A 56,480-nucleotide genomic window follows, 5' to 3' on the forward strand; every position below is an offset into this window, starting at 1 on the left:
AAAGCTCCCAAGCAGGCCATCACTGCCGTCATGCGAAAGCTCGTCGTCCTCGCCAACGCACTCCTCAAAAAACGCGCCACCTGGCAGAAAAAAATCGCTTGATCATCACGGATACTCTAAACCACTTGCACCATGCCGCAATCCATTTTCGCGCCGAGCTATTACCAGGCCACCGCAACCCCCTCCCCAGCCTGCCCTGCGCTGTCAGGCGACATCTCCGCCGATGTGTGCATCGTGGGGGCGGGCTATACGGGGCTTTCGGCGGCCGTGGAGCTGGGCGAAGCGGGCTACAAAGTGGTCGTGCTGGAGGCGGAAACTGTTGGCCATGGCGCATCGGGGCGCAATGGCGGGCAGATCTGCACCGGCTTTTCGTCAGGTCAGGACAAGATCGCCGCCCAGCTGGGCCGCGATAACGCGCGCAAGTGCTTTGCCATTGCCGAGGAGGCAAAGCGCCTGCTGGTGGACCGCATCAGGCGCTACAGCATCGATTGCGACCTGCGCTGGGGCTATCTCCATGTTCTGCCCAAACCCAACCGCATGGATGGACTGAAGCAATGGAAGGACGAGTGGGATGATCTGGGCTACACCGACACCCAGCTTCTCGACAAAAAGCAGTTGGAGGAGAGGCTCGGCGCCAGCGCCTATCATGGCGCATTGCGCGAGGGAGGCGCCGGCCATTTCCACCCGCTGAACTATTGCCTCGGCCTTGCACGCGCCGCCGCGGAAGCGGGCGCCGTCATCCATGAGCATTCCCCGGCGGTTGAGGTCGATACGGGCTCCAGGCCCTTCGTGCGCACGGCGCATGGCAAGGTCAATGCCCGCTTCACGATCATCGCCTGCAATGGCTATCTTGGCCGCCTCGTGCCGCAGCTCTATGGCAAGGTGCTGCCGGTGACGAGCTATATCATCGCAACCGAGCCACTGGGCGAAAATCGCGCCCGCGCGCTGATCCGCGATGGCGAGGCGGTGGCGGACACCAATTTCATCGTCAACTATTTCCGCATCGCCTCCGGCACGCGCATGCTGTTCGGCGGCAAGGCGAGCTACACCACGATGGAGCCCGCGCAACTCGCGCCCCAGATGAAGGACTCGATGGTGAAGATCTTCCCGCAGCTCCGCGATGCGAGGATCGACTTCGCCTGGGGCGGCTATATCGCCATCACCCACAACCGCATTCCGGATTGCGGGCGATTGAGCCCGACGGCCTATTATGCCCATGGCTATTCCGGCCAGGGCGTGGCGCTGGCCGGGATGTATGGCAAGCTTATCGCGGAGGCCGTGCGCGGCACGGCGGAGCGCTTCGACCTCCTGTCGCGCGTGCGGCACTTCCCCTTCCCCGGCGGCCCGGTGCGCGTGCCGCTGCTCGCCGCCGCCATGCTGTTCTACCGTATCAGGGATGCGCTGAGCTGATGAGCAAACTGTTCTCCCCCGCCGCCTATCGCGGCATGACCCTCAAGAACCGGGCGATCGTCGCGCCCATGTGCCAGTATTCGGCCAGGCATGGCATGGCCGATGACTGGCACCTCGTACACCTCGGCCGCTTCGCGCTCGGCGGCTTCAGCCTTGTCATCGTCGAGGCAACGGGCGTGACGCCGGATGGCCGCATTTCCTATGGCTGCCTCGGCCTGTGGGAGGATGCGCAGGTGGCGCCCCTGAAGCGCATCGCCGAATTCCTGCACCGGAATGGCGCCAAGGCCGGCATCCAGCTGGCGCATGCCGGGCGCAAGGCCAATGGGCCCATCCCCTGGCGCGGCGGCTTCAACGAGACGGAGGCCGAGAAGCAGTCACTGGGCTTCGAGGCCTGGACCCCGGTTGCTCCCTCGGCGGAGCGGCACATGGCCTCCTATCCGGTTCCCGAAGCCCTCGATGCAGCGGGCCTTGCCCGCGTGCGCGATGGTTTTGTGGCGGCGGCGAAACGCGCCGACGCGGCGGGCTTCGACATGATCGAACTGCACTCGGCCCATGGCTATCTGCTGAACCAGTTCCTCTCGCCCGTCGCCAACAGGCGTGACGATGATTATGGCGGCAGCCCCGGTAACCGTATGCGCTTCCCGCTGGAGGTGGCGCGCGCGGTGCGCGCGGCCTGGCCCCAGGACAAGCCCGCCTTCGTGCGCATCTCCGTGACCGACTGGATCGAGGGCGGCGTGACGGTGGAGGACAGCGTGGCCTATGCAACGGAGCTGAAGGCCATCGGCTATGACCTTGTGCACTGCAGCTCCGGCGGCTTCGACGGCGCGACTGTCCCCGCCGGGCCGATGTATCAGGCGCCGCTGGCCGAGGCGGTTCGCAAGCGCGCGGGTGTTCCGACCGCGGCCGTGGGCCTCATCACGAGGGCTGCGGAGGCCGAGCAGATCCTTGGGGATGGCCAGGCCGATCTGATCGCACTGGCAAGGCAGGCGCTGGATGACCCGAACTGGCCGCTCCATGCGATGCGCGAGCTGCTGACGGGCGACACCTACGGCAACTGGCCGCAACAGGCGGGCTATGCGGTGCGCAACAAGGACAGGGCGCTGGGGGTTGTCCGCTGAGCTACTCCGCGAAGGGCGCCGCCCGCGCGCCCCTGCGCCAGGCCTTGAGGCAAAGATACTCCATGATGAGCGATGATGCCGCGAGCGAGGTGATCTCGGCGTGGTCATAGGGCGGCGACACTTCAACCACGTCCATGGCCACGAAATTCACATCCGTCAGCTTACGGATGATCGAGGCCGCCTGATGATAGCTGAGGCCGCCCGGGATCGGCGTTCCGGTGCCCGGCGCCACCGAGGGATCGAGGCAGTCGATGTCGAAGGTGAGGTAGGCCTTGTTGGCGCCCACCACGTCGCGGACGATGTCAGCGATCCGCGCCGGCGTCGATTCATGCACCTCGTCGGCATGGACGATCCTGAAGCCATAGGTGCGCTCGCCGGCGAAGACCGTGCGGATGCCGATCTGCGCGGACTTCCTGGGGTCGATCAGGCCTTCCCTTACGGCGTAGCCGAACATGGTGCCATGGTCGATGCGGCCGCCGTCATCAGGCTCCACGTCGCGGTGCGCATCGAAATGGACAAGCGACAGGGGGCCGTGCTTCCTGGCGTGCGCCTTCAGCAGCGGATAGGTGATGTAGTGGTCGCCGCCGAGCGAGATCATCTCGGCGCCGGAGGAAATGATCCCGGTTGCATGGTCCTCGAGGCGCTGCGGAAAATTCTCCTTGCGGCCCCAGTCGAAAAAGCAGTCGCCATAATCGACCACGGCGAGCGTGTCGAACGGATCGAAGTTCCACGGCCAGAACGGACCCCAGGCATTCTCGGCCGAGGCCTTGCGGATGCCCTCCGGCCCCATGCGCGCGCCGGAGCGGTGCGACACGGCCTGATCGAACGGAATGCCGGTGACGGCGATGTCCACGCCCATCAGGTCACGCGCGTATTTGCGCCGCATGAAGGAAAGAGCGCCGGCATAGGTCGGCTCCCACTGCGTGCCCTTGAGCTGTTCGCGGCGGAATGCGCTGTCGCCCGGGAGGGGGCCGTTGGGGTTCATCTCAAGCGACATCGGCGCTACTCCGTCAGCACGATCGAATCTTCGGGCGCCCAGTGCACCCAGACGGTCTGTCCGCGCTCCACGCCGGAGCCGCCGAGGCGCGTGTCGTTCTGGACATTGACCGACAGATCGAGCCCGTCAGCGGCCTCGATGACGACGTGGCTGGTGTCGCCGTAATAGGCGACATCGCGCACCCTGCCCTGCACCCGGATGGCGCTGGCCGGTTCCGCGATGGCGATCTTGAGCTTCTCGGGCCGCACCGCAACGGCGACCTGGCCGCCCACCAGCCCGTCGCTCGCCAGCTCCATGCGGCCCACACCCTTCAGCTCGCAGTCGATCTTGCGGCCGATCTGGCGGTGAACGCGGGCGTCGATCAGGTTCACCTTGCCGATGAAGTCGGCGACGAACCGGCTCCTGGGATGCTCGTAGAGTTCGGCGGGTGTCGCCACCTGCTGCACGGCCCCCTTGTCCATGACGGCGATGCGGCTCGCCATGGAGAGGGCTTCGTCCTGGTCATGGGTGACGATGATGAAGGTGATGCCGACGGTCTCCTGCAGCCTCGTCAGCTCCATGCGCATGTCGTCGCGCAGCTTGGCGTCGAGGGCGGAGAGCGGCTCGTCGAGCAACAGCACCTTGGGGCGCTTGACCAACGCGCGGGCAAGGGCCACGCGCTGACGCTGGCCGCCCGACATCTGGTCCGGCTTGCGGGCGGCAAGTGCGGTGAGCTTCACCATGTCGAGCGCCTCGCCGACGCGGCGCCTGATCTCGTCGGTGGCAACACCTGTGACCTTGAGGCCATAGCCCACGTTCTGCTCCACCGTCATGTGTGGGAACACCGCATAGGACTGGAACACCATGTTGGTGGGCCGCTTGTTGGGCGGCGTGAAGGCCATGTCCTCGCCGCCGATGACGATCTGGCCGGACGTGGGCGTTTCGAGACCGGAGATCATGCGCCGGAGCGTGGTCTTGCCGCAGCCCGAGGGGCCAAGCAGCGCGAAGAACTCGTTCTGGGCAATGTCAAGCGAGACATTGTCAACGGCGGTGACGCCGCCCGGAAAGGCCTTGGTGACGTTGCGGATGGAGACGATGGCGTCTGACATGATGTTCAACCCTTGTCCGCCCTGGGCGGCGCCTGGAGCTTCATTGCGAGAACGGTGGCAACCACGGTGATGACGATCAGCACGGTGGAGGCCGCGTTGATCTCCGGCGACACGCCGCGGCGCACCAGCGAATAGACCTTGACCGGGAAGGTGACGGTTTCCGGCCCCGAGGTGAAAAAGGTGATGACGAAGTCATCGAGCGACAGCGTGAAGGCAAGCAGCGCGCCGGCGATGAGGCCGGGCTTCATGAAGGGCACGATGATCGACCAGAAGGTCTGCCATTCGCTGGCTCCCAGGTCCTTCGACGCCTCCTCAAGCTGGCGGTTGAAGCCCACGAGGCGCGAGCGCACGACGACCGCCACGAAGGGGAAGCAGAAGGTGACATGCGCGAAGATGATGTTGCCAAGGTTCAGGGGCCACGGCATGTGGACGAAGAATTCCATCATCCCCGAATTGACGAAGAACAGCAGAAGCGCAACGCCCATGCAGATTTCGGGGATGACGATGGGCAGCGCCATGAAGCCCTCATAGGCGCCCTTGAGGGGAAAGCGGAAGCGCCACATCAGCAGCGCCGTCAGCGCGCCCAGCACGGTGGCGAAGACCGTGGCGATCACGGCGATCACCAGCGAGTTGGTGAGCGCCTCGATCAGCGAGGCGTTGTTCCACGCCCTGGCGTAGTTGTCGAGCGTGAAGCCGCGCCACACCACACCGCGCTTGTCGGTGTTGAAGGAGAAGGCGACGAGCGTGATGATGGGCGCGTAGAGCACGAAGAAGATGGCGGCGAACAGCAGCCTGAGCCAGAGGCGGCTGCCATAGTCGAGGGGGCCCTGCCCCGGTTTCAGCCGGGCGGCCATCAGACGTCCACCCCCTTGGAGCGCAGGCTGAAGAGATAGCGCAGCGCCAGGGCGCCGAAGGTGGCGTACATCAGCAGGAAGGACAGCGCCGCGCCGAAGGGCCAGTCATTGGCCGCCTTGAACTGGCGCTCGATGACATTGCCGATCATCAGGGCATTGGCGCCGCCCAGCAGGTCCGGCGTGAGGAAGGAGCCGAGGCACGGGATGAAGACCAGGATGACGCCCGAGACGATGCCCGGCATGGTGAGCGGCACGGTGACGCGCATGAAGGTCTGGAACTGCGATCCGCCGAGATCGAGGCTGGCTTCAAGATATGACTTGTCCAGCCTTTCGATGGTGGCATAGAGCGGCAGCACCATGAAGGGCATGTAGACATAGACGAGACCGAAGACGACGGCGAAATTATTGTAAAGCATCTCGTAGGGACCAAGGCCCACCCATCCGAGTATCTTGTTCAGATAGCCCTGCGTGCGGAACACCGCGATCAGCGCATAGGTGCGGATCAGCAGGTTGATCCAGAAGGGCAGCACGACGAGCAGCAGCAGGAGCGGCTTCCACTTGTCCTTCGCAAAGCAGATGCCGAAGGCGATGGGATAGGCGGTGAGCAGGCACAGCGCGGTGGCAAGCGCCGAGATCCACACCGACTTCCACATGATGCCGAGATAGAGCGGGTCGAAGGCGCGGATGTAATTGGTGAAGCCCGTCAGGTAATCATAGCCGGTGATCGACACCTGGCCATCGACAATGGCCTTGTCGCTGAACGACATGACGAAAAGGAAGCCGAGCGGGATGATGAAGAAGGCCAGAAGCCACACTGAAGGCGGTATGCCCAGTGTCCAGAAGACACGCGGATTCTGTTTCCAGTTCTCCAAGATGCGGTCACTCCCCCCTTTGCCGTTCTGCGTGAGGCTACCCCAGCACGGCACCCGGCGGCAACCCCGGCCATAACCGGGGGAGAGCGCCGCCGATGGCTGCAACCGCAAAATCGGCATCGGCGCGGGCGAGGACGGCGGGCGGCCCGATCTTCAGCACGCCGCCGGATTTTCCCTCGCCGCCCGCCAATGCGCCCTTGCGGGACCGCCCAGGACCGAGCGCCGCTTACGAGGCGCGGATGCGCGTCAAGATTTCGTCGCGCTGCTTGATGGCTTCCTCGCCGAGATAAAGGTTGGGTTCGCACTTGATCAGCACGTCGGCGGGCGGGAAGATCACCGGGTTGTTCTGATACTCAGCCGGCATCAGCTCCTTCGCCGCCTTGTTGGTGGTGGCGTACTGGATGGTGGAGGCGATGCCCGCACCTTCCTTTGCGTCCAGGATGAAGTTGAGGAAGGCCATGGCGTTCTCCGGGTGGGGCGCGCCCTTCGGAACGGCCAGCGTATCCTGCCAGACCAGCGAGCCTTCCTTCGGCACGATGAAGTCGAGATCTTCGTCCTCCGCCATCACCTGCTTGATGTCGCCGTTCCACTCCTGGCAGAGCTTCACTTCGCCGGAGGCCAGCAGGTCCTGGCCATTGTCGGGCGCGAAGACCTTTATATTTTTCTTCTGCGCGATCAGCAGGTCCTCGACCTTCCTGAGCTCGTCCGCATTGGTCGAGTTCAAGGAATAGCCCAGATACTTGAGGCCGGCGCCCAGCACGTTCTGCTGGTCGCCGAGCATCGAGATGGCGCCCGCATATTCATCCGAGTCGAGCAGCACCTTCCAGCTGTCGGGCGTGGCGCTGACCGCCGACTTGCGGAAGCCGATGCCGACCGTGCCCCACATATAGGGGATCGAATACTTGCGGCCGGGGTCGAACTGCGCATCCTGGAACAGCGTGTCGATGTTCGACATGTTGGGGATCCTGGAGTGATCGAGCGGGATCACCATGTCGGCCTTTATCATGCGCTCGAGATAGTCGTTGGTCGGCACGATCACGTCATAGCCGGGGTTGCCGCCCTTGAGCTTGGCGAAGAGCTCGTCATTGTCGGCATAAAGGTCCATCTTCACCTCGATGCCGGTGGCATCGGTGAATTCGGCGAGCGTGTTCTCGCCGATATAAGTATCCCAGTTGTAGAAGTTCAGCTTCTTCTCTTCCGCGGCCAGCGAGAAGCGCGGCAGGAGGGTGAGGCCCGCAAACAACGCGCCGGCGCCCTGGAGGACAGAGCGGCGGTTGGGACGGAACCGCGGACGGAAAGTGGTCATTTTCGCAAATCCTTTCGTTCGTTCGTCTTGCGCACAGCGAGCCTGGAGGACGATCCGCTCAGGTGGAACCACCTGAGCGGATCGTGCGCTGTTACTTGGTGTTCCCTCACCCTCCGGCCAATCGAAATCAATTTAAGCTTTCGTAACCTCAAACGACTTCAGCCTTGACCTGGGCATAGGTCGCGTCCAGCGCGAGCCGGGCAAGGCGGACCAGCTCATCGATCTCCTTTCGGGTGATGATCAGCGGCGGCGCCAGCACCATGGTGTCCCAGCAGGCCCGCATGATCAGCCCGTTCCTGAAGCAATTGTCGCGGCACATGGCGCCCACCCGGCCCGGGCTGGCAAAGCGGCCGCGCCTCGCCTTGTAGTTGGACAGTTCGATCGCGCCAATGAGGCCCACCGAACGCGTTTCGCCGACGATCAGATGATCGCGCAGCGAGGCCAGCGCCGCGGCGAAATAGGGCCCGGTCTCGGCGGCATGGCGGACGAGGTTCTCGCGCTCGATGATCTCGATGTTCCTGAGCGCCACGGCGGCCGCCACGGGGTGGCCGGCATAGGTCATGCCGTGGTAGAACTCGCCGCCCAGCTCGAAAAAGTCCTTGATCAGGTGGTCGGCGAAAGCCACGGCGCCGATCGGCAGGTAGCCGGACGACAGGCCCTTGGCCATCGGCACGATGTCCGGCTCGAAGCCCATGGTCTCGAAGCCCCACCAGTTGCCGGTGCGCCCGAAGCCGCAGATGACCTCGTCCGAGATGATCAGCACGCCATGCTTGCGGCAGATGCGCTGCACTTCCGGCCAGTAGGTGGACGGGGGAATCAGCACGCCGCCGGCGCCCTGGACCGGCTCCCCGATGAAGGCGGCAACGTTGTCGGGCCCCACTTCGAGGATCTTCTTCTCCAGCGCCGCCGCGGCCTCGAGGCCGAATTCCTCCGGCGTCTTGTCGCCGCCGAAATCGAACCAGTGCGGCTGCTGCACGTGGTGGAAGCCGGGGAATTCGGTTCCCACCTGGTCATGCATGCCCTGGAAGCCGCCGAGGTTCGCCGCCACCATGGTGGAGCCGTGATAGCCCCGCGTGCGGGCGATGAAATGCTGGCGGTAGGGCTTGCCCTTCAGCTTCCAGTAGTGGCGCACGAAGCGCACGATGGTGTCGTTCGATTCCGAGCCGGAGTTGGTGAAGAAGATGTGCCTGAAACGGGCCGGCATGACGGAGGAGATCTTGGCGGCGAGCTCGGTCGCCGGCACCGTCGTCGTCTTGAAGAAGGTGTTGTAGTAGGGCAGGTCAAGCATCTGCCTGTAGGCGGCCTCGGCCAGTTCCTTGCGGCCATAGCCCACGTTCACGCACCACAGGCCGGACATGCCGTCCAGAAGCTTGTGGCCGTTGCCGTCCCAGATCCAGATGCCGTCGGCCTGGGTCATCACCCGCGGGCCGCCTTCGGCATGGAAGGACTTGTGGTCGGTGAACGGATGGAAATGATGCGCGATGTCGTTGCGGATCACTTCGGCGATATCGATGTTCTTGTTGAGGACATTCATGGCGCTCTCCAAACTGAATATGGGGAAGGACCCCGCGCCGGCAGTGGGCGGGGCGGGCAATCGGACAGAATGCAGGAGTCTTACGGCTTGAATCCGATGCGCGCGCAGTGAAGCATCACTTCATCATACGCGGTCTTTGACCAGATGGGCAAAATCACCCCGGATATGGTCGCGTGATAACACATGAATTGCTTATGCCATGTCCGCCGCGCTTTCGCAAGGAACACGCATACTGAGCCCCACCCCCCGCGCCGCGTGGGGAGAGGACGATTCACCGCGCGAACGCCGCCGCCATCAGCCGCCGCGTATAATCTTCGCGGGGGTGTTCCATCACCTCCTCAGGCGTGCCCTGCTCCACCATCCTGCCGTCCTTCATCACCATGATGTGGTCGGCCATGGCGCGGACCACGGCCAGGTCGTGGCTGATGAAGAGGTAGGAGAGGTTGTTGGCCTGCTGCAGGTCGCGCAGCAAATCCACGATCTGCTTCTGCACCTGACGGTCCAGCGCCGAGGTCGGCTCATCGAGCACGACGACCTTCGGTTTGAGGATGATGGCGCGGGCGATGGCGATGCGCTGGCGCTGGCCGCCGGAGAATTCATGCGGATAGCGGTTGCGGAGCGAGGGATCGAGCTGCACCTGCTCCAGCGCCTGGGCGGCACGGCGGTCACGCTCGGCGCGGGACATTGAGGGCTCGTGCACCAGAAGTCCCTCGGTGACGATCTGGCCCGCCGTCATGCGCGGGCTCAGGGAACCGAAGGGGTCCTGCAGCACGATCTGCAATTCGCGGCGCAAGGGCCGCATCTCGCCCCGCGTGAGGTTCTGGATCGGGCGGTTCTCGAAACTGATGGTGCCCTCGCTGGGAAGAAGCCGCAGCACGGCGCGCGCGAAGGTGGATTTGCCGGAGCCTGACTCGCCGACGATGCCGATGGTCTGGCCCTGGCGCAGCGTCATCGAGACGCGGTCCACCGCGCGAAGTTCCAGCGGCGGGCCGGACAGAAAACCGCCGCCGATCCTGAAGGTGACGCGCACATCGGTGGCGTCGATCATCTTGCGCGCATGGGGAGCGGCCGGCGGCTTGCGCCCCGCAGGCTCCGCCTCCAGCAGCGCCCTGGTGTAGGCGTGTTTCGGATTGGCGAAAAGTTCCGCCGTCCCGCCTTCCTCCACCACCTCGCCGTGGCGCATGACATAGACGCGGTGCGCGATGCGCCTCACGATGTTGAGGTCATGGGTGATGAACACCATGCCCATGCCGAAGCGCTGCTGCAGGCTTGCCATCAGCTCCAGCATCTCGGCCTGGATCGTGACATCGAGGGCGGTGGTCGGCTCGTCGGCGATCAGCAGGTCAGGGTTGTTGGCCAGCGCCATGGCGATCATCACGCGCTGGCGCTGGCCGCCCGACATCTCATGCGGGTAGGAGCCCATGCGGCGCTCCGGCTCCGGGATGTGCACCAGGCGCAGCATTTCGATGGCGCGGGCGCGCGCCTGCGCCGCACCGAGGCGCTGGTGTTTGCGGATCGGCTCGCTCAGCTGGTCGCCGATGGTGTAGAGCGGGTCAAGCGAGGTCATCGGCTCCTGAAAGATCATGGTGATTTTCGCGCCGCGGATGCCGTTGAGCCGCGACTTCGAGATCGACAGAAGATTGGCGCCGCGATAATCGGCCGTGCCGGTGGCGGAGCCGTTCGGCGCGAGGAGGCCCATGGCCGCCATCATCAACTGGCTCTTGCCGGAACCCGACTGGCCGACGATGGCAACCGTCTCGCCCGCGTTCACATGGAGGCTGACGCCCTTCACGGCCTCGACCGTGCCGTCGGTGGTGTCGAAGGAAACCTTGACGTTCCGCAGGTGGAGGATGCGCCCGCTCATGTCAGCGGTCCTTCGGGTCGAGCGCATCGCGCAAGCCGTCGCCGATGAAGTTCAGCGCGAAGAGCGTGGTGGTGAGGAAGAAGGAGGGGAAGACCAGGAGCCAGGTGGCGCCGGGGATGTTCTTTGCGCCCTGACTGATGAGCACGCCCCAGCTCGACATCGGCTCCTGCACGCCCAGCCCCAGGAAGGACAGGAAGCTCTCGAGGATAATGACCTGCGGCACCAGCAGCGTCATGTAGATGACGACGGGTCCCAGGAGGTTGGGCACCACGTGGCGCAGCAGGACGCCGCCGGGCGAAACGCCCAGCGCCTCCGCGGCCTGCACATATTCCTGGCGTTTGAGCGACAGCGCCTGCCCGCGCACGATGCGCGCCATGTCGAGCCACAGCACGGCGCCGACCGCGAGGAACATGAACACGAAGTTCCGTCCGAAGAACACCACAAGCATGATGACGAAAAAAATGAAGGGCAGCGAATAGAGAATGTCGACGATGCGCATCATGATCTCGTCGGTGCGGCCGCCGGCGAAGCCGGCGATTGCGCCGTAGAGCACGCCGATCGCCACGGCGACAATGCCGGCGAGAAGGCCGATGGCCAGCGACACGCGGCCCGCGGTCAGCGTGCGGGTCAGAAGGTCGCGGCCGATATTGTCGGTGCCGAAGAAAAAATACTCATGCCTGATATCGGCGCTCATGGTCATCCTGAGGCCATCGGCGGATTTATCGGCCACCTGCGCATTCCTGAAAACGTCAGAGCGGTCGATGTAGCGCGTGACGCGTTCGTCGATGGGCCTGACCGAGGTGACGGTGATGAAGATCTTGCCGTCCTTCTCCTCCCAGCCCGCGAGGTCAAGGCGGGAGCGCTTCACCGCATCCTTGACCGCGGGGCCGATGGCGTCAGGCCTGGGGTAGGCCTCAAGGCTGGGCGGCACGCGGGTGTAATCCTGATAGATCGTGGTGAAGTCATGCGGCGTGAACCACGGACCCACGATGCACAGCACCGCCATGAAGGCGAGATACCAGATGCCCGCCATGGCGGCCTTGTTGGCCTTGAGGCGGTTCCAGGCGTCCGCCCACAGCGAGCGGCCCCTGGCGGCGGCGGGGAGGCTCACGTCAGTCATAGCGCACACGCGGGTCGACCACGGCGTAGAGGATGTCGACGATAAGGTTGAAGACGATGGTGAAGACGGCGATCACCACCACCGTGCCCATCACCAGCGTATAGTCGCGGTTCAGCGCCCCCTCGACGAAGTAACGTCCCACCCCGGGAATGGAAAAGATGGTTTCGACGATGATGGACCCCGTGAGCAATGCCGCGGCGGCCGGGCCGGCATAGGAGATGATGGGCAGCAGCGCGCCCCTCAGCGCGTGCCTGATGACGACCGAATAATCCGAAAGGCCGAGCGCCCTTGCGGTGCGGATGTGGTGCGAGCGCAGCGACTCGATCATCGAGCCGCGCATCAGACGGGCCACGATGGCGAGCTGCGGCAGCATGAGCGTGAGCACGGGGCCCACCTTGTTGACGAGCGCGCCATCGCCCCAGCCGCCGACCGGAAACCATTTGAGGGTGAGCGCGAAGAACAGCTGGAACAGGGGGGCGATGACGAAGGTCGGGACCGTCGAGCCCGCAGTGGCCGTGGCGATCACGGCATAATCGGCCGGCTTGTTCTGGTGGAGCGCTGCAATGATGCCGAGGATGCCGCCCAGCAGCAGCGCCAGCACGAGGGCCGAGCCACCGAGCTGGATGGAGATCGGCAGGCTGTCGGCGAAGAGTTCCGCCACCGTGAAGTCGGGAAGATTATAGCTGGGGCCGAAGTCGCCATGGATGAGGTTGTTCAAGTAGAGCAGGTACTGCTTCCACAGCGGCTGATCGAGGTGGAAGACCCGCTCGAGATTGGCCTTGATCACGGGGTTCAGGCCTTTTTCCTGGTTGAAGGGGCCGCCGGGGGCGGCGCGCATCAGGAAAAAAGAGATGGTCACGATCACGAACAAAGTCGGGATCGCGGTAAGCAAACGTCTCAGGACGTAACGCAGCATTTTTCCGCAACTCGGGTTAAGGCGGACGACCGCCCCGCCCCAATGGCGCAAGGCGGCCTGTCACTGTTGCGGACTATTCCTTGGAGAGGAAGCGGGTCGGGTGGACGTCCATGACGTTGTCCTCCCAGCCCCTGAGCTTGTTCGAAACGAGGTTGTGATAGCTGTAATAGAGCAGCGGCACCACGCAGTGGTCGCGCGCCACGCCGATGGCTTCGGCATCGGAGAGCGCCTTCATGCGGTCCCCGGGCGTCGCCGCGGCGGCGGCCTTGGCCATCAGGTCATCATAGTCCTTGTTGGAGTAGAGCGCGTAGTTGTTGCCGGTTCCGGTCTTGCACAGGGCCAGGAAGTTTTCCGGGTCCTTGTAGTCGGCGATCCAGCCGGCGCGCGCGATGTCGAAGTCGCCGCGCTGCTCGAGGAGGCCGTAATGCGTCTTGGTGTCGGTGTTGACCAGCGTCACATCGATACCGAGCGGCTTCAGCTGCTCCTGGATGGCGACCGCGGTGTTCTTGTGGTTCTCGGAGGTGTTGAAGCGGATTTCCATCTTCAGCGGCTTGTCCGGGCCATAGCCCAGTTCGGCCAGCACCTTCCTGGCTTCGTCCTCGCGGTCGAGCTGCGATTTCCCGGCATAGTCCGTGGTGCGCATCCCGTAGCCGGCGATGCCCGGCGGCACGAAGGAATAGGCCGGGATCATGGTGTTCTGCCAGACCTTCTCGGCCAGATAGTCGCGGTCGATCGCCTGCGAGACCGCGGCGCGGAGCTTGACGTTGTCCCACGGCTTCTTGTCGGTCTTGAAGGCGTAGTAATAGGTGCCGAGATAGGGGCCGATCCTGATCTGATCGCCGAATTTGGCCCTGAGGTCGGCAAGCTGCTCGGTGGGCAGGTCGTCGTTCGAGTCGATCTCGCCCGCCTCGAAACGCTTCACGGCCGTCGAGCGGTCCTCCGTCGGGATGAAGTTGACAGTGTCGATCCTCACATTGGCCGCATCGTAGAACTTGTCGTTCCTGGCGAGCTTGATGTGATCGTTCGGCACGAATTCCTTCAGCACGAAGGCGCCGTTGGAGACGAGGTTGCCGGGCTTCACAAAGTCGGCGCCGAGCTTGTCGATGCTGGCCTTGCTCACCGGGTAGGTGGCCTGGTGGGTGAGCATCTCGAGGAAATAGGGCGTGGGCGCCTTGAGCGTCACCTCGAATGTCCCGGGGCCGATCGCCTTCACCGCGAGCTGGTCTGGCTTCATCTTGCCGGCGGTGATGTCCTCGGCGTTGACCACCGGGGCCAGCATATAGGCATATTCGGAGGCGGTGGCCGGATCGACCAGGCGGCGCCAGGAGAAGACGAAATCATCCGCCGTCACTGGCTGGCCGTCAGACCACAGCGCACCCTCGCGCAGCTTGAAGGTCCAGGTCTTGCCGTCCGCCGACACCGTGTAGCTCTCGGCAGCACCCGGCTGGACCTCCGCCTTGGCGTCCTGAACCATCAGTCCCATGAACAGGTCGCGCAGGATGTTGGCTTCATAGGTGGTCGAGGTCTTGTGCGGGTCGAGCGACTCCGGGTCAGCCGAATTGCCGCGGTTATAGACCACTTCGGCGAAGGCGCCGGTGGCGGTCATGGCCAGCATGCTGCAGCCGGCGAGCCAGGACCTGATTTTGAACTGAAACACCATTTTTCATCTCCCTGATATGTTTGCCAGAGCATGATCCGCAAAAGTGGAACCGGTTTTGCGATAAGATCATGCTCCAGCTTTTGATCTGGCGCATGTTCCGTCCAGGCGGTTCCGCCGGAACGGAACATGCGCCAGGAGGTGTTCGCGCCGTGACACCTGACGGAGAGGATAGCACCGCATGTTCCGCATGTCGTCGGTTACGTTACTCCCGGGGGTGAACGGGCCGGGGCGCTGGTTCTGCCAAAAGGTCCAGCCAGCGGGCAAGGGCCGGCGCCAGCAGAAGCACGAGAAGCGCCACGATCAGAAAGAGCATGGCGAGCGAGGCTCCCAACTCCGCCACGGCGGGGCGCGAGGATACGGCCAGCGGCGCCGCCGCGCCGGCCAGCGTGATGGGCGCCAACAGAACGGCACGCAAGGGCAGAATGTGCGCCTGCATGGCGGGTCCACCGCCGGAAAGCCGGGCCGCGACCAGCATCGAACAGGCGATAAGCACCGCAATCGCCGCGCTGATGCCGGACAGCATGGCGGCGTTGAGACTGATGCCGAGCATCACCGTGAGCCCGGCGGTGAGCGTAATGAAGGCCGCGACCGGAGCCATCGACAGCAGCATGCCGCGCAGACTTCGCAAGGTGATCAGCACCAACGCCGCCGCCGCCAGCAGCGCGGTGGCAAGCGCCAGGATCGCCTCGTGGTGCATCATTTCGTTGCGGACCAGCGATACGACGGGTTCACCCGCCGCCTGCGGAACGGCCCGCCGGAGAGCTGCGGCAAAGGACAACTCCCCGCTGCCGGACCGCGGCATGACTTCGATGCGCCAGACGCCATCCGCCGCCACGAAACGGCGCAGCAGCTGCGGCTCGAGATCGCCAACCGCAGGCGGCTCCATAACCGCAAGACGCTGGGCCAGGGCCGAAACCGCCCCGAGCCCGCCGAACAACGATTTCTCCAGCCCGGCCACGCGCTGCGAATCGAGCGGCTCGGAGCCGGCGAACAGCTCGAGGGCGCGGCGCAACCGCAAGGCGGCGGTGCGCAGCTGCGGCGCGGACGCCGCGGCAGCGGCAATCGCGGTGAGCTGCGATTGCAGGGCGGCGAATTCCTCCCGCAAGCCCGCTTCGCCGGCCGGGGGTTGAAAACCGGGATTGAAGGCGGTGAGCGGCACAAGGCGGCGCAACTCGCCGATCTTTTCAGGAACATCCGGTGGCAGGAATTGCTGCACCGAGCGGATGGCGCCAACGTCGGGCAAGGCGGCGAGCCGCGTGACGATGTCCTCCACCCCCGACCCGGGCGACAGAATATGGACGGCCCCGCGCGCATCGGGCGTTTCGAGGAGCGGCGGAGGCGCGGACGGCTGCTGGCGCTCGCCGAAGCGCATGGCGGGCAGGAAGACGGCCGAAAACACGGCGGCCGCGAGCAGCACCATGGCGGCCATATCGAGCCCTCCGCGTGCCGTGGGGCTTCTCCCCTCCCCCATCGCCTCGTCAAGCCAGTGGGGCGGCTCTTCGGCGCGGCGCGGTGCGGTGAGCGTGAGCGCCGCCGGAAGGACTGTCAGAGCCGCCACCCATGCGGCAAGGCAGCCCGCCAGCGCGATGATCGCGAACTGGCTGAACGCCGGCAGGTGTCGCAACAACCAGGCGCCCCAGAACACGGCGAAGAGCAAGATGGCGGCGGTGACGAACCCGCCCTGGCGGTGGGCCGCCAGCATGATCGCCTGCACGGGCGCCAGGCCGCGGCTGCGGCCCCGGCCGAAGGCCACGGAAACCACGCCGCCCGCCAGGATGACGGGCGACAGCACCGCGAGGGCGAAGGACCATGTGGCGCCATCGGGCGGCGATCCGAGAGCGGCGGCAGCAGCCCCGGCAACCGACAGCGTCACGGCGCCGGTGAGCAGCACGGCGAGCGCCTGGCGCAGCGAGCCCAGCGCAGCGAAGAGCAGCACCAGCGTGAGCAGGATCGACAGCAGGGCCGGGACCACGAAGTCCCTAAGCTCGCTCGGCGGGGAGGCCAGCGCACGGCGCGGCCACAGCCAGCTGACGCCCGGCATGCCGGCGGAGACCTGGCGGGCAGCGGCGGCAGCGGCGGGTTCCTGGCCCGGCACAGGCGTCGCGAGCACATACCAGCGGCTGGCCTGCGTTCCGGCATCGAGGCCGGCAAGCGCCAGCCAGTCGAGCGGGTGCGGCTTGCCCTTGACCTCGGCCTCGATGGTGGCGGACGCGGCGAGCAGCATGGTGGCGAGGCCAGGCGGCGAGCGCCCCTGATCCACCGCCCTGCCGATTTCGGTGACGAGGGCCGTTAAGCCGCCCATGTCCGGCGCGGCCGCCATGGCATGGTACAGCGGCGCCAACTGCAGCAGGGCATCGACGCGGGCCCGCACCGTGGCGGTGTCACGGTAGAGAAGAGCGTTGCTGTCGTAGAATGCGCCGGTGCCAGGTACGAAGGCCGAGAGAAACAGCTCCTGGCGCTGCTGCAGCATGGCCGCCAGCGCCTCGGCCTGCTGGCGCGACGTTTCCGGGTCGCCGCTGGAGACCACTGCAAGGAACGTCTGCTCGACCCCCGGGAACTTCGCATCAAGTTCAGCCTGAAGGGCGGCAGTGCCCTGGTCCAGCCCGATGCGCGGCCGCTGGCCGGGATCGATCGACAGGCGGGTGGCAGCGAAGACCGACAAGCCAGCCGCCAGGAGCACCGCGGCGGCGACCACCGCGACACACCGGGCGGCGCAGAAGCGGGCGGCGCGCGCGAAGACGTTGGGGCGCAGCTTTTGCCGCGGCCCGGCGCCTGATTGCGGCTTGCCGCTCCAATGGGGCTGATCCCACTTCATGTCGTGTTTTGCAGGTCTCCCCGGCGGCAGTTGCAGATTCGACGGACCGACTGCATCATAGGCCAGATTTGCCTGAAAGGAAAAACCGCATCATGGCCCGCAAAGCGAGCGGCAGCGCGCACTGGCATACCGAAACGGCGGCGGTTCACGCCGGTGAGTTCGTCGATCCGGCAACCCGCGCTTCGTCGCCCAACCTTGTCATGTCCGTCACCTTCGCGCCAGAGGCGGTGACCGGCTTTTCGGCACGCGACGAGCGGGACTACGAAGGCTTTGTCTACAGCCGCGTGGGCAGCCCCACCGTGGCGCAGCTCGAAGCCAAGCTGGCGGCGCTGGAAGGGGGCGAAGCGGCCCTGTGTTTCGCGTCCGGGGTCGCCGCCGCACACGCCCTCATTTGCGGCCGGCTCGGCCGGGGCGACCACATTATCGTGCCGGATGCAAATTATGTCGGCATCGCGGAACTGGCGCGCGACACGCTGCCGCGCTTCGGGATTGAGGTGTCCTGTGTGGATGTGTCGCGACCGGAGGAGGTGGCGGCGGCCATTCGCCCGGCCACCCGCATGCTGTGGCTGGAGACGCCGGCCAATCCGACGATGAAACTCTGCGATATTGCAGCACTGGCGCAGCTGGCGCATGACCGCGGCGTGCGCGACGTCGCGGTCGATTCCACCTATGCCACGCCGGTCGCCACGCGGCCCCTGTCGCTCGGCGCCGATTTCGTGGTGCATTCGCTGACCAAATATATCGGCGGCCATGGCGATGCGATGGGGGGCGCCGTGATCGGCCGCACGGCGGATCTCGATGCGCTCAACCTGGAGGCCACGGTTCATTTCGGCGGCGTTCTGTCGCCCTTCAACGCCTGGCTGATCCTGCGCGGCGCAGCCACCCTGCCCATCCGCATGCGGGCGCATGAGGAGGCTGCCCTGAAGGTGGCGCGCTTCCTGGAGGAGCACGAGGCCGTGTCGCGCGTGTTCTACCCCGGCCTTCCCTCCCACCCGCAACACGCGCTGGCCAAGCGGCAGATGCGGAATTTTTCCGGCATGATGACCTTCCAGACGAGGCGGCCGGGGCCGGAGATTGCCGCCGCAATGGTGAAGAAGCTCGAGATCATCCACTATGCGGTGTCGCTCGGGCACCACCGCAGCCTCGTCTATTGGATCGGCACGGATGGCATTCAGGCCTCCACCTTCCGCCACGACGCGGAACAGTTGCGCCGCTATCGCGACTATGCGGGCGACGGGGTGTTCCGCCTGTCGGTCGGGATCGAGAACCCGGATGATCTCATCGCGGACCTCAGCCGGGTGCTGTAGGGGCGGCACATTTACCATCCCGACAAGACGCAAACGAAAACGCCGCGGTTTTCGCCTTGTCGGATGCTGATGATTGGATTATTTTCTTGGAAGCAAAACAGCATAGCATGGGGCGATCATGTTGCGGCAGAGTCTCGGACTTCTGGTTTGCCTTGTGCTTTTGGGTATCCCCGCCAGTTCCATGGCTGGCGAGCGGCGCCTGTCAGCAACCTCATCGTTTGCCCAGACTGTCAAATCCAGCGCGGCGGCTTCAACAGCCTTCCGGCAGCTGCGTAAAATGGCGGGAGCGTCAGGCAAGGTCCGGATCATCGCTGAGCTCCGGGTGCCCTTCGCGGCTGAAGGCAAGTTGAGCGCGCAGGAGTCGCTCCAGCAGCGCAGCGACATCGCCGGGGCCCGCTCGTCGGTTCTCGCCAGGCTCGCGCTTCCGGGGAACCCGCGCATCCGCATGTTTGACGCCTTGCCGCTGGTGGCCATGGACGTGAGCCTTGAGGAACTGGACAGGCTGGCGTCCGATCCCAACATCTCGATCATACAGGAAGACCGGATCAACAAGGCCATGCTGGCCGAATCGGTGCCGCTCATCGGGGGCACCGCGGCCTGGAGCGCCGGCTACCGCGGTCTGGGCCAGACCGTCGCGATCATCGACACGGGGGTCGATAAGGACCATCCGTTCCTCTCCGGCAAGGTGGTTTCCGAGGCGTGCTACTCGATCGGAGGCTGGTGTCCCGGCGGAGCCATAAGCTCCACTTCGCCCGGTTCGGGGCGGCCCTGCCCCGGCCGTGACTGCGATCACGGCACTCATGTGGCGGGCATCGCGGCTGGCCAGGGCTGGAAATTCTCCGGTGTTGCCAGGGACGCGAACATCATTGCGGTCCAGGTCTTCAGCCCTGACGGCATGGACTCGATCGCGCAAGATTCAGACATCATCGCGGGCTTGCAGCGCGTTTACGAGCTGCGCAATAGTTTCAAGATTGCAGCCGTCAACATGAGTTTGGGGTCCGGGATCGTTTACCAGGGACACTGTGACGTTCGGAATGCGGGTATGAAGATGGCGATCGACCAGTTGGCGTCCGCCGGCATCGCGACCGTGATTGCAAGCGGCAACAGCTCTGCGAGTAATGGCATCTCTTATCCTGCGTGCATTTCCAGCGCGGTGAGCGTGGGCGCGGTGTCCGAATCTGCTTGGGGCATGTGTGAGGGTGGGCCCGCGGCGGTGGACAGGGTGGCGTGCTATTCGAACTCATCCAGCATCCTGTCGCTGCTGGCACCGGGATCGCTGATCACCTCGTCCGTGCCGAACCGGAGGTTTGCCGCCAAACATGGAACGTCCATGGCCGCGCCGCACGTGGCCGGCGCCTGGGCGATCCTCAAGGAAAAGATGCCGGGCGCTTCGGTGCAGTCAGTTCTCACCGCGCTGCAATCGACTGGTCAAGCCGTCACCGATTATCGAAATGGCATCTCCAAGTCGCGCATAAAAGTGGCCGCGGCGTTGACGCAGTTTAACGACAATCGCCCCGCCATCAACTATGTGAGAGGCGGCACCGCAGAGGGCCTGGTATCGTTCTCGCCATCGGGTTCAGCGCCGAACTGTCGGCAGGACTGCATCAACCGGTTTGCGCCGGGCACGACGGTGACACTGACCGCGACACCCGATCCCGGCGTGGCGTTCTATGGCTGGGGCGGCCAATGCTCCGGCCTCGGAAGCTGCACCGTCACGATGTCGCAGCAGCTCGACGTTACTGCGGGATTCTACACCGGAAACCTGCTGCCGCTGACCTACACCAGAAGCGGCTCGGGGACGGGGAGAGTGGGCTTCGCCGTCCCCGGTTTCACGACCTCCTGCACGGGCGCGTGCACCCGGTCCTACTGGAAGAATGCCAAGGTCATGCTCAGCGCACAGCCGGACGCGGACTCCTATTTCAAAGGCTGGTCCGGCACATGCCGCGGGCCGAAAATCTACTGCTCAGTGCGGATGGAGATGGCAAAGAATGTAACCGCGGTCTTCGAAAAGCTGCCGGGGATGGCCTCAACTGCATCGAAGTAGGTGCTCTCAGCGGCGTCATCACCCTCGGCGGCGCCGGGCGTCAAGCGGGTTCTGCGCTCGGTCATGGCGCGCGCGGCCCTCTGACGGTGCGCCACATCACCCTGAATCAGGCGCTCCCGGTGCGTGGAAAAGTCCGAAGCATCCCAGACCGCGGCATCAGCCGAAAGCCCGGCGAACCGTGAAGACCGCCCGCAGCAGCGATGCTTTCAACAGCTGCCCTGTCTCTTCAAGTCACACCGCGCAATCCAAATCACTCCGCCTTGCAAGACTGGCTGACCCACACAACAACACAAGTATTGACGCGTTTTTCAGCAGCCTGCCAACCCATATACGATAGCCCTGAGTTGAGGCGGGAGAGGACGCCGCGCGCCTCACATGCTGCGCAGCCCCCTGGCCTTCGCATAGTCCAGACACTCGGCCCACGGACGAATACTCGCGCTTGTGGTTGGGGAATGGAGCGAGGTTGCGGCGGCGGCGTTGCCGAGGTCAATGCAGCGTTGCAGGGGCCAGTCCTCATGGAGGCCGAACAGCATGCCGGCATAGAAGGCGTCGCCCGCCCCGGTGGAGCCTTCGATCTCGGACCGGTCAACCTTCACCGAGGGGCGCTTGCAGACTTCGCCCGCGCGCGACACGGCCACCGCGCCATCCGGGTGGTGGATGCCGGCCAACCCGGCAACGCCCATGGCGAGCAGCCTGCGGCAGGCTTCTTCGGCAGCGTTCCATGACAGCCGCCCGCCGGGGGCCACGTCGAGGCCGGTGATGCTGGCGGCCTCATAGTCGTTCACCACGAAGACATCGGTGAGGGGCAGGCAGGGCGGCACGAGCTTCGCGAGTGTCGCGGATGGCGCGGGGCAGAGTTCGAGGCAGGTCTTCATGCCGCGCGCCTTCGCGGCCTTGAGCAGGGTGCGCCAGCCGTCGGTTTCATCGAGGTGGCGCGCTGTGCCGGGGCTGCCGAGGTAATAGAGTTTGGCGTTGCCGCCCTCCGGCGGCATGAGGTGGTCAACCGTCATAACATTGTTGCACCCCAGCTGCGCGAAGAAGGTGCGCCGCCCGGTGTCCCGGCAGGACATGACATGGGTGTGGCTCGTCACCACGCCGGCGATCGCCGTAATCTTCGACGTGTCGAGGCCATAGCCCCTGGCGCTCGCCAGCATGATCCCGCCATAGACGTCGTCACCCGCGGTGGCGAGCAGCGTGACGGGGAAGTCCGCGCCGAGCTTCAAGAGGCCAGCACCCGCATTGTGCGGCGGGCCGCCGGCCGCCATTTCCGTGCGGTCGATGAAGGCGAGCGTCTCTTCCGTCGGCCAGCGGTCGATCAGGTGCACGATGTCGAGCACCACGATGCCCGCCAGCACGATGCCGCGCCTCGTCACTTCCCGCAGCCCTCGAGCGCGGGCTCGGTGATCTTCAGGTCGTCTTCCAGCGAACGCTTGGGGCCAAGCCCCTTCTTGGCGAGGATGGCGTGATAATGCTTCACCGCCTGCTCCGGCGTCACCTCGGATTCGAGCACCGGGCGGAACAGCGCCACGAGGTCAAGCGGGCTTTCGGCCAGATTGATCTTGCGGCCGAACAGCGCGACCCTTGCGCCCGCCTTCTCGCCCTGGCTGAGAAGTTCGAAGCAGTCGCGCGTGGTGCCCGCAGATCCGCCGAGGATGCCGATGACGAGGCCTGGATCATGGCTTGCCAGTTCTTCCATCGCCTTCCTGCCGTTGAACGGCATCTTGAGGAACAGCGGGCGTTCCACCTTCGCCATGCCGGCCAGCACGCGCATGATCATATCGTTGACGAAGAAGGGCATCTGCTCGGCGCTCAAGTTCTGCGGCGCGTTGGGATTGAAGATTTCGAGGAAGTGGCGGAACCTGTGCTTCACCGCGTCCTGGCGGAACTCGCGGTAATGGGCGACTGCCTCGAGATCGCGCTCGAGGATGTTGTTGAAGGTCACCGAATAGAGGCCGAGGTCACAGAACTTTGACACGTAAGGGAGGTTGGCGGTGCGCCAGGGCCGTGACGGCTCCTTGGCATAGTTGCCGGCGCGCGGGTGCCAGATGTCGGTCGTGTCATTGGCGCGGATGGCCGGGGTGACGTGCGATTTCTCGAACAGTCCTTCCGCGATCAGCGGCTCCATATTGGAGACGGCCCCCAGCATAACGTCCATCTGCTTCTGGCGGACGATGTCGCGGATGGTCTGGCGGAACTCCGGGATGGAGCGGTGCTTGCCGGACTGATCGAGATAATCATGCGCGCCCGTGCCTTTGACGCCGAAGGCATAGTCCGGGTCCTTGGCGTCGGCGAGGATGAAATCCTTTGGCTTGTATTTGCCGGCGGCCATGGTCTTTAACTTCTTGTCGAGGGATTTCACGGGTCCATCCTCCAGCTTGTTGTTTGGCTGGACCTTCTACCAGCCCTCACGACGCGGACAACGGCAATTTGGGGCTTTTCAGGCGGGTCCGGACGTTGCAGGATGGAAGCCATGACAAATCTGGTGATGATCCCCGCCTTCGGCTGCGACGAGCGGCTTTATGCCGGCATCGCGCCGCTGCTCCCGTCCAACGTCCTGAGCTCCACGGTGATCGCCGATGGCGTCGACTTCGCCGCCTGCGTCGAGCAGGTGCTGGCCCGGGCGCCGGAAAGATTTGTGTTGCTGGGCACTTCCTTTGGCGGAAGGGTGGCGCTGGAGGCCACGCTTGCCGCACCCGATCGCGTGCAGGGTCTCATCGTCACCGGCGCCAGTGCAGGCCCCGTGGCGGACCGGCGGGCGGGGTTTCGACGGTCGGAACGGCTGCGTGCCGGCGAGGCGCAGCAGGTGACGGAGGAGATGGCCGACATGATCGCCCACATGGAAGGCCCCAACGGCTCCGCCACGCGGCAAGCTTTCATCGACATGTGCGCCACTCTGGGCCCCGACGCGATGACCCGCCAGTCCGACGCGCTGGCCCACCGCGCCGATCTCTATCCCCGGCTTGACGAAATCGCCTGCCCGGCGCTGATGCTTTGGGGCGTTCATGACAAGTTTTCGGCGGCGGCGGAGGGCCTGCGCATGTCCGCCGCCATCCCCAAGGGCCGCTATGTGGAGCTCGCGGACTGCGGCCACTTCCCCACACTCGAATACCCGGACGAGACAGCGGCGGCGATCGGCCACTGGATGGAGGACATGGGGCTCTCGCCCAGGCTGTAACGGCTCATCATCCGTTGTGACGGGCGGGCGGCGGTGCGAAGGAACGTGCCATCGCGGGCTCGCAGCGCTCCTTCTCCAGGAAGGCTTGCAGGCTTTTGGCCAGGTCGGCGTCGAACTTCTCCGGCGTGATGTCGAGCCGCGCGATGCGGTCGAAGCGGAAGGTCCGGAAGTCCTGGCGCAATTCGCACCAGGCCGTGAACATCCACCCTGACACCAGATGCCACACCGCCACCGGGCGCACGCGCCGGAGCGTCAGACGTTCGGCGGCATCGGCATAGAGAAGCTCGACGATCCGCCGCTCGCGCATGGCGGTGCGGATCAGCCTGGCATGTGCCGGACCCCCGGAGGTGCGGGGAAACGCGAAATAGGGCGCATCCGCCAGCTTGCGGGTTTCGGGTTGCGGCAGTCCGGCCTGCAGCTTGGCGCGAACTTCCTGAGCGGCGGCGGCGAGCGCCGGGTCATCGAGGCTCTCCACGAAGGCAAGCCCGATGGCCAGCGCATCGACCTGCTCATGGGTGAAGGTGGTGCTGGGCAGGTCGAAGCCGGGCCGCAGCAGATAGCCCACCCCGGCCTCGCCCTCGATGGGCAGGCCCGAGGCCTGCAGATGGGCGATATCGCGATAGACGGTGCGGACGCTCACCTCGAAATGCTTTGCAAGGTCCTCTGCGCGGGTGACGCGGCGGGTTCGCAGCTCATTCACCAGTCTGAACAGTCGTTCGGCGCGGCGCATTGGTTTCAACTGCTGTAATGCCTCCGCCGGACAGGCCCGGCGGAGGTTGCGGCAGAATAGTCGATCCGGGCGGCGTCAGTCCACGGCCGAGGCATCGAGCTCCACCAGCAGCGTGGGTATAGCCAGCCGCGAAACACCGAGCAGCGTCATCGGCGGAGCAACGCCGCAGGCCCCTAATCTTGCGGCGATGACGTCCCAATTCTGAAGGGTGGCGTCGACATCCACCGTATAGATCGTGAGCTTCTTGAGATTGCCGAGCCCCATGCCCGCAGCAGCCAGCACCGCCTCGAGGTTGGCCAGCGCCAGTTCGAGCTGGCCACGCATGTCGCCGGGGTGCTGGGGGTTGCCATCGGCATCGACTGCGGTCTGCCCGGAAAACACCAGTTCGCGCCGCGCCCCTTCGAGCATCAGCCCCTGGCTATAACCGTATTTCAGCGACCAGGACCACGGGTTGACGTCAGTTCTCTGCATCTGTTGCCTCCATTGGTGAGATGACGGAGGCGACTTTGCGCCAGGGCTCCTGACAGCGTTGTGGCAGGAATGATGGCAGCCTACTTCAGACCCGCTATATAGTCAGCAATGGCCTGGATGTCGCTTTCGGGCAGCATCGAGATGTTGCGCTGGACCTGGCCCATGCCGCCGGAGGCAAGCTTGTCATAGCCCATGGCTCCGCCATATTGCAGCGCCGAGGCGAGGTCGGCGGCGTCGGTGTAGCGGCCGCGTTCGATGAGGCCGCGCAGGCTGGGCACGCGGCCCTTGCCTTCCGGGTGCGGGCCGCCCTGAAAGGCGCGCGACCGGTCAAGCGCCATGAAGATGTCGCGCGGCGTGTGGCATTCCTGGCAGTGGCCGGGACCGTTGACGAGATAGGAGCCGCGGTTCCAGCTTTCCGGCTGCGTGGGGTCGGGCGTCCAGGGCGTGGTGTCGAGCCCCACCCACTTCCACAAGCCCACGCCGCGGCGGATGAGCGGCAGCGCGGCGATATCGGCCTCGCGCTCCGGCGATGTCACCGGCGGCAAGGACGCGAGATAGGCGCGGATATCCAGCACGTCCTCCGGCTTCATGTGGGCATAGGACGTGTAGGGCAGCGCCGGGATCAGGTGCCCGCCCTCCGGCGAGATGCCGCGCATCACGGCATTGAGGAACTCAAGGTCCGTCCATTTGCCGATGCCGGTTTCGCGGTCAGGCGTCAGGTTCAGCGGGTAGAGCGTGCCGATGGGCGTGTGAAGGGGGGCCCCGCCGGCGGGCACATCGGCCGCCACGTCCTTCAGGTCAGGCCCCGGCTGGTGGCAGGAGATGCAGCCCGCCGCATGGTAGAGGCGCTCGCCATTGGCGATGTCCGCCGTGTGCTGGGGAACATCCGCTGCGGTGAGCGGGCGGGGCATGCTGAGCAGCCAGAAGGCAGAAAGCCCCAGCACTGCGAGCAGTGCCAGGGCGACCAGGGTGTTTCTGACGCCGCGCCGCACGGGTGGCTAGTCAGCCTGCCGGAACGACTCGTGGCAGGTGCCGCAGGATTTGCCGAGCGCCGGGAAGGCGGCCTTGAAGGAGGCCTCGTCGGTGGCGGCCAGCACGGCGGCCTCGGCCGTCATGTAGGCCTTGCCCGCGGCTTCGAAGCCCGCGGCATCGGACCAGACCTCGGCCTTCGCCTCGGTCTTCGCGGCCTTGCCGGCGGGGGTGCCGGGCTTGGTGTCCTCGCCCCACCAGTCTGCCCAGCCGGCGCAGGCCTTCTGCGATTCGGCGATGGCCGCGTCGATCGACGCCTTGTCATAGGGCTTCTGGCCCTTGATGACGGGGATCATCACCTTCATCATTCCGGCATTGGCCTTCATGCAGGCCTGGCGGGCCTCGATCGCGGCCTTGGCGTCGGCCATGGCGACCGGGGAAAGGCCGATGGCGAGGGCCGCCGCCGTGAATAGTCCCAACGAAATCTTCAACACCATGAGCGCTGATCCTCCATCTGCTTGGTCCGCCGATATTACGCGCAGGACCGCTCCCTATGCCATAAAAATCAGGAGGCTCCTGACTGCAATCCCCGGCGCATGTTCCGTTCAGGCGGAATCGCCTGAACGAAGGCTCAAGCATGATCTTATCGCAAAACTGGTTCCACGTTTGCGGATCATGCTCCAAGGCCTTGTTAACGCTGCCGCAAAACCGCCCGGATCGGGCCCCGCAGGCGCCATCGGGGCGCGTGAAGCTGATCTCGGCGGTATCTTTAGGCTCACATTAAGACCGTGGACCGAGAATGCGCGCAAGCGAGGAAGGCAAGATGGGCAAGATGCAGGATCAAGAGAGCCAGCAACCGGCGCAAACCCCGGGCCGCAGGCGCAAAAGCGTGCTGAGCCCGGAACTGCGCGAGGTGCTTCACATGCTGAAGTCGCTGGAGACGAAGCCCGCCCAGGGCTGAGATTTCGGGCGGCAGATCCGGAAAAGGGCGGGTTTACCCCGCCCTTTCGCGCGTCAGTCTCCGGCCCTGATGCGCGCGAGCGCCGCCTTCACCGCCTGGTGCAGCTCGTTGCGGTTGGCGGGCTTGGGCAGTGCGATGTCAAAGGTGTCGCGCCATTCGCCCGTGCGGACCGAATCGGCGAGAAAGGCCGACAGCGCCATCAGCGGCGTGGCGGCAACGGGGCCACCCATCCGGCGGATCGAGCGCGCGGCGGTGATGCCGTCCATGATCGGCATCTCGATGTCGAGCACGATCACGTCGAAGGCGTTCTCGGAAGCGCTCCTCACCGCCTCCTCGCCGTGGATCACGGCTTCCACGTCACAGCCCATGGCCTTCAGCATGGCGGCGGTGACGATGCGCACGGCGTCGGAATCCTCGGCCAGCAGGAGGCGCGGACGTCCGCCGTGCCGCGCCTCAAGCTTCAGCGACTTTTTCTCCGGGCCCGCCAAAACAACCGCCGGCTCTGCCATAATTCCCACTGACCTCATCCCACAGCCCGGAACGCTACCCGGCCAATGGTTTTCAATTGGTGAGGCGGCGGCGCTGTCGGGGGCCATGGTAAACGGATTACTTGGTGCCAAACATGCGGTCGCCCGCGTCGCCCAGTCCCGGCACGATATAGCCGTGGTCGTTGAGGTGGCTGTCCACGGCGGCGGTATAGATTGGCACGTCCGGGTGCTCCTCGCTCACCCGCTTCACACCCTCGGGCGCTGCCAGCAGGCAGACGAGGCGCACGTCCTTCGCTCCCGCCTCCTTCAGCCTGGCGATGGCATAGGCGGTGGAATTGCCGGTGGCCAGCATCGGGTCCACCACAATCACCGGGCGCTCGCCGATGTCGGAGGGAACCTTGAAGTAGTATTCGACGGGCTTCAGCGTGACCGGGTCCCGGTAAAGCCCGATATGGCCGATGCGCGCCGAGGGCAGCAGGTCCAGCATGCCTTCGAGAAGGCCATTGCCGGCGCGCAGGATGGAGACGATCACCAGCTTCTTACCCTTGAGGAAGGGCGCGTCCATCCCGGCCACGGGCGTCTCGATTTTCTGGGTGGTCATCGGCAGGTCGCGCGTGACCTCATAGGCCAGAAGAAGGCTGATCTCCCGCAACAGCTGGCGGAACACGGCAGACGGCGTGTTCTTGTCGCGCATCAGCGAGAGCTTGTGGAGCACGAGCGGGTGATCGACCACGACGAGTGTCCGGGGGTGCTCGGTTTCGGCCATGGCGTCTCTCCTGTCCTGTCGGCGAGGGTTCCGTTTTGGGGCAAGGGGGACCCGGTTTTCAAGCACGCCCGGAACTCATCCACGGTTTTGCTGGACGAAAGCTGGGGGTGTCGAAAGCTGGGGGTTGCGCCGGGACCGGGGCTTACCTATATCCGTAACGTCCAGAGTTACAGAAAAGGAAGCACCCATGTCCGCTGTCCCCACCTCTGCCCCGATCCCGGCCGGCGCGCGCATCGGCCATGTTCACCTCAAGGTGTCCGACCTCCAGCGCGCCCTTGACTTCTATTGCGGCGTGCTCGGTTTCGAGCTGCAGCAGATGTATGGCGAGCAGGCGGCCTTCGTTTCCGCCGGCGGCTATCACCACCACATTGGCCTCAACACGTGGGAGAGTGCCGGCGGCCAGCCGCCGCCGCCCGGAACCACGGGCCTTTATCACGTCGCCATCCTCTACCCCACCCGCGCCGATCTTGCCGGCGCGCTGAAGCGCCTGGCCGCCAACCATGTGCAGCTTGACGGCGCGGCGGATCATGGCGTGTCGGAAGCGCTCTACCTTCATGACCCTGACATGAACGGCGTCGAACTCTACTGGGACAAGCCGGAAGCCGATTGGCCGCGCAACGCGGAGGGTGGCATCGCGATGACCACCCAGCGCCTTGACCTCGACGGCCTCCTCAACACCAGGCGTGAGATGGAGGGCGCATGATCGTCCGCCCCGCAGCGGCCGTCTTCAGGCCTTCCGCAAGACCGGCCGTTCTCACGCCACGAGCCGCCTGACAAGCGGCTCTGCAACCGATCCCGACGAAGACAACCTCACTCGCATCAGAAAGGAACTCAATGTCCATCCTCTATTCTCCCGCCACCCTTGGCCCGCTCACCCTTCAGAACCACCTGGTCATGGCGCCGATGACCCGCAACCGCGCCACCGGCAATGTGCCCAACGAGCTGATGGCCGACTATTACCGCCAGCGCGCCTCGGCGGGCCTCATCGTCACCGAGGGCACCTCGCCCTCGCCCAACGGGCTCGGCTATCCGCGCATTCCCGGCATCTTCAGCCCGGAGCAGGTCGACGGCTGGCGCAAGATCGCCACCGCCGTCCACGCGGAGGGCGCGAAGATCTTCGTTCAGCTGATGCACGCCGGCCGCATCGGCCATCCGCTCAACCTTCCCGCCGGCACCCGCGTGCTCGGCCCTTCCGCCATTGCCGCGGCGGGCGAGATCTATACCGATGCCGAAGGCATGAAGCCCCATCCGGCGCCCGAGCCGATGTCGGAATCCGACATCGGGACCGCCATCGCCGAATTCGCCAGTGCCGCGCGCAATGCCGTGGAGGCCGGCTGTGACGGCGTCGAACTTCATGCCGCCAACGGCTACCTGCTTGAGCAGTTCATCCGCCCCACCTCTAACCGGCGCACCGACCGTTACGGCGGCTCGATCGAGAACCGGGCGCGCTTCGTGATCGAGGTCGCGGAAGCCGCGGTCGCCGCCATCGGCGCGGGCAAGGTCGGCATCCGTCTCTCGCCCCATGGCGTCTTCAACGACATGCCCGACTATCCGGAGATGGCCGCCGACTATGCCTATCTGGCGGAGAGGATCAACCAGCTGGGCCTCGTCTATGTGCACCTGGTCGACCATTCGCCCATGGGAGCGCCTCCCGTTCCGGCCACGATCAAGCAGACCGTCCGCAAGCTCTTCGAGGGCGCCATGATCCTGTCGGGAGGCTATGACGCCGCGCGCGCCGAAAAGGACCTCGAAGACAAGGCTTGCGACCTCATCGCCGTGGGCCGTCCCTTCCTCGCGAACCCCGATCTCGTGGCGCGGTGGACGTCGGGAGCGGCGCTCAACGACATCGACTTCAACACCTTCTATACGCCGGGTCCCAAGGGCTACACGGACTATCCGCGGCTGTAGCGCATGTTCCGATGAGGCGAGTCCAACCGATCGGAACATGCTTCGGAAAAACTGCGAGTGAATCCGGGCACTGCCCCGCAAAAGCAACTCGACACTCAAAACAGCCACTCGCCCGCTGAAGCGGGCGAGGGCGAGAGAAGGAAACCTCAGGCCAGCTTCTTCAGCTCGTCCAGAATGGCAGCACCCATTTGGGCGGTCGTCGCATTGGCGGGCTGATTGCCGGCGATGTCCTTTGTCCGGATGCCCCGGGCCAGCACTGCGGCGATGGCCCGGTCCAGCTTGTCGGCCCAGCCGCCAAGGCCCAGCGAATAGCGCAGCGCCATGCCGAAACTGGCGATCATGGCGATGGGGTTGGCAGACCCCGTGCCCGCGATGTCGGGGGCCGAGCCGTGCACCGGCTCGTAGAGCGACTTCCGCCGCCCCGTCCCCGCATCGGGAGCGCCGAGCGAGGCGGACGGCAGCATGCCGAGCGAGCCCGTGAGCATCGCCGCCACGTCGGACAGCACGTCGCCGAAGAGATTGTCGGTGACGATCACATCGTACTGCTTCGGCCAGCGCACGAGCTGCATGGCGCAATTGTCAGCCAGCACGTGTTCAAGCTGCACGGAAGGATATTCCGCGGCATGGATGCGGGTGACGGTCTCGTTCCACAGCACACCCGTCTTCATCACGTTGCGCTTCTCGGCGGAGGACACCTTGTTGCGCCGCGTCCTGGCAAGATCGAAGGCGGCGCGGGCGATGCGCTCGATCTCGTAAGTCTCGTAGACCTGCGTGTCGATGCCGCGCTTCTGGCCGTTGCCGAGGTCGGTGATGGTCTTGGGCTCGCCGAAATAGACGCCGCCCGTCAGTTCACGGACGATCAGGATGTCCAGGCCCTCGACCACCTCGCGCTTGAGGGAAGAGGCGTCGGCCAGGGCCGGATAGCAGATCGCCGGGCGCAGGTTGGCGAAGAGGCCAAGCTCCTTGCGCAGGCGGAGAAGGCCCGCCTCGGGGCGCGCCTCGTATGGAACCTTGTCCCACTTCGGGCCGCCGACGGCGCCGAACAGCACGGCGTCGGAGGCCATGGCCTTGGCCATATCGGCTTCGGAGATGGCCTGGCCATGGGCGTCATAGGCGGAGCCGCCGACAAGACCGCGGTCAACTTCGAATTTGGCGATACCCTGCGCATTGAACCAGGCGATGATCGCCTCGACTTCCTTCATCACCTCCGGGCCGATGCCGTCGCCCGGAAGCAGAAACAGATTGTAGCCCGCCATGGCAAAACGCCCCGATTATGAAAAATCGGGGCGATGGGTAGCCGCTCGGGCTGACCGAAGCAAGTGCCTATGGGACGGGTTCAACCCTCACCACGCGGAACGTGCGCAAATCCTCCTCCTCGCGGATGGAGACATATTCGCCCAGCTTGAAGGCGTGGTCGCCGAAGCGGTAGCCGGCCTCATCGTCTTCCTCGTCGGAGGCGATGTCATAATGGAAGGCCCAGCTGCCGCCGCCCTTGCGGATCAGGTGGCCGATGTCGTCCGCCTCGCCCGGGCGGAAGCGCACCACGCGGCAATTCTCGCGGCGCTTGCGCCATTCGGCGGGGTCGATCTTGCCGTTGCCGTCCAGCGGCGCCGCGAACTCATAGCCGATGGCATGGGAGCCCTCGGGATGACCGTGGTCGCGGGCCAGTTCGAGACGGATCTTGGTCAGCATTCCATTCTCTCCTCAGTGAGACATCAGTACGGGGCAGACCAGGCGGTCCAGCACGAAGCGCGTGGCGCCGCCGAAGATGAACTCGGCGAGGCGGCTGTGGCCATAGGCGCCCATCACGATGAGGCCCGCGCCCGCATCCTCGGCGCAGCGCATCAAGGCCTGGCCCTCGTCCAGGCCGTCGGTCGGGTAGCCCTGCGCCTCCGCCTTCACGCCGTGGCGGGCCAGGGCCTCGGCGAGGTCGACACCGGCGGCGCTGCCGCGCAGGCTCGGGTCCTTCTGCGGGTCGATGCGCACCACGCGCACCCTGGCCGCCTTCTTCAACAGCGGCAACGCGTCAAAGGCGGCGCGCGCCGCTTCCCGCCCGCCATCCCAGCCGACGACGACGTCATTGAAAGAGATATCCGCCTTGCCCTTGTAAGGCAGCACGATCGCCGGCCGGCCCAGTGCCATCACCGTCTGCTCGACGAAATCGCGCTCGACGCCGGTGACCTCGTCCGGATCGGAGGCGGAGAGGATAACGAGGTCGGCCACGCGGCCCGAGGCCACAACCTCGTCGGAGATCACGGGCGTGCGGGCATCGACCAGATGGAAATCATGCGGCACCCCCTCGCGCTGCATTGCCGCCTCGAAAACCTGCTTCACGCGCCCGGCATTGTCCTTGAAATAGCTGCGGTTGCCTTCGAACACCTGGGGCGCGGCCTCGAAGCCCACCGATGGATAGACCTGCACGGCGGGAACCACATAAAGGCCCGAGACATGGGCACCCGTCTCACGCGCCAGGGCCACGGCGGCAGCGACCAGTTGGGAGAGGCGGCCCACTTCATTGAGGGAGACCAGGATCGTCTTGTAGCTCATCGCTTCATCCTCCGGTTTACATGTGGATTATGCGGAGGAGCCTGCCCCCGGTCCTTGACGCGGATCAATGCCGGTGATGGTCCAGTCCGGCAGCCTGCGCAAGACGGTCGAGGTCCGGAACCATGATGAGGCGGTTGGTGCTGAGGCGCACGACGTTGGACGTCTTGAGGCGGGTCAGCTGGCGGCTCACCGTTTCGATGGTGAGGCCAAGGTAATCCGCCATGTCGGAGCGGGTGAGCGGAAGCTCGAAGGCCGCCGCACCGGGATTGGCCTTGCGCAGGCAGCCGGTCAGCAGGCTGCGGCGGGCAAGCATGTGGAGGAAGCTTGCCACTTTCTCCTCCGCTGTCTTGCGGCCGAGAAGAAGCATCCAGTCGCGCGCCGCGTCGAGTTCGTCGAGCGTGTGCTGGAACAGGCGCTGCTGCAAGCCGGGATATTCGCCGACGAGGCGCTCGAAGGCGGCATGAGGGAAGGTGCAGATCTCGACGTCGGTGGCCGCTTCCGCCGTATACGGATTGTTCTTGGAATAGGCGCGGCCGAGGAAATCGGGCGCGAACAGCAGGCCCACGATCTGCTGGCGGCCGTCGTGCAGGGTCTTGGTCAGCTTCACGGCGCCGGAAATCACATTGGCGAAAAAGTCGGCCGACTCCTCGTCCGAGATGATGGTCTGACCCGCGCGCAATTTCTTACGGTGCGCGATCTGCGCCAGCTTCTTCACCTGCACGTCATCCATCACGCCGCACACAGCCTGATGCCTGACCTCGCAGTGGTCACACCGCTGCATCACGTCGGGTAGCGTGCCGATGGGAGTCCCGTGCATAAATTGAGGTTAGCCTGACTCAGGGTCGGCGGCAAGCGCATGTTCCGATCAGATGGAAACACCTGATCGGCAAGCATGCGCCAGATCATATGCTGGATCATGCTGTGGACCAGCGGGCCTCGATTTCCGGTATTCCCGTGAACCGCGCCCCGCGTTCAAGTCTCTGCCGGCTATTCCGCGGCCTTCAGCGCCGTGGGATTGTTCGGATGGGTCGTCCAGTTGGCATAATCCGGGTTGATCTTGCGGCCGGTGCGCGGGTCAACCCCTTCGGTCTGCCGCACCATGGTGATGCAGTTGTCCACCGGGCAGACTTCCACGCACAGATTGCAGGCCACGCATTCGGCGTCATTCACCTCGAAGTGCCGTTTGCCGTCCTTTTCCTTGAAGATGGCCTGGTGCGAGGTGTCCTCGCAGGCGGCGTAACAGCGGCCGCACTTGATGCAGAGGTCCTGGTCGATATGGGCTTTGGTCACATAGTTCAGGTTGAGGTACTGCCAGTCCGTGACATTGGGAACGGCCCTGCCGCGGAAGTCCTCGACCGTGGCATATCCCTTCTCGTCCATCCAGCGGGCAAGGCCGGTCTTCATCTCTTCCACGATGCGGAAGCCATAGGTCATGGCCGCGGTGCACACCTGAACCGTGCCCGCCGACATGGCGATGAACTCCGCCGCATCGCGCCAGGTGGTCACACCACCGATGGCGGAGATGGGAAGCCCGCGCGTTTCGGCATCGCGCGCGATCTCCGCCACCATGTTGAGCGCGATCGGCTTCACCGCGGGTCCGCAATAGCCGCCATGGCTGCCCTTGCCGTCGATCGTCGGCATGGGCGCGAAATTGTCGAGGTCGACCGATACGATGGAGGAGATGGTATTGATGAGGGAGACGGCGTCCGCGCCCCCCTTCCTGGCGGCGCGCGCCGGATAACGGATGTCCGTGATGTTGGGGGTGAGCTTCACGATCACCGGCATGCGCGAATACTGTTTGCACCAGCGGGTGACCATTTCGATGTATTCCGGCACCTGGCCCACGGCGGACCCCATGCCGCGCTCGCTCATGCCATGCGGGCAGCCGAAGTTGAGCTCGATGCCGTCGCAGCCCGTCTCCTCGACCTTGGGCAGGATGGCCTTCCAGCTTTCCTCCGTACACGGAACCATGATGGAGACGATCATGGCGCGGTCCGGCCACTCGCGCTTCACCTTCTTGATTTCCTGGAGGTTCACCTCCAGCGGCCGGTCGGTGATGAGCTCGATGTTGTTGAGGCCCAGGAGCCTGCGGTCTGCCCCATGGATCGCGCCATAGCGCGGGCCCGAGACGTTGACGATGGGCGGGCCTTCCTCGCCCAGAGTCTTCCAGACCACTCCCCCCCAGCCCGCCTTGAAGGCGCGCACCACATTGTATTCCTTGTCGGTCGGCGGCGCCGAGGCCAGCCAGAACGGGTTGGGAGACTTGATGCCGATGAAATTCGAGCGAAGGTCAGCCATGGCTTTTTCCGTTACGCCTTGAGGAAGAGGTTGATCGATTCAGCGGCACGGCGGCCGTCGTCGACGGAGGCAACCGTCAGGTCCAGTCCGCCCGCCACGCAATCGCCGCCGGCCCAGATGCCCGGCACACTCGTGCGCCTCTCGTCATCGACCTTGATGCGCCCGCCCTCGAGCGCCAGCGCGGCCCCCGTAACGTCGATGTGGCTCTGGCCGATGGCGCGGAAGATCATGTCGGCGGCAAGGTCGAAGATTTCGCCCGTGCCCGTGAGCCTGCCGTTGACCTCGGCTGTGTATTCGCAGGCGAGGCCGGCCGCCTTGCCGTCCTTGACGATCACGGCTTTCGGCATCGCCCAGTGCTTGATCCGCACACCGCGCGTCTGCGCCACTTCCTGTTCATAGGCGCTGGCCTTCATCTGCGCGGGGCCGCGGCGATAGACGATGGTCACGTCCTCCGCACCCAGCAGCTTCGACTGCACGGCCACGTCGATGGCCGTCATGCCGCCGCCGATGACGACCACGCGGCGCCCTACCGGCAACTTGGAGAGATCGGTGGCCTGGCGCAGCTCCGCGATGTAATCGACGGCGTCTTCCACGCCGGCCACATCGTCATTGGCGGCCCCGAGCGCATTCACGCCCTGCAGGCCGATGCCGAGGAATACCGCGTCATGGTCCTTTTTCAGATCGTCGAGGCTCAAGCCCTTGCCCAGCGCCTTGCCATGCTGGACTGTGATGCCGCCGATGCCGAGAATGAAGTCCACTTCCTTCCGCGCGAAATCATCCGTGCTCTTGTAGGCAGCGATGCCATATTCATTGAGGCCGCCGGATTTCTCCCGCGCTTCGAAAACCGTGACTTCATGGCCGTGCATCGCGAGGCGATGGGCGCAAGCGAGCCCCGCGGGGCCCGCGCCGACGACCGCCACCTTCTTGCCGGTGGGCTTGGCACGGCTATAGGGATGGCCGCCCTCGGCCATCAGTGTGTCGGTGGCATAGCGCTGGAGCAGGCCGATCTTGACCGGCTTTCCCTCCGCCTCCTCGCGCACGCAGGCTTCCTCACACAGTGTTTCGGTGGGGCACACACGCGCGCACATGCCGCCCAGGATATTCTGGTCGAAGATCGTCCTGGCGGCACTCTTGGCGTGTCCCGTCTGGATCTGGCGGATGAACATGGGGATGTCGATCGACGTGGGGCAGGCCACCTGGCAGGGCGCGTCATGGCAAAAATAGCAGCGGTCCGACTCGACGAGCGCCTCATGCGCGTCGAGCGGGGGGTGAATGTCCGCGAAATTGAGTGCGTAATCGGAATGGGCCAACCGCCCGCCCGAAATTCCGGGCTTCACATCCGCCATGGTCGCTCTCTCCCGAACCTAAACGTTCTTGGTGTTAGGGGAGGATGACAGCATTTGTTCAACTGGTCAAATTTCGAGTGCGGCCGGGCCGCCTATGGAGCATGTTCCGGGAAGGCGATTCCACCTGATCGGAACATGCGCTGTGTAAATGGACATGAGGGGCGGCTGAGCCAAGCTTTCCCCGGCTTTCTTGCTCGGCAGTGTCCCCTGACGTGGTGTATGAGGCCGCGCGCGGAACCCCGGCGTAGCGCAACGTCGACGGCAAGTGTGACTTTCCCATCCGCGCTCCCAACTCGCTCCGGAATGAGGGCCGCGACACCAAGAGAAACGCCCCGGCCCAAGACAGAGGAACCCGGCAACGACCGCACCCCTGCCAGATCCCCGGCATGGCCACGGTTCCGATTGGCACGAGACGCGCGTCCGGCTTCGGCGCCGCATTGAGACGACCGCTGAAGGAAATGCCCCGCGTCAGCGCTGCCATGCCGGTGCAGGAGCCGGGCCGCGCCACGGGTCAGCGGGTGGCGGGCCAATGCCCGACCGGCGCCTGCAGCACGCAACGGGCGCGGATCGAAACTCCGCGCGGACAGACCGGCTGCGCCGGCGCCAGCTTTCGCCCGCCCGTTGCGGCATTATGCCAAGCCGAGCTGGCGCTTGCGCTGCATCGCCCAGGCGCCGATAAGCCGGTCCGCCGTGATACCGATGAAGGCGATGCCGAGGCCGGCGATAAGGCCGCGTCCGGTATCCGCGCCTGGCAGCGCCTTGTAGATTTCCTGGCCCAGATCGCGCGAGCCGATGAGCGCGGTGATGGCCACCATGGCCAGCGCCATCATGATGGTCTGGTTGATGCCGAGCAGGATTTCCGGGAAGGCGATGGGAAGCTCCACCTTGCGCAGACGCTGCCAGTTCGTGGCGCCCGAGGCGACGGCTGCCTCCATGGTGGCGGCGGGCACGCGCAGCAGGCCAAGGTAGGTGAAGCGAATTGCCGGCACCGTCGCATAGGCCAGCATGGCGATGACATTGGAAACATCGCTTGTCTGGAACAGCATGATGACGGGGATCAGATAGATGAAGCTCGGGAAGGTTTGCAGTGTGTCGCAGACGCCGCGCGTGACATGCGCGGCACGCGGGCTGTGCGCCGCCCAGATGCCGATGGGAATGCCGATCAGCACGCAGAGAATGGTGGCGCCGGTGACGAGATAAATCGTCAGCATCAGCGGTTCCCAGAACCCCGCGAGCATCAGGAAGCCGAAGAGGCAGACAGGCAGCAGCGCCAGCCGCCAGCCAGAGAGGTGATAGCCGATGGCGGCGAGCACGCCAAGCATCACCGGCCAGGGCAGCCAGAGATAGAAACTGCGGAGCGGCAGCATGAGCCAGACGGTGAGCCAATCACGCAGCGGCTTTATGTAGGGAAAGAGCTCCTTCGACACCCAGCGGACAGCGCTGTTGATCGGTCCGCCGTAGGAGAGCGTCAACTCCCTGGGCGGCACGGCGAAGGCTTGAAGAAAGGCTGCCGCGGCGCCGGAGGTTGCCAGGAGCAGCAGGAAAAGCGACAAGTGCGGATGGCGGGCGATGAAGCCGGTCCTGGTTGCCTGATGCTCCGGCGCCTTGCGAATATAGGCCTGTGTCAGCCGGTCGAGCACAATGGCGATGAGGGTAATGGCGACCCCCTGCTCCACCGCCTTTCCGATCTGCAGCTGCTGCAGCGAGAACAGGAGTTTCTGCCCCAGCCCCGAGGCCCCCACAAGCGAGGCGATGACCACCATGGCCAGCGTCTGCATGACCACCTGGTTGAGACCCAGCATAAGTGTTTTCTCGGCGGCGGGAATTTCGACCTTCCACAAGAGCTGGCCCGGCGTGCAACCAGCCATTCGGCCCGCCTCGATGACGTCCTGCGGCACGGTGCGGAGCCCCAGGATGGTGCAGCGGGCCATGGGCGGCAGGGCGAAGCCAAAAGTTGCCAGCATGGCCGGCACCTGGCCGAAGCCAAAGAGGATGACGACCGGGCCGAGATAGGCCATGTGCGGGGTGGCCTGCATCACGTCGAACACCGAGTTGAGCACGCGCTCGACGCGCGCATTGCGCGTGGCCCACAGGCCGAGGCCAAGACCGAACGCCGCGGCGAGCGGCACGGTGACAAGCACGATGGAGAGCGTCTGCATCGCGTCCTGCCACAGGCCGAAGATGGCGAGGTAGAAGACCGAGAGGCCACAGAAGATGGCAAGCCCGCGCCCCCCCGCCCAGTGGCCAAGAATGGCCGTGCCGCCGACAATGGCGACCCAGGGGAGCGGCAGCAGGTTCAGCGCCGGAAAGCCGCGGAACAAGAGCGCCTCGGAGAGCCATAGCGGCCAGGACAGGAGCCATGACAAGCCGCGCGTCACCGGCTTGGCCGCCGCAGAGAACCACACGAAGGCCTGTGTCACCCAGTCACGGAACGGGATGGCCCATTCGACGGGCCAGCGCTGCAGCGGCGGCCATGTCCAGGCCGCGGCACAGCCAAGGAGGATGATCGCGACCACCACCGAGGCCAGCGACAGCCGCGGCGCAGGCACAATCTGCGGTGCGGCCATGGCCTGACCACCGCCATTCATGGGCGCTCTTCCGGATAGAGCGCCCGGATCATCGCGGGGCGGTCGATGGCGCCAATGGAGCGGCCCTCGGCATCGATCACCGCAATCGGCTTCTCCGAAGCGAGCACGATGGCGGCCGCCTCGCCGATCTTGGCGGAGGCGAGGATGTTGACGCCGTTGAGCGGGGCGGGCACCGGCGAGGCGATGGAGCCCACGGTGAGAACCCTGTCACGCGGAGCGTTGCGCGTGAACTCGCGCACATAATCATCGGCGGGCGAGGAGACCATGACTTCGGGCGTCGCCAGCTGAACGAGACGCCCGTCCTTCATGATGCCGATCCGGTCGCCGAGCCTGATGGCCTCGTCGAAATCATGGGTGATGAACACGATCGTCTTGCGCAGAAGTTTCTGCAGTCTCAGGAACTCGTCCTGCATCTCGCGGCGGATCAGTGGATCGAGCGCCGAGAAAGGCTCGTCGAGGAACCACACGTCCGGCCCCACCGCGAGCGAGCGGGCGATGCCCACGCGCTGCTGTTGCCCGCCCGAGAGCTCCCGCGGGAAATAATTCTCGCGGCCTTCGAGGCCGACAAGCCGGATCATCTCGCGGGCGCGCGCGTCGCGCTCCTCGCGCGTGGCGCCGCGCACCTCGAGCGGGAAGGCGACATTGGAGAGAACCGTGCGGTGCGGCAGCAGGCCAAAGTGCTGGAACACCATGCCCATCTTGTGGCGGCGGATGTCGATCAGCTCGGCGGGCGAGGCCTTGAGCAGATCCCTGCCCTCGAAAATGATTTCGCCGACCGTGGGATCATTGAGACGCGTTATGGCGCGGATCAGCGTCGACTTGCCGGAGCCTGAGAGGCCCATGACGATGAGTATCTCGCCGGGATAGACGTCGAAGGACACATCGCGCACCGCGCCGATGTGGCGTCCGGCGGCGAAATTCTCGGAGGTTGGCGCATGGCCATGGCGCGCCAGGAAGCCTGCGGGGTCGGAGCCGAACACCTTCCACAGGTGACGGCAGGAAATCTTGGGCTGCTCCGTCATGATCGGCCAGTCCGCCGTGTGGCTGAGGAAACGCGGGGCACATGCGCGCCCCGCGTCCCCCCGATTGAGGTGAACGTCACTGCAGCCAGGACTTAACCGTGTCCTGGTTGGCCTCGATCCACTTCTTGGCGGCGTCCTCCGGCGTCAGGCCTTCGACATCGACCAGAGCGGCGGCAGCGGCGATCTGCGGGTTGGTGAAGCTCACCTTTTTCAGGATGGCGGCGGCCTTGGGCCACTTCTGGTCAAGCTCCTTGGAGCCGACCTTCTTCAGATAGCCGCTGGCCGGCGCGCCGCAATCATAGACAGCGTCTGGGTTCTGACCCCACTTGGGGTCGGTGAGGCAGGCGGGATCGTATTTGGGGAACTCGACGAAATGGCCGTCGAACTTCGCCTCGATGAAGTTGGGCGTCCAGTTGAAGAGAACGATCGGCTCCTTGCGGTCATAGGCCGCCTGCAGTTCGGCCCACAAGGTTGCGGCCTGGCCCACCGGCACTTCCTGGAAGTTCATGTTCAGCGCCTGGATGCGCTCCGAATAATGCTTGCCCCAGTCGGCCGGCGGACCAACGAAACGGCCCTTGGAACCCGTGTCGGCAGTGGCCAGCTTGGCGGCGCAGGCATCAAGCGCCTTCCAGTCCGGCAGGCCCGGACACATCTCGTTCATGTAGGAAGGGTACCACCAATCCTCGCGGGTGACAGCCTGATGCGCGCCGTAATCGACCGCACCCGACTTCAGCGACTTGTCAAAGGACTCGGCCATCGAGCCTTCCCAGACCTCGACTTGGAAATCCATGTCACCAGCCGCGATGGCGGTGAACTGCAGCTGCGTGTCCGAGGGCTTGTACTCGACCTTGTCGCCCGCCGACTCGAGCACTTGACCGATGACGTTGGAGAGCACCACCTGGCTCGTCCAGTTGTTGGTTACGATCTTGATCGGATCGCTCGAATCCTCCGCGAAAGCGCTGCCGGACACCAGACTCAGGGCCCCGAGACCGGCAATCATCCTAACATATTTCATGCGTTCCTCCGTTTATGTTCCGCCGGCAGATCTCCGTTGCCAGCGCTGCGCTTCACTGTCGTGCGCCAGTCAGGACCATATCGGGGGGCTGTAAAGCCGTTGGTGGAAATTGGTTAAAGATATAGCGGGACTTGTAAAATCTTGTAAAAACACCCCATGAAGCCCTCCCCAGCCCATATCCTGATTGTCGAGGACGATCCCGTAACGCGCGCCAAGCTCGCGGCTTATTTCAAGGCCGAGGGTTACCGTGTCAGCGAGGCGGAGGACGGCGAGGCGATGCGCGACATCCTGGCCGCCGACCCCGCCGACCTGCTGATGATCGACATCCAGCTTCCTGGCGAGGACGGGCTCAAGCTGACGCGGGAACTGCGCGCCCAGTCCGAGATGGGCATCATCCTCGTGACCGGGCGGAGCGATGCGGTGGACCGCATTGTGGGCCTTGAGATCGGCGCTGACGACTACGTAACCAAGCCCTTTGAGCAGCGCGAACTGCGGGCGCGGGTGAAGAACCTGCTGCGCCGGGTGCGTGGCGGCGGCGGCGCGGGCGCCGCACCCAAGAAGCGGCAGTTCCAGGGCTGGGTCTTCGACCTCGCCAGCCGCACACTGAGCAGTGCCGAGGGCAAGTTCGTCGATCTGACGCGCGCCGAATTCAAGGCGCTGGCGCTGCTCACCGCGCATACCGGCCAGGTGCTGTCACGCGACCGCCTGCTGCACGAGATCGCCCACCGCGACTGGGATCCCTCCGACCGCACCGTCGACGTGGTGATCCGCCGCCTGCGCAAGAAGCTGGGCGATAACGCCAGCCATCCGCGCCTGATCGTCACGTCACACGGAGAGGGCTATCTCTTCGCGGTTCCGCTCGACAGGACCTAGGGTATTATGCGAGCAAGTGGAATCGCTTGCGATGCGAGAGATGCTCAAGATGCAAGAGTTGGCGCAACTTCACGCCCCCACGTGCGACTGCACTTGAGGGCCCGTTGCGCCAGGGACCTCCTCCACCGCAGCGAGGCGCCGGTCCGCTTCCGCCAGTGTTGCCGCGATGAGATCGCCGAGGGATTCTACCGGCTTCCGGCAGTCGCCGGTGTCGCCACGTCTGGCCGCCATCTCAATGGCGGCAAAGAGCCGCTGCGGCCCAATGAAGTCCGCGGCCGACGCGGCGCTGAACCCGGCATGCGCAACTGCCGCGAGCCGCGCGGAATCGCCGGTTGCAAGTGCAACCTGCAGCTCTGCCAGCCGTTCCGGCAGCGTCTTCGCGGCGATCGCCACGATCCGGCGCATCTGCTCAGGCCCAAGTGACGCGAGATCGGCCTGCCAGGCGGCATCGTCGATTGCCGGTGCCGCAGCGGGAGCGCCCACCGCCTGCGCGATGGCTGCGGCCAGCGCTGCCGGCGCCAGCGGCTTCGCCACATAGGAGTCCATGCCCGAGGCGAGATAAGTTTCCACTTCCTGCGCAAAGACATGCGCCGACATGGCGATGAAGCGGATGGGCGATGGCACCAGCGCCTCGCGAATGAGGCGGGCCGCCGACAAGCCATCGAGGCCGGGAAGGCTGATGTCCATCAGCACGATGTCAGGTTTCAGTTCCTGCGCCAGAGCGAGGGCCTCGTAGCCATCGCGCGCCGCGCGGCTGCGGTGCCCCAGCGCCGAGATGAAATGCACCGCCACCTCGCGCGTTGCCTCGTCATCCTCGACGACGAGGATCGCGTGACTTGCAGCCGGCATCAAGGCGCCTTCACGCGTGGTCGTGGCGGCCGGCGCGCTGGCCTCGTCGAGCACCAGCGCCAGGGTGAAGGTGCTGCCCCGCCCCGGCCCGGATTCGACTTCGAGCGTTCCGCCCAAGGCCTCCGCCAGCCCGCGTGAAATCGACAGGCCGAGACCCGTGCCGCCATAGCGGCGGGTGATCGAACTGTCGGTCTGGGTGAAGGATTCGAAAATGCTCTGGCGCTTCGCCTCGGGGATGCCGATCCCCGTGTCGGTGACGGAGATGGCAAGCTGCTTGCGCCTTTCGCCGGCAGGACCGGCAGTTGCGCGCAGGCCGACCTTGCCGCTCGGCGTGAACTTGATGGCATTGCTGACGAGGTTGAACATAATCTGCCTGATCTTCCCGGCGTCGCCCTCGAACCATGCCGCAATCCCCGGCTCCATCGCAAGTTCGAGCGAAAGCCCCTTCTCCTCCGCTGAAGGCCGCATCAACGAGACAATGCCGGCGAGAGTCTCGTCAAGCCGGAAAACCACCGGGTCGATGGCGATCTTGCCCGACTCGATCTTGGAATAATCGAGGATACTGTTCAGGATGCCGAGCAGCGCCTCGCCGGAGGCGGAGGCCGTCGCCAGGCGGCGCCCCTGCTCTGGGCTGGGCTGGCCGTCCTGCAGCAGGCGCAGCATGCCGAGCATGCCCGTCATGGGCGTCCGGATCTCGTGGCTCATGGTGGCGAGGAAATCGGACTTGGCGCGGCTGGCGCGCTCGGCGGCCTCGCGCGCGGCGGCATGGCTCTTCACCTCATGCTCGAGTTGCGCGGTGCGCTCGGCCACAAGCTCGCGCAGCTCCTCCCGGTGGCGGCGCAGTTCCTCATTGGTGCGCTCGCGCTCGGCTTCCAGCGCGCTGCGCTGACGCGACACATCGCGGAAGGCGGTGACGGCCCCGGCGAGGTCCTTCAGCTCATGGGTTCCACCCTGCGTCACGTCGACGGCGAGGTCGCCGCTGGTGAGCCGCCGCATCGCCTGTGCCAGCTCCTGCAGCCGGCGCACCACGCCGCGTTCCACATAGAGCCACACGATCAGCCCCGAGATCAGCACGGCAATCGCCGTGGTGACGAGCAGCGCGAGGAGACCCGCCGAAACCGCGCGGTCGGCCTGGCCCGAGGAGGCGAGCGCAAAGCCCCGCGCATTGCTCACCACGGTCTGCGCCACATCAGTGAGTTTGCCCGAGAGCAGACGATTACTCTCGGCGACCTGGTCCAGTTCCTCGCCGATGACAATGAGGCGCAGCCGGTCCTCGAACAGGCTGGAATTCACCCTCATCTCGCCCACCGCGGAGCGCAGCGCCAGGAGCTGCTCTTCCGCCTGGTACCGGCGGATGGGATCGTCGATGCCGGACACGCGGCGCATGACGATGCGGAGATTGGCGGCAAACTCGCCGGACAGCGCCAGCACCTCGTCACGCGCCGCCGCGCGCGACAGGCGGTTGGTCAGCAGCGCCAGCTGCGAGGCGCGCAGGCGCAGTTCCCACATCCGGTCGAGGAGGTAGATGTCCTGCTCGATCAGCCGGTCGAGCGCGTCATAGGCCAGGGCGCGCCTGCCTTCGCTGTCAATCAAACCATAGAGACCCGCCACCACGGCGGAGGCGCCAGCGGAGGCATTGGACACCAGCGTCTCGGAGAGGTCGACGAGGTTGGTCGCGGCGGCCAGCGTGCTCTCCGCCCGCCGGTCGAAGTTGTGCGTAAGCCGCAGCCTGGTGGTCACCAGCCGGTTCTGCTCGTCAAGGTTCGCAATGAGCTTTTCGGCATTGCTCGAAAGCTGGCTCAGCAGCGGATAATCGAGTTTCGAGAGGGCCGCATCGGCCAGATCGCGCCGGATGTCGGCGGCCAATGCATCGATCTCCGCTGCATGCCGCGCCCGCGCCGCATCGTCAGGCGAGGCGGCCAGCGACTGGCCTGCGGCGAGAATGCGGGTGGTGGCATCGCTCGTGGCCTGCGCGGCGGCTACCGCCGGCAACGCCTCCCCGGTGATGCGCGACTGGGCCTTGGAAATGTCCCGCAGGATCCACCAGCCCGCCACACCCGACGACAGCGACAGCGCTGCGATGCCGAGGAATGCGACGAACAGCCGCCCGCCGATGCCAAGCCGCGAAAACAGTTTGCCCCTCCCTGCCCTGGCCTTGCCCGCCGCCATGAGGCTTGCCCTCCGGCCGGAACCCGCTAGCTTCAGGATACAGCGTAAGCCGTTTTCAGGAACCCGCCAAATGAGACTGTTCCCCGCCGCCCTCGCCCTGCTCGCCCTCACGGGCGCCTGCCGCGCGGCGGACACGTGGGCGCTTGAGCGCTGGATACCTCCCTTCGATTATCGCAGCACGCCCTCGGAGATCGCCTACCAACCGCTGAAGAAGGCCCGGAAGCACTGGCGCGTCTGCGCCTCCTATCCGCACCTCAAGGATTCCTATTGGCTTTCCGTCAACTATGGCATGGTGCGCCAAGCCCGGAAACTCGGCATCGCACTGGAGATTGTAGAGGCGGGCGGCTATCCAAACCTCGACAAGCAAAAGGCGCAGATCGCCGAATGCGCCAAATCAGCCGATGCCCTTATCGTCGGCGCCGTGTCCTATGACGGGCTGAGACCACTGGTGGTGACTTTGTCAAAACGGATGCCGGTCATCGCCGCGGTGAACGACATCGACAGTGCCGGAGTCGCCGCCAAGTCCGGCGTCTCCTGGATCAGCATGGGCGAGGCCATCGGGCACTATTTTGCAACCCTTCATCCCAAAGGGTCGCCCAAGGTGCGGGTCGCGTGGTTTCCGGGCCCCAAGGGCGCGGGCTGGGTGGGCTTTGTCGAAGAGGGTTTTCAGCGGGGCATTGCCGGAAGTTCGGCCGAAATCGTATCTGTCAAATGGGGCGACACCGGTTTCGAAGACCAGCTGCTGCTGCTCGAGGACCTGCTGGAGGAGCACCCCAACGTCGACTACATCATTGGCAGCGCGGTGACGGCGGATGCGGCGGTGAGTCTGCTGCGCGCCAAGAACCTGACCGGCCGTATCGGCGTGCTGGCGGATTACTTCACCCACGGCACCTACCGCGCCATCAAGCGCGGCAAAGTCATCGCCGCTCCGACGGACTCGCCCGTCGTACAAGGCGAACTCGCCATCGACCAAGCCGTCCGCGCTCTTGAAGGCACTCTGGCAGTTTCTCATGCGGGACCGACCATCCGTATCATCGACGGCAAGAACATCAACACCATCGACATCAACGACAGCCTGGCGCCCGCATCCTTCACGCCAACCTTCAAGGTGGAATAGGACGCGGTCGCGGTAAGGAAAAGCCAACCCGTCAGGGCATTTTCCTTGAAAGAGACCTCTGGCTTGCGCAGGGCAGGCACTGTGTCGCGGGATTGCTCTTGGGCACGGCCCGGCTTGCCTTCAGCGCCAGAGAAATTCTTCGGGCAGGGTTCGCCCCCGCACCTCTTCGCGCACGGCCTTCCAGAACCGCCGCACCTCGCGGCGCACATCGTAGCTTTCGACGCCGGCGGCACGCAGCACCAGACCCGCCCCGTTGGGCAGGCGGCTGACGCCGGAGATGGCGCGCGGCGCGTCGGCCGGGAAATTCGTCCCGCAGCGCGCCTTGATGCGGGCAGCGGCATCCGGCGGCGTGATGCACATGATGCTGGCGAAGGCATCGAAGCCCTTCATCACCGCCGCATGGCCGGCCGTCACGTCATCCTTCTCGATCAGGATCTTCTCGGCGAAGAGCTTGCGTCCGTCAGGGCGGCGCACCGACACCGCCATGGACAGCAGGTCGAGCCCGAAGCGCTCATCCGCGTGATGGTGCTTGCGGCCCGTCATCAGCATCTCGCCATAGAGCAGCGTTGCGTCCCCGGCGATGACGATGTCGGTCTGGCTGATGAAGCGTGAGCCGCGATAGGGAATGGTGAAGTCCGGCAGATACTCGAGATAGGCGTTGGGCGCCAGCGTCACCGTCTGGTGTTGGGAGGCGTAATTGGCATCCATCCGGTGGATGCGGTTGGCGCTCTGCGTGTTGACCTGCGCGCAGGCACCCTCCTCAAGACGGATGTCGATCTTGTAGCGGTCACCCTGCAGGATACCGCCGCCCACCGAGATGATGGCGCAGATCGGCAGCTCCGGCATCGCCTCGTCCCAGTAGAGCGCCTGCTGCACGAGGAGCGGCGCCATGCGGTAGAGGTCATGCAGCACCGAGCGGCCATGGCGCACCGAGAAGCCCAGCCTCAGCTCGCCGATCTTGCCGGGGGCGGCCGCGCGCATCTGCGCGGGCTCGGTCTGGAAGCCGCGCAGTTCCTTCGCGCCGTCGAGCTGGCGGAGCTGCTCGTGGAGCGCCATCGCCTATCCTGCCGCCCTGGCAGGCGGCGTGGGCCTCACGTCGAAGAGCGCCATGTCCATAATGAGGGCGATCAGCTGTTCGATCCCCTCGCCCGTCTTGCAGTTGGTGAAGATGAAGGGCTTCTTGCCGCGCATGAGCTTCGAGTCGCGGTCCATCACCTCCAGGCTGGCGCCCACGTAAGGGGCAAGGTCCTTCTTGTTGATGACGAGAATGTCCGACTGGCAAACGCCCGCACCGTTCTTGCGCGGGATCTTGTCGCCCGCCGCCACGTCGATCACGTAGATGTAGAAATCGGCCAGCGCCGGGCTGAAGGTGAGGGTGAGGTTGTCGCCGCCCGACTCGATCAGGATCACGTCGCTGTCGGGATACTTCTCCTCCATCTCCTCGACCGCCGCGATGTTCATCGACGGGTCTTCGCGCACCGCGGTGTGCGGGCAGGCGCCCGTCTCGACGCCCACGATCTTCTCCTCGACGAGAATGCCCTTCAGCGTGCGGCGCACCTGTTTTGCATCCTCGGTCGTCACCACGTCATTGGTGATGATGAGCGGCTTGATGCCCATGTCGATGAGGCGCGGGGTGATCGTCTCGATGACCGCCGTCTTGCCCGATCCGACGGGGCCGCCAATGCCGATGCGCGTGATCTTCTTCATGCCTGTTTCCTCTCCCGGCGCTCAATTCATGAACAGCCGAACATGGGTTGTGGTGTGGTGCGCGACGAGAACGTCGAAGACGGGGGCGAAGACGCTCATCTCGCCGAGCGAGAGGCCGCGGACCGCCCCGTATTCGGCCTGCACGTGCTGCAGCGCGCCGAACAGGATGCGCTGGGTGTCGAGGTGATCAATGCGCATCAGCCGCAGCGCGGCGCTCAGGATCATCGAGGCGACGCCATATTGGTGGACGACGAAGGCCTCGGCTTCGTCAGCCCCCAGCTGGGCGAAGGCAATGGCCTGGCCGACCGGATAGCAGCCCGGTGTGGCTTCCGCGCGGATGTCGCCCAGCCAGCGTTCGAGCATCGGGAAGGAGCTGATCTTGAGTGCGAGTTCGGCGAATTTCTTGCCCATGCGCAACGTCATCGTCTGCTGCTCCTCACCCACCCGGCGGCAGGCGAGTTCGCTGTCCGCGGCAAGCACCGTTGCGTAATCGCAGACCGCCGCCGCCCGATGGGCGTGGAGCAGCGCCACCCCATCCGTGCGCGAGGCCTGACGCATGGCCACCTCCACGAAGTCGCGCAACGACGCGGTATCCGAGACGACCGTCGTCTGCAACGCGGACTCGAGGCCATTGGAGAAGGCAAAGGAGCCGATAGGCAGGGTCGAATCCGCGAATTGCATCAGCCGCGCGAGATGCGCCATTCCGCGTGCGGCGCGTTGCCCTTCGGGTTTCGCTTTTGCGCGGGGCATCAGGCGCCCTCACCGCGGGACCCGGCGAGTTCGTAGACTGCGGCGTCACCATGATGATGGTGCGGCGTCGCGCCGGCTCCGGCGAACAGCAGGCGCATCTCCTTGGCCGTCAGCAGGGCGGCGATCTCCTCGCCGGGCGCGAAGCGCGAGGCGACGTGCTCGAAGGCATGGGTGCGCATGACGGAGGACATGACCTTGCGGTCGACCGACAGCGGCACATAGACCGTGGCGCCCTTGATGACGGCGGGCCAGTGCTGGTTGCCCAATCCGTGGCCGAGTTCGAAGCAGATGCGCAGGATATCGGCTGGCGCCATGCTTTCGATCTTCCCGAGCTCAATCACCATGACCTCCTTCAGGGGGATGCGGGCGGCAACGATGAGGTTGCGGGCGGCGTCAAAATAAAGCACATCGCCGTCCTGCAGGTGCTCGCTGCGCGGCAGGGAGACCGCCAGTTCGATGCCGCCTTCGCTTGTCTTGCGCAAACGGCTCTTCGGCGCCTCCCACTGCTCCAGCATAAGGTGGTCGATGGCGGCGCTCTTGGCGCGTTCCCGCCAGGCGGCGTCGCTCAAGTTGCCGAGCTTGCTTTCAACGATGATCATGAAACCTCCGGGCAAAAAGGAAACGGGACGCCGCACCGCAGGCTGAGGGGCAATATCCCTTCGCCCCACGGCGCGCGCCATCCTTCGGCGCGGGGACGGACCGCCGCCACCGGCCGTGGGGATCAGCTGAAGAAATAGAGCTGCGTGAGCGGCACATGGGTCGCCGGCTCGACAGTGGCGTGCTTGCCGTTGACGGTGACAGCGAAGGTCTCCGGGTTCACCTCGATGACCGGCAGACAGGCATTTCGCACCATCGAATCCTTGGTGATCGTCCTCGTGCCATAGACCGGCGCGACCTTCGACTTCAGGCCATAGCGATCGACGACGCCGCCGTCAAAAGCGGCGCGCGAGGTGAAGGTTACGCGCGTTTTCGGGATTACCGAATTGAGGCCGCCGAACATCGGGCGATAGGTGACGGGCTGGGGCGTGGGCAGCGAGGCGTTGGGATCGCCCATCAACGACCAGGAGATCATGCCTCCCTTGATCACCATCTTGGGCTTGGCGCCGAAGAAGGCGGGCTCCCACAGCACCAGGTCGGCCATCTTGCCGACTTCGACCGAGCCGATCACATGGGCGACACCCTGCGCAATGGCGGGGTTGATCGTCACCTTGGAGACGAAGCGCAGGACGCGCTGATTGTCGTTGCCCGACGTATCGCCCGGGTAGGCGCCGGTGCGCTCCTTCATCAGATGCGCGGTCTGGATGGTGCGCATCCAGTTCTCGCCGACGCGGCCCATGGCCTGACTGTCGCTCGACAGGATGGAGATCGCGCCCATGTCGTGGAGCACGTTTTCGGCCGCGATGGTTTCGGCGCGGATACGGCTTTCGGCAAAGGCGACGTCGGTCGGGATCCTGGGGCTGAGATTGTGACAGATCATCGTCATGTCGAACAACTCGGCCTGCGAATTGATGCCGTATGGCAGCGTCGGGTTGGTCGAGCTCGGGATGACGTTCGACAGGCCGGCGACACGGATAATGTCGGGCGCGTGGCCGCCGCCGGCGCCCTCCGTGTGGTAGGTGTGAATGGTGCGGCCCTCGAAGGCGGCGATGGTGTTCTCGACGAAGCCCGACTCGTTCAGCGTGTCGGTGTGGATGCAAACCTGCACGTCCTGCCGGTCCGCCACCGTCAGGGCATTGCGGATCGCCGCCGGGGTGCTGCCCCAGTCCTCGTGGATCTTGAAGCCCATGGCGCCGGCGCGGATCTGCTCTTCCAGCGGAACAGGGGCGGAGCCATTGCCTTTGCCCAGCACGCCGGCGTTCACCGGCCATGAGTCGAAGGCGGTCAACATCATTTCGATGTTCCACGTGCCGGACGTGATCGTCGTGCCGTTGGTGCCGTCCGAGGGACCGATGCCGCCGCCGAACAGCGTGGTGACGCCATTGCTCAGCGCGGCCTCCGCCTGCTGGGGCGAAATGAAGTGGACGTGCGCATCGATGCCGCCGGCAGTGAGGATGAGGTGCTCGCCGGAGATCGCGTCGGTGCCCGGTCCAAGCGCCAGGCCGCGGGTCACGCCCGGCATGACCGCCGGGTTGCCGGCCTTGCCGATGCCGCAGATCAGGCCGTTCTTGATGCCGACGTCGGCCTTGATGACGCCCATCACGCCATCGAGGATGGTGACGCTCGTGATCACCAGGTCTGGCGCGCCGGCAGCGCTGGTCAGTTCGTTGTCGAAGCCCATGCCGTCACGCAACGTCTTGCCGCCGCCGTACACGGCCTCTTCGCCATAGACCCGGAGGTCTTTCTCGATTTCGATAAGGAGATTGGTGTCACCGAGACGAATTTTGTCGCCCGTCGTCGGGCCGAAGAGATCGGCGTATTGCCTTCTTGAGATCTTAGCCATCTCAAAGCTCCCTTGAATGATGTTCAGGCGGCGGCTTAAGGCTTGTTCTTGAATCCATAGCGGCCCAACCGCTCCAGCGCGTCCACGAGGCGGGGGCGACCGGCGCCGTCGGTCTCGCCGCCCACCCAGCCATCGACCAGGCCGTTAAAGCCGAACACCCGCTGCTTGCCGCGATAGGGAATGAGGCTGACTTCCTTTTCGTCGCCGGGCTCGAAGCGGATGGCGGTGGTGGCAGGGATGTTGAGGCGCTTGCCGAAGGCCTGGGCTCGGTCGAACTCAAGGCCGGCATTGGTTTCGAAGAAGTGGTAATGCGAGCCCACCTGGATCGGACGGTCGCCGGTGTTGCGCACCTTGATCGTGGTCACCGGACAGCCGGCATTGATCTCGATGTCGCCGGCGGCGAGAAGCAATCCTCCCACCGGGGTCGTGTTCTGGTCTTTCGCCATGGCGGGCTCCCCTTTCAGGATCACTTGACGGGTTCGTGAACGGTGACGAGCCGGCTGCCATCGGTGAACACGGCCTCCACCTGCACGTAAGGGATCATCTCGGCGACCCCCTCCATGACGTCATCGCGGGTGATGACCTTGCCGGCCAGTTCCATGACCTGCTCCAGCGTCTTGCCGGCGCGCGCGCCTTCGAGCGCCGCCACGGAGATAAGCGACACCGTCTCCGGATGATTGAGCTTTAATCCCTCATCCTTCCGGCGCTGGGCCACCTGGGCCATCATGTGGATGAGAAGCTTGTCGATCTCACGTGGCGTGAAATGCATGAGCCGGCCTCCAGACTGCCATGGGGCGCGCAACCACACCCTTATGCCAACGTCGCCGTCCCCTGCGGCGACTGTTGAATAATCCGAGGTTAGGCTTCGGATTGGGCTGGAGTAAAGCGTTATCGTCACATTGCCGTGATTGATTCGGTTAGAATAATAGATTCGGGTTGGTGAGGCCGCGACCTTGGCATGGAAGCCGGAAACCACAAACGCCGCCGACACCAACATGGGGCCGTGCAGCGTGCCGACATTGCTGCAATCGATCGCATTCCAGGCCTTTTGCGGATCGACCAGCCCAAAGGCAATCATCGCCATGGCGACATTGACCAGCCGAAAGATCAGACGGGTGAAATCCATCACGCGGCAATGCCGCAGTGGCAGGCATGCTCCCGAAGCGACAGCCGTGGCGCCCCGCCATGGGGCACGATCACCTGGATTCGGGATCGCGGAGGATTAGACAATTAAATCATAAGCTTATGATGAAAAACAGTGTTCTATCCCGGCGGTCGTGGGGATGAGTTCGCGCCATCTCAAAAAGACCGGGTGAGCCGCCAGACCGGCGTCAGCTTGACTTCGCAATCCTCGAGGTCGCGCGTCACCTGCACCTTGTATTCGCTGAGCTTTTTCAGCTTCTTGCGCGGCAGATAGCTGCGGCCGGGGTCGCCGATGAGGGTGAGGATGCCGCGCGCTTCGGCGTCTTCGAGCCAGGCGAAGACCTTCTCCGCCAGTCCCTTCTCGTAGAACAGGTCGCCGACGAGGATCACGTCGCAGGCCTCCGCAGGCTGCTCCAGCAAATCGCGGGCCGTGACATCCACCGAAACGCCATTGGTTTCGGCATTGATTCCAATGGCTTCGACGGAAAAGCCATCAATGTCGGCGGCAAGAACGCGCGCTGCGCCCGCCTTCATCGCGGCGATGCCGACAAGGCCCGAGCCCGAGGCAAGGTCGATGACGCGCCTGCCACGCACCAGTTCCGGATTGTCGAGAACATGCCGCGCCAGCGCCTGGCCGCCGGCCCAGGCGAAGGCCCAGAAGGGCGGGGGCAGGCCCATTTTGCCCAGTTCTTCCTCGGTCTTCTGCCACAGCGGCACGGCTTCATGCGCCAGCCGGAGCTTGACCTCCGGCACCAGCGGCGGCGTCATCAGCGTGGTGTTGTCGCGGATGAACCGCGCGCGGCCGGGGATGGTCACATCCTCACGCCGCCGAGCTTGCATATGTGCTTGAATTCGCTTTCTAAAACCGGCTGCACCGAGAGGCGGGAGTTGGTGACCAGCACCATGTCCCTGAGCTTCGGATCGGCCTTGATCTCCTCAAGCGTCACCGGCCTTGGCAGGTCGGCCACGGCGCGGATGTCCACGCACTCCCAGCTATCCACCTCCGCCGTCGAATCCTTGTGCGCCAGCTTGCACACCTCGACGATGCCGACCACTTCGCGGCCGTCGTTCGAGTGATAGAAAAAGCCCTTGTCGTTCAATTGCATGGCCCGCATGTTGTTGCGTGCCTGATAGTTGCGCACCCCGGTCCACTCCTCGCCGGCCTTGCCCTTGGCCTTCTGCTGCGCCCAGGACCAGACCTCCGGCTCCGACTTGAACAGCCAGTAATTGGGCATCACCTGGCCTCCGGATTCTTGATCAGCCACGCCCAGGGCCTGATCTCGACCGAGGCGAAAAGTCCGGCTTTTTCATAGGGATCAGCGCTGGCGATGGCGCTGGCGGCCGCCCGGTCCGCCGCCTCGATGATGATGAGGCTGCCGGTGGGCGAACCCTCGTCGGTGGTGAAGGGGCCCGCCGCCTTGAGCGCGGACCCAAGGCTTTCCAGATATTTGAGATGGTCCGGGCGCACCGACATGCGCAAGCTGACGCTGCCGGGCTTGTCGGTGCAGAGCAGGGCGAAGAGCATGGCTGATTTTCCTGTTTTATTTCAAAGCGTTGTGGCCTGTGGGGAGGCCTGGCGATGGCGTGGCCCGCAGGCACAACCGGCCTGCCGGGGAAGAACGCCGATCCTCACGCCTTGGCCCCCAGCTTGCCGGAGCCGTAGACCGGGGCCTGTGTTTGATCAAGCGGCCAGCGGGCGCGGGCAGCGAAATCGAGAGGGTCGGTGAGGCCCAGCGCCAGCCGCTCGGCCCCGGCCCAGGCGATCATGGCGGCATTATCGGTGCAGAGTTTGGCAGGCGGAACAATGAGTTGCAGCCCATGCCGGGCGGCGGCGGCCTCGAACACCGCCTTCAGTTTCTGGTTCGCCGCCACCCCGCCCGCCACGATCAGCGCCGGGTTTTGGACATGGGGGTGGGCGGCGCGGAACAGGTGGACAGCCATTTTCAACCGGTCGGCCATGGTCTCCGCCACCGCCGCCTCGAAGGAGGCGCAGACATCGGCCACGTCCTGATCGCTGAGGGAGCCTAAGTCCTGCACCGTTTCGCGCACCGCTGTCTTGAGGCCGGAGAAGGAGAAATTACAATCTTTCCGGCCCTTTAGCGGGCGGGGAAAGACAAATCGCGTGGGCCTGCCGCGGCGCGCCAGGGCCTCGACCTGGGGGCCGCCGGGGTAGCCCAGCCCCAGGAGCTTCGCCACCTTGTCGAAGGCCTCGCCCAAAGCATCGTCGATGGTGGTGCCGAGGCGGCGGTAGCTGCCCACGCCCCCGACCATCTGGAACTGCGTATGGCCACCCGAGATGAGCAGAAGAAGATAAGGAAATTCAACATGTTGCAGCAGCCGCGCGGTGAGGGCGTGGCCCTCCAGATGGTTGACTGCGAGGAGCGGCTTGTCATGCGCCATGGCAATCGCCTTGGCCATGGTGAGCCCGACGATCACGCCGCCGAGCAGCCCCGGCCCGGCGGTGGCGGCCACACCATCCAAGTCCTTGTAATCAATGCCGGATTCCGCCATCGCCTGGGCGATCAGCCGGTCGAGGTGCTCGATATGGGCGCGGGCCGCGATCTCCGGCACCACGCCGCCATAGGGGGCATGCTCCTTCAACTGGGATAACACAATGTTTGCAAGGATTTGGCCGCGGCCCTCCGCATCCCGCGCGATGACGGCCGCAGCCGTCTCATCGCAGGAGGTCTCGACGCCGAGGATCAGGGTCCGCCTGGTCATGTCGTCATGTCGTCATGTCCCCTCCGCCCCCATGCGGCGGCGGCGCGAGGAACGGTTGGCGATGTTGCAAAACACGGTGCTGCATGTTGCGGGCGGATGCTTTTCGGTTGCAAAAACGATGCCGCCGTAGACACTGGCCGCCGGCTGGACTGGCAACCAGATTGCGTTGCGCAACAATCTTGCGCAATGGGCAAAGTGATGCGCCCGCGGATGCCGGAGCAACAGGAATATGTTCAACTGATGGCAAATGCGGTTTTTGCGTGGCGGCAACTCCCGTTTTCCGCCAGGCCGGCACAAGAGCATGATCCGCAAAAGTGGAACCGCTTTTGGGTAGTGGGTCAGTTTGAAATTGACCCCTCTTGACCATCATGGAAATCCCAGCCGGGTCAGGCTATATCCGGGCCATGGCCAAACACCCGAAACGCCCGCGTGATCCGTGGCAGTTGGCCAAGTTGATGATCGACATTGCCAGCGGTGAAGCATCAGATGGGCCAACGACCAATAAAAAAGACCCCGCTGCTGTTCTGCGGGGTCGTGCTGGCGGGATTAAGGGCGGCAAGGCGAGGGCAGAAAAACTCACAGAACAGGATCGTCGCCATCAGGCGACAATGGCTGCGCTGGCTCGCTGGAGGAAACCTTAGCCTCTAAATCGCGATTGCCTTTTGTTGGCTTGTTGAAACTCCTGCCCGGATACCACTCCTTGAGGCCCCATACCCCCCTGCCAATCTTGACAATATCTCCAACCTCCTTTGATCTACGGGTGATTACTGCCCCGACTGTATTCAAGGGGTCTGCGGATGTCATCACAAGCCCGCCCGCTTGCAGTGCCGCTAGGATTTCTGAGTTTGTCATCTTCTTTCGGCGCGACTTAAGAAGCTTCTTGGCCGCTTCTGAAATGGACATGCCGAGAAAATCGCCAGGGCCTTCAAAATCGTCTTGATCCGGAAGGGCGGGCGCATTTGGTGCAGAAGGTGCCCCACCACCTCGAATTGCTTCAATGGCCGCAATGGCTTGGTCAATCTGTAAACGCCTCGCCCTGAGGTCTGCCAACACAATGGCGTAGTGATCGAAATCCTTTGATTCCGTTGACATTTGCTTGAACTCCAAGCCCAGATGTGATATTCAGAATAGCAGCGGAAAAAGCTGTGGCCATCCGAAAGTGGATATCAGGGGCATTGCGCCCCCTCTACTTTTTTGACCGTCATCTTCTTCGCAACCTCCTCTGCTCTAGCCACTGACTGGCGGGGGGAAACAACACCGGGCCCCGACGGCCCGGTGTTTTTGTTCCTAGCAGCATAACGACGGTAGGTCAATGCTCCGAATGTGAACATTAGGGGAAAGTGTGTGTTTTGTCAGGATGTGTGTTTTGACATTGACAAACGTAGCGCTCTCAAGCATAAGTGTCAGTATGAAAATACTGGATCGCAAGACCCGCTCGCAAATCCTCTATATGCTTTGTGAAGGCAATTCGATCCGTGCGGTAACGCGGCTGACAGGTGCGAGCAAGAACACCGTCACCAAG

General features: G+C 64.8%; 52 protein-coding genes and 1 pseudogene (1 of these 53 running past the window's edge). 11 read left to right on the plus strand and 42 right to left on the minus strand.

Features of this window, described 5'->3' with window-relative positions:
* The first annotated feature begins 132 nt into the window (after nt 1-132).
* Nucleotides 133-1,410 carry an FAD-binding oxidoreductase gene (locus tag IOC69_RS08930; protein ID WP_290543197.1) on the plus strand — a complete coding sequence of 426 codons (1,278 nt, stop codon included), beginning with the start codon at nt 133-135 and terminating at the stop codon, nt 1,408-1,410.
* Nucleotides 1,410-2,528: an NADH:flavin oxidoreductase/NADH oxidase gene (locus IOC69_RS08935; protein ID WP_290543198.1), complete on the plus strand. Its 1,119-nt coding sequence runs from the start codon at nt 1,410-1,412 to the stop codon at nt 2,526-2,528. The genes IOC69_RS08930 and IOC69_RS08935 overlap by 1 nt, the downstream gene beginning before the upstream one ends.
* Nucleotide 2,529: 1 nt before the next feature.
* Here IOC69_RS08935 and speB read toward each other — a convergent pair whose 3' ends face one another.
* The 11 genes from speB to IOC69_RS08990 form a co-directional block, all read right to left on the minus strand.
* Nucleotides 2,530-3,525, minus strand: a complete 996-nt coding sequence (gene speB, locus IOC69_RS08940) for an agmatinase (RefSeq protein ID WP_290543199.1) — start codon at nt 3,523-3,525, stop codon at nt 2,530-2,532.
* Between the two features lie 5 nt (nt 3,526-3,530).
* Nucleotides 3,531-4,613: an ABC transporter ATP-binding protein gene (locus IOC69_RS08945; protein WP_290543200.1), complete on the minus strand. Its 1,083-nt coding sequence runs from the start codon at nt 4,611-4,613 to the stop codon at nt 3,531-3,533.
* Between the two features lie 5 nt (nt 4,614-4,618).
* Nucleotides 4,619-5,467 (minus strand): ABC transporter permease, encoded by an 849-nt coding sequence (locus tag IOC69_RS08950; RefSeq protein WP_290543201.1) that lies wholly within the window; start codon nt 5,465-5,467, stop codon nt 4,619-4,621.
* Nucleotides 5,467-6,339, minus strand: a complete 873-nt coding sequence (locus IOC69_RS08955; RefSeq protein WP_290543202.1) for an ABC transporter permease — start codon at nt 6,337-6,339, stop codon at nt 5,467-5,469. Before IOC69_RS08955 ends, IOC69_RS08950 begins: the two co-directional genes overlap by 1 nt.
* A 226-nt stretch (nt 6,340-6,565) precedes the next feature.
* Nucleotides 6,566-7,645, minus strand: coding sequence for a spermidine/putrescine ABC transporter substrate-binding protein (locus IOC69_RS08960; RefSeq protein ID WP_290543203.1), 1,080 nt, complete (start codon nt 7,643-7,645; stop codon nt 6,566-6,568).
* 148 nt (nt 7,646-7,793) lie between these two features.
* Nucleotides 7,794-9,179, minus strand: a complete 1,386-nt coding sequence (locus tag IOC69_RS08965) for an aspartate aminotransferase family protein (RefSeq protein ID WP_290543204.1) — start codon at nt 9,177-9,179, stop codon at nt 7,794-7,796.
* Nucleotides 9,180-9,450: 271 nt separating this feature from the next.
* The gene (locus IOC69_RS08970) at nt 9,451-11,043 is read right to left on the minus strand and encodes an ABC transporter ATP-binding protein (protein WP_290543205.1); all 1,593 of its coding nucleotides are present in this window, start codon (nt 11,041-11,043) and stop codon (nt 9,451-9,453) included.
* A gap of 1 nt (nt 11,044) precedes the next feature.
* A complete protein-coding gene (locus IOC69_RS08975) occupies nt 11,045-12,163 on the minus strand; it encodes an ABC transporter permease (RefSeq protein WP_290543206.1) in 1,119 nt (372 codons plus the stop codon).
* Nucleotides 12,156-13,079: an oligopeptide ABC transporter permease OppB gene (gene oppB / locus IOC69_RS08980; protein ID WP_290543207.1), complete on the minus strand. Its 924-nt coding sequence runs from the start codon at nt 13,077-13,079 to the stop codon at nt 12,156-12,158. The genes IOC69_RS08975 and oppB overlap by 8 nt, the downstream gene beginning before the upstream one ends.
* Nucleotides 13,080-13,152: 73 nt before the next feature.
* A complete protein-coding gene (locus IOC69_RS08985; RefSeq protein ID WP_290543208.1) occupies nt 13,153-14,739 on the minus strand; it encodes a peptide ABC transporter substrate-binding protein in 1,587 nt (528 codons plus the stop codon).
* Between the two features lie 202 nt (nt 14,740-14,941).
* On the minus strand, nt 14,942-17,554 hold the full coding sequence (locus IOC69_RS08990) for an MMPL family transporter (protein WP_290543209.1): 2,613 nt from the start codon (nt 17,552-17,554) through the stop codon (nt 14,942-14,944).
* Nucleotides 17,555-17,646: 92 nt separating this feature from the next.
* Here IOC69_RS08990 and IOC69_RS08995 point away from each other — a divergent pair, with 92 nt between their 5' ends.
* Together IOC69_RS08995 and IOC69_RS09000 are read left to right on the plus strand one after the other, a co-directional pair.
* A complete protein-coding gene (locus IOC69_RS08995; protein WP_290543210.1) occupies nt 17,647-18,861 on the plus strand; it encodes a PLP-dependent aspartate aminotransferase family protein in 1,215 nt (404 codons plus the stop codon).
* A gap of 118 nt (nt 18,862-18,979) precedes the next feature.
* The gene (locus IOC69_RS09000; RefSeq protein ID WP_290543211.1) at nt 18,980-20,905 is read left to right on the plus strand and encodes a S8 family serine peptidase; all 1,926 of its coding nucleotides are present in this window, start codon (nt 18,980-18,982) and stop codon (nt 20,903-20,905) included.
* A 71-nt stretch (nt 20,906-20,976) separates the two neighbouring features.
* Here the strand turns inward: IOC69_RS09000 and IOC69_RS09005 are convergent.
* The 3 genes and pseudogenes from IOC69_RS09005 to IOC69_RS09015 form a co-directional block, all read right to left on the minus strand.
* A pseudogene (locus IOC69_RS09005) lies at nt 20,977-21,091 on the minus strand (IS5/IS1182 family transposase); the annotation flags it as partial.
* A 185-nt stretch (nt 21,092-21,276) separates the two neighbouring features.
* Nucleotides 21,277-22,278, minus strand: coding sequence for a carbohydrate kinase family protein (locus IOC69_RS09010; RefSeq protein ID WP_290543212.1), 1,002 nt, complete (start codon nt 22,276-22,278; stop codon nt 21,277-21,279).
* A complete protein-coding gene (locus tag IOC69_RS09015) occupies nt 22,275-23,264 on the minus strand; it encodes a hypothetical protein (protein WP_290543213.1) in 990 nt (329 codons plus the stop codon). Before IOC69_RS09015 ends, IOC69_RS09010 begins: the two co-directional genes overlap by 4 nt.
* A gap of 111 nt (nt 23,265-23,375) precedes the next feature.
* Here IOC69_RS09015 and IOC69_RS09020 point away from each other — a divergent pair, with 111 nt between their 5' ends.
* Nucleotides 23,376-24,080 carry an alpha/beta hydrolase gene (locus IOC69_RS09020; RefSeq protein WP_290543214.1) on the plus strand — a complete coding sequence of 235 codons (705 nt, stop codon included), beginning with the start codon at nt 23,376-23,378 and terminating at the stop codon, nt 24,078-24,080.
* A gap of 7 nt (nt 24,081-24,087) precedes the next feature.
* Here IOC69_RS09020 and IOC69_RS09025 read toward each other — a convergent pair whose 3' ends face one another.
* The 4 genes from IOC69_RS09025 to IOC69_RS09040 form a co-directional block, all read right to left on the minus strand.
* Nucleotides 24,088-24,810, minus strand: coding sequence for a YafY family protein (locus IOC69_RS09025; protein WP_290543215.1), 723 nt, complete (start codon nt 24,808-24,810; stop codon nt 24,088-24,090).
* A 75-nt stretch (nt 24,811-24,885) separates the two neighbouring features.
* Nucleotides 24,886-25,281, minus strand: coding sequence for a RidA family protein (locus IOC69_RS09030; protein ID WP_290543216.1), 396 nt, complete (start codon nt 25,279-25,281; stop codon nt 24,886-24,888).
* 80 nt (nt 25,282-25,361) lie between these two features.
* Nucleotides 25,362-26,192, minus strand: coding sequence for a cytochrome c (locus IOC69_RS09035; protein ID WP_290543217.1), 831 nt, complete (start codon nt 26,190-26,192; stop codon nt 25,362-25,364).
* An 87-nt stretch (nt 26,193-26,279) separates the two neighbouring features.
* On the minus strand, nt 26,280-26,747 hold the full coding sequence (locus IOC69_RS09040) for a cytochrome c (protein WP_290543218.1): 468 nt from the start codon (nt 26,745-26,747) through the stop codon (nt 26,280-26,282).
* 302 nt (nt 26,748-27,049) lie between these two features.
* On the opposite strand from IOC69_RS09040, the gene IOC69_RS09045 reads away from it, so the two are divergent.
* Nucleotides 27,050-27,211 (plus strand): hypothetical protein, encoded by a 162-nt coding sequence (locus tag IOC69_RS09045; protein WP_290543219.1) that lies wholly within the window; start codon nt 27,050-27,052, stop codon nt 27,209-27,211.
* A gap of 53 nt (nt 27,212-27,264) precedes the next feature.
* On the opposite strand, the gene IOC69_RS09050 is transcribed toward IOC69_RS09045, so the two are convergent.
* Nucleotides 27,265-27,720 carry a response regulator gene (locus tag IOC69_RS09050; protein WP_290543220.1) on the minus strand — a complete coding sequence of 152 codons (456 nt, stop codon included), beginning with the start codon at nt 27,718-27,720 and terminating at the stop codon, nt 27,265-27,267.
* A 97-nt stretch (nt 27,721-27,817) separates the two neighbouring features.
* Nucleotides 27,818-28,465 (minus strand): uracil phosphoribosyltransferase, encoded by a 648-nt coding sequence (upp, locus tag IOC69_RS09055; protein ID WP_290543221.1) that lies wholly within the window; start codon nt 28,463-28,465, stop codon nt 27,818-27,820.
* 187 nt (nt 28,466-28,652) lie between these two features.
* On the opposite strand from upp, the gene IOC69_RS09060 reads away from it, so the two are divergent.
* Both IOC69_RS09060 and IOC69_RS09065 read left to right on the plus strand, forming a co-directional pair.
* Nucleotides 28,653-29,168: a VOC family protein gene (locus IOC69_RS09060; RefSeq protein ID WP_290543222.1), complete on the plus strand. Its 516-nt coding sequence runs from the start codon at nt 28,653-28,655 to the stop codon at nt 29,166-29,168.
* 131 nt (nt 29,169-29,299) lie between these two features.
* A complete protein-coding gene (locus IOC69_RS09065; RefSeq protein ID WP_290543223.1) occupies nt 29,300-30,373 on the plus strand; it encodes an alkene reductase in 1,074 nt (357 codons plus the stop codon).
* 146 nt (nt 30,374-30,519) lie between these two features.
* Here IOC69_RS09065 and leuB read toward each other — a convergent pair whose 3' ends face one another.
* From leuB to IOC69_RS09110, 9 genes are all read right to left on the minus strand, one after another.
* Nucleotides 30,520-31,629: a 3-isopropylmalate dehydrogenase gene (gene leuB / locus IOC69_RS09070; protein WP_290543224.1), complete on the minus strand. Its 1,110-nt coding sequence runs from the start codon at nt 31,627-31,629 to the stop codon at nt 30,520-30,522.
* 67 nt (nt 31,630-31,696) lie between these two features.
* Nucleotides 31,697-32,065: a hypothetical protein gene (locus IOC69_RS09075; protein ID WP_290543225.1), complete on the minus strand. Its 369-nt coding sequence runs from the start codon at nt 32,063-32,065 to the stop codon at nt 31,697-31,699.
* A gap of 12 nt (nt 32,066-32,077) precedes the next feature.
* The gene (locus IOC69_RS09080; RefSeq protein ID WP_290543226.1) at nt 32,078-32,920 is read right to left on the minus strand and encodes a universal stress protein; all 843 of its coding nucleotides are present in this window, start codon (nt 32,918-32,920) and stop codon (nt 32,078-32,080) included.
* Between the two features lie 64 nt (nt 32,921-32,984).
* The gene (locus IOC69_RS09085) at nt 32,985-33,737 is read right to left on the minus strand and encodes a Crp/Fnr family transcriptional regulator (RefSeq protein WP_290543227.1); all 753 of its coding nucleotides are present in this window, start codon (nt 33,735-33,737) and stop codon (nt 32,985-32,987) included.
* A 170-nt stretch (nt 33,738-33,907) separates the two neighbouring features.
* Nucleotides 33,908-35,218 (minus strand): NAD-dependent dihydropyrimidine dehydrogenase subunit PreA, encoded by a 1,311-nt coding sequence (preA, locus tag IOC69_RS09090; protein WP_290543228.1) that lies wholly within the window; start codon nt 35,216-35,218, stop codon nt 33,908-33,910.
* A gap of 11 nt (nt 35,219-35,229) precedes the next feature.
* Entirely contained in the window at nt 35,230-36,564 is a 1,335-nt protein-coding gene (locus IOC69_RS09095; protein WP_290543229.1) for an NAD(P)-dependent oxidoreductase, read from the minus strand.
* Between the two features lie 629 nt (nt 36,565-37,193).
* A complete protein-coding gene (locus tag IOC69_RS09100) occupies nt 37,194-39,131 on the minus strand; it encodes a proline/glycine betaine ABC transporter permease (RefSeq protein ID WP_290543230.1) in 1,938 nt (645 codons plus the stop codon).
* A gap of 17 nt (nt 39,132-39,148) precedes the next feature.
* The gene (locus IOC69_RS09105) at nt 39,149-40,174 is read right to left on the minus strand and encodes an ATP-binding cassette domain-containing protein (RefSeq protein ID WP_290543231.1); all 1,026 of its coding nucleotides are present in this window, start codon (nt 40,172-40,174) and stop codon (nt 39,149-39,151) included.
* 76 nt (nt 40,175-40,250) lie between these two features.
* On the minus strand, nt 40,251-41,189 hold the full coding sequence (locus tag IOC69_RS09110; RefSeq protein WP_290543232.1) for an ABC transporter substrate-binding protein: 939 nt from the start codon (nt 41,187-41,189) through the stop codon (nt 40,251-40,253).
* A 156-nt stretch (nt 41,190-41,345) separates the two neighbouring features.
* Between IOC69_RS09110 and torR the strand changes: the two genes are divergently transcribed.
* Entirely contained in the window at nt 41,346-42,062 is a 717-nt protein-coding gene (gene torR / locus IOC69_RS09115) for a two-component system response regulator TorR (RefSeq protein WP_290543233.1), read from the plus strand.
* A 69-nt stretch (nt 42,063-42,131) separates the two neighbouring features.
* Here torR and IOC69_RS09120 read toward each other — a convergent pair whose 3' ends face one another.
* Nucleotides 42,132-45,080, minus strand: a complete 2,949-nt coding sequence (locus IOC69_RS09120; protein ID WP_290543234.1) for an ATP-binding protein — start codon at nt 45,078-45,080, stop codon at nt 42,132-42,134.
* A gap of 70 nt (nt 45,081-45,150) precedes the next feature.
* Between IOC69_RS09120 and torT the strand changes: the two genes are divergently transcribed.
* Nucleotides 45,151-46,197: a TMAO reductase system periplasmic protein TorT gene (torT, locus tag IOC69_RS09125; RefSeq protein ID WP_290543235.1), complete on the plus strand. Its 1,047-nt coding sequence runs from the start codon at nt 45,151-45,153 to the stop codon at nt 46,195-46,197.
* Between the two features lie 120 nt (nt 46,198-46,317).
* Here the strand turns inward: torT and IOC69_RS09130 are convergent, their stop codons facing one another.
* From IOC69_RS09130 to IOC69_RS09185, 12 genes are all read right to left on the minus strand, one after another.
* On the minus strand, nt 46,318-47,253 hold the full coding sequence (locus IOC69_RS09130; protein WP_290543236.1) for an urease accessory protein UreD: 936 nt from the start codon (nt 47,251-47,253) through the stop codon (nt 46,318-46,320).
* Between the two features lie 3 nt (nt 47,254-47,256).
* Nucleotides 47,257-47,904 carry an urease accessory protein UreG gene (gene ureG / locus IOC69_RS09135; RefSeq protein ID WP_290543237.1) on the minus strand — a complete coding sequence of 216 codons (648 nt, stop codon included), beginning with the start codon at nt 47,902-47,904 and terminating at the stop codon, nt 47,257-47,259.
* 21 nt (nt 47,905-47,925) lie between these two features.
* Nucleotides 47,926-48,654 carry an urease accessory UreF family protein gene (locus tag IOC69_RS09140; protein WP_290543238.1) on the minus strand — a complete coding sequence of 243 codons (729 nt, stop codon included), beginning with the start codon at nt 48,652-48,654 and terminating at the stop codon, nt 47,926-47,928.
* Entirely contained in the window at nt 48,654-49,253 is a 600-nt protein-coding gene (ureE, locus tag IOC69_RS09145) for an urease accessory protein UreE (RefSeq protein ID WP_290543239.1), read from the minus strand. Before ureE ends, IOC69_RS09140 begins: the two co-directional genes overlap by 1 nt.
* 122 nt (nt 49,254-49,375) lie before the next feature.
* The gene (locus IOC69_RS09150; protein WP_290543240.1) at nt 49,376-51,094 is read right to left on the minus strand and encodes an urease subunit alpha; all 1,719 of its coding nucleotides are present in this window, start codon (nt 51,092-51,094) and stop codon (nt 49,376-49,378) included.
* A 35-nt stretch (nt 51,095-51,129) separates the two neighbouring features.
* Nucleotides 51,130-51,540: an urease subunit beta gene (ureB, locus tag IOC69_RS09155; protein ID WP_290543241.1), complete on the minus strand. Its 411-nt coding sequence runs from the start codon at nt 51,538-51,540 to the stop codon at nt 51,130-51,132.
* Nucleotides 51,541-51,560: 20 nt separating this feature from the next.
* On the minus strand, nt 51,561-51,863 hold the full coding sequence (locus tag IOC69_RS09160; protein ID WP_290543252.1) for an urease subunit gamma: 303 nt from the start codon (nt 51,861-51,863) through the stop codon (nt 51,561-51,563).
* 530 nt (nt 51,864-52,393) lie between these two features.
* Complete coding sequence (locus tag IOC69_RS09165; protein ID WP_290543253.1) at nt 52,394-53,005, minus strand: methyltransferase; 612 nt, start codon at nt 53,003-53,005, stop codon at nt 52,394-52,396.
* A 44-nt stretch (nt 53,006-53,049) separates the two neighbouring features.
* Nucleotides 53,050-53,472: an EVE domain-containing protein gene (locus IOC69_RS09170; RefSeq protein WP_290543254.1), complete on the minus strand. Its 423-nt coding sequence runs from the start codon at nt 53,470-53,472 to the stop codon at nt 53,050-53,052.
* Nucleotides 53,472-53,762 (minus strand): YciI-like protein, encoded by a 291-nt coding sequence (locus IOC69_RS09175; protein ID WP_290543242.1) that lies wholly within the window; start codon nt 53,760-53,762, stop codon nt 53,472-53,474. The genes IOC69_RS09170 and IOC69_RS09175 overlap by 1 nt, the downstream gene beginning before the upstream one ends.
* 104 nt (nt 53,763-53,866) lie before the next feature.
* Nucleotides 53,867-54,958 carry a tRNA (adenosine(37)-N6)-threonylcarbamoyltransferase complex transferase subunit TsaD gene (gene tsaD, locus IOC69_RS09180; RefSeq protein WP_290543243.1) on the minus strand — a complete coding sequence of 364 codons (1,092 nt, stop codon included), beginning with the start codon at nt 54,956-54,958 and terminating at the stop codon, nt 53,867-53,869.
* Nucleotides 54,959-55,534: 576 nt separating this feature from the next.
* On the minus strand, nt 55,535-56,050 hold the full coding sequence (locus IOC69_RS09185) for a winged helix-turn-helix domain-containing protein (RefSeq protein WP_290543244.1): 516 nt from the start codon (nt 56,048-56,050) through the stop codon (nt 55,535-55,537).
* A gap of 316 nt (nt 56,051-56,366) precedes the next feature.
* Between IOC69_RS09185 and IOC69_RS09190 the strand changes: the two genes are divergently transcribed.
* A protein-coding gene (locus tag IOC69_RS09190) for an IS1 family transposase (RefSeq protein ID WP_290543245.1) crosses the window boundary here: on the plus strand, nt 56,367-56,480 show its 5' end (the start). The gene runs 807 nt beyond the window's last position; only the first 114 of its 921 coding nucleotides appear in the window; its start codon is at nt 56,367-56,369; its stop codon lies off the right edge, out of view.

Origin of the sequence: Aestuariivirga sp. (assembly GCF_020252405.1) — a bacterium.
Classification (GTDB): Bacteria; Pseudomonadota; Alphaproteobacteria; order Rhizobiales; family Aestuariivirgaceae; genus Aestuariivirga.

Bases quoted from the DNA above. Each gene is read 5' to 3' on its own strand.
- IOC69_RS08930 (WP_290543197.1), top strand. From the start codon at position 133: ATGCCGCAATCCATTTTCGCGCCGAGCTATTACCAGGCCACCGCAACC.
- IOC69_RS08935 (WP_290543198.1), top strand. From the start codon at position 1,410: ATGAGCAAACTGTTCTCCCCCGCCGCCTATCGCGGCATGACCCTCAAG.
- speB (WP_290543199.1), bottom strand. From the start codon at position 3,525: ATGTCGCTTGAGATGAACCCCAACGGCCCCCTCCCGGGCGACAGCGCA.
- IOC69_RS08945 (WP_290543200.1), bottom strand. From the start codon at position 4,613: ATGTCAGACGCCATCGTCTCCATCCGCAACGTCACCAAGGCCTTTCCG.
- IOC69_RS08950 (WP_290543201.1), bottom strand. From the start codon at position 5,467: ATGGCCGCCCGGCTGAAACCGGGGCAGGGCCCCCTCGACTATGGCAGC.
- IOC69_RS08960 (WP_290543203.1), bottom strand. From the start codon at position 7,645: ATGACCACTTTCCGTCCGCGGTTCCGTCCCAACCGCCGCTCTGTCCTC.
- IOC69_RS08965 (WP_290543204.1), bottom strand. From the start codon at position 9,179: ATGAATGTCCTCAACAAGAACATCGATATCGCCGAAGTGATCCGCAAC.
- IOC69_RS08970 (WP_290543205.1), bottom strand. From the start codon at position 11,043: ATGAGCGGGCGCATCCTCCACCTGCGGAACGTCAAGGTTTCCTTCGAC.
- IOC69_RS08975 (WP_290543206.1), bottom strand. From the start codon at position 12,163: ATGACTGACGTGAGCCTCCCCGCCGCCGCCAGGGGCCGCTCGCTGTGG.
- oppB (WP_290543207.1), bottom strand. From the start codon at position 13,079: ATGCTGCGTTACGTCCTGAGACGTTTGCTTACCGCGATCCCGACTTTG.
- IOC69_RS08985 (WP_290543208.1), bottom strand. From the start codon at position 14,739: ATGGTGTTTCAGTTCAAAATCAGGTCCTGGCTCGCCGGCTGCAGCATG.
- IOC69_RS08990 (WP_290543209.1), bottom strand. From the start codon at position 17,554: ATGAAGTGGGATCAGCCCCATTGGAGCGGCAAGCCGCAATCAGGCGCC.
- IOC69_RS08995 (WP_290543210.1), top strand. From the start codon at position 17,647: ATGGCCCGCAAAGCGAGCGGCAGCGCGCACTGGCATACCGAAACGGCG.
- IOC69_RS09000 (WP_290543211.1), top strand. From the start codon at position 18,980: ATGTTGCGGCAGAGTCTCGGACTTCTGGTTTGCCTTGTGCTTTTGGGT.
- IOC69_RS09020 (WP_290543214.1), top strand. From the start codon at position 23,376: ATGACAAATCTGGTGATGATCCCCGCCTTCGGCTGCGACGAGCGGCTT.
- IOC69_RS09025 (WP_290543215.1), bottom strand. From the start codon at position 24,810: ATGCGCCGCGCCGAACGACTGTTCAGACTGGTGAATGAGCTGCGAACC.
- IOC69_RS09030 (WP_290543216.1), bottom strand. From the start codon at position 25,281: ATGCAGAGAACTGACGTCAACCCGTGGTCCTGGTCGCTGAAATACGGT.
- IOC69_RS09035 (WP_290543217.1), bottom strand. From the start codon at position 26,192: ATGCCCCGCCCGCTCACCGCAGCGGATGTTCCCCAGCACACGGCGGAC.
- IOC69_RS09040 (WP_290543218.1), bottom strand. From the start codon at position 26,747: ATGGTGTTGAAGATTTCGTTGGGACTATTCACGGCGGCGGCCCTCGCC.
- IOC69_RS09045 (WP_290543219.1), top strand. From the start codon at position 27,050: ATGCGCGCAAGCGAGGAAGGCAAGATGGGCAAGATGCAGGATCAAGAG.
- IOC69_RS09050 (WP_290543220.1), bottom strand. From the start codon at position 27,720: ATGGCAGAGCCGGCGGTTGTTTTGGCGGGCCCGGAGAAAAAGTCGCTG.
- upp (WP_290543221.1), bottom strand. From the start codon at position 28,465: ATGGCCGAAACCGAGCACCCCCGGACACTCGTCGTGGTCGATCACCCG.
- IOC69_RS09060 (WP_290543222.1), top strand. From the start codon at position 28,653: ATGTCCGCTGTCCCCACCTCTGCCCCGATCCCGGCCGGCGCGCGCATC.
- IOC69_RS09065 (WP_290543223.1), top strand. From the start codon at position 29,300: ATGTCCATCCTCTATTCTCCCGCCACCCTTGGCCCGCTCACCCTTCAG.
- leuB (WP_290543224.1), bottom strand. From the start codon at position 31,629: ATGGCGGGCTACAATCTGTTTCTGCTTCCGGGCGACGGCATCGGCCCG.
- IOC69_RS09075 (WP_290543225.1), bottom strand. From the start codon at position 32,065: ATGCTGACCAAGATCCGTCTCGAACTGGCCCGCGACCACGGTCATCCC.
- IOC69_RS09080 (WP_290543226.1), bottom strand. From the start codon at position 32,920: ATGAGCTACAAGACGATCCTGGTCTCCCTCAATGAAGTGGGCCGCCTC.
- IOC69_RS09085 (WP_290543227.1), bottom strand. From the start codon at position 33,737: ATGCACGGGACTCCCATCGGCACGCTACCCGACGTGATGCAGCGGTGT.
- preA (WP_290543228.1), bottom strand. From the start codon at position 35,218: ATGGCTGACCTTCGCTCGAATTTCATCGGCATCAAGTCTCCCAACCCG.
- IOC69_RS09095 (WP_290543229.1), bottom strand. From the start codon at position 36,564: ATGGCGGATGTGAAGCCCGGAATTTCGGGCGGGCGGTTGGCCCATTCC.
- IOC69_RS09100 (WP_290543230.1), bottom strand. From the start codon at position 39,131: ATGGCCGCACCGCAGATTGTGCCTGCGCCGCGGCTGTCGCTGGCCTCG.
- IOC69_RS09105 (WP_290543231.1), bottom strand. From the start codon at position 40,174: ATGACGGAGCAGCCCAAGATTTCCTGCCGTCACCTGTGGAAGGTGTTC.
- IOC69_RS09110 (WP_290543232.1), bottom strand. From the start codon at position 41,189: ATGAAATATGTTAGGATGATTGCCGGTCTCGGGGCCCTGAGTCTGGTG.
- torR (WP_290543233.1), top strand. From the start codon at position 41,346: ATGAAGCCCTCCCCAGCCCATATCCTGATTGTCGAGGACGATCCCGTA.
- IOC69_RS09120 (WP_290543234.1), bottom strand. From the start codon at position 45,080: ATGGCGGCGGGCAAGGCCAGGGCAGGGAGGGGCAAACTGTTTTCGCGG.
- torT (WP_290543235.1), top strand. From the start codon at position 45,151: ATGAGACTGTTCCCCGCCGCCCTCGCCCTGCTCGCCCTCACGGGCGCC.
- IOC69_RS09130 (WP_290543236.1), bottom strand. From the start codon at position 47,253: ATGGCGCTCCACGAGCAGCTCCGCCAGCTCGACGGCGCGAAGGAACTG.
- ureG (WP_290543237.1), bottom strand. From the start codon at position 47,904: ATGAAGAAGATCACGCGCATCGGCATTGGCGGCCCCGTCGGATCGGGC.
- IOC69_RS09140 (WP_290543238.1), bottom strand. From the start codon at position 48,654: ATGCCCCGCGCAAAAGCGAAACCCGAAGGGCAACGCGCCGCACGCGGA.
- ureE (WP_290543239.1), bottom strand. From the start codon at position 49,253: ATGATCATCGTTGAAAGCAAGCTCGGCAACTTGAGCGACGCCGCCTGG.
- IOC69_RS09150 (WP_290543240.1), bottom strand. From the start codon at position 51,094: ATGGCTAAGATCTCAAGAAGGCAATACGCCGATCTCTTCGGCCCGACG.
- ureB (WP_290543241.1), bottom strand. From the start codon at position 51,540: ATGGCGAAAGACCAGAACACGACCCCGGTGGGAGGATTGCTTCTCGCC.
- IOC69_RS09160 (WP_290543252.1), bottom strand. From the start codon at position 51,863: ATGCATTTCACGCCACGTGAGATCGACAAGCTTCTCATCCACATGATG.
- IOC69_RS09165 (WP_290543253.1), bottom strand. From the start codon at position 53,005: ATGACGCCGCCGCTGGTGCCGGAGGTCAAGCTCCGGCTGGCGCATGAA.
- IOC69_RS09170 (WP_290543254.1), bottom strand. From the start codon at position 53,472: ATGCCCAATTACTGGCTGTTCAAGTCGGAGCCGGAGGTCTGGTCCTGG.
- IOC69_RS09175 (WP_290543242.1), bottom strand. From the start codon at position 53,762: ATGCTCTTCGCCCTGCTCTGCACCGACAAGCCCGGCAGCGTCAGCTTG.
- tsaD (WP_290543243.1), bottom strand. From the start codon at position 54,958: ATGACCAGGCGGACCCTGATCCTCGGCGTCGAGACCTCCTGCGATGAG.
- IOC69_RS09185 (WP_290543244.1), bottom strand. From the start codon at position 56,050: ATGTCAACGGAATCAAAGGATTTCGATCACTACGCCATTGTGTTGGCA.